Genomic DNA, 50,557 nt, shown 5'->3' on the forward strand with positions numbered 1-50,557 from the left:
TGAAGCTGTGGCTGAAGATGCTTTAGCCGCAAATGTGGGCGGTATTTTCGACTTTATCGCGACGGGTCTGCCACAACAGGGCCAAAGCTATAGCTTGGTATTGCCACAACGCTCGCCCGTTCCAGCGAATGCCGTCTACCGCAAGTTCAATGCTCAAGCGGGCTGGCGAGACTTTGTGATTGATGCAAACAACACTGTTGCCAGTACCGAGGGTGAACGTGGTTTCTGCCCGCCACCGGGGGATAGCCGTTGGACGCTGGGATTAACCGAAGGCCATTGGTGTGTACAGTTGACCATCGAAGACGGTGGTCCTAACGATGATGATGGTGTGGCTAACCGTACTATCGTCGACCCAAGTGGCGTCGCGGTGATGCTCAATGGTAACCACTTGCCTGTCGCCAATCCCGACTCGGCAGCAATTGCTTGGAACCAGAGTATTGATGTCAATGTGCTCGCCAACGATACGGATAGCGATGGCGATAGTTTGAGCGTCACGCAAGTGATTAGTGAGTTTGGCACTGTCACCGTGCTGGCCAATCAGCAGCTCAGCTACACGCCAGCGGTAGACTTTATCGGCACCGATGTGTTGGTGTATAGCATTACCGATGGTAAAGGTGGTACGGCAAGTAGTGAGCTGACGATTGAGGTGAATGGCAACACAGCCCCTGTGACTGTTGATGACAGCGCCGCCACCGATGATCGCACCAGCTTGCTTATCGACGTGCTGAGTAATGACACCGATGTGGATGGTAATACGTTGACCCTGTTAAGTGCGACAGCTCAACAAGGCAGTGTGACTATCGAGGCGAATAAACTGCGTTATATCCCTAAAACAGGGTTTGATGGTGTGGATACCGTGACCTATAGGATTAGCGATGGTCAAGGTGGTGAAGCAACGGGGCAAGTGCTTATCACTGTGAAAGCCTATCAAGAGGTCATTATCGATAATAAGTCAGGAGGAGGCAGTATGACCTTATGGGCGTTGGCATTTATCTTGGCATGCGCGATATTGCGTCGCCGAGAATTACAGCGATTGGCCTTAGGCTGCCTGTTATTGCTCAGTGTGACGCAACAGGCACAGGCAACAGACTGGTATGTTGAGGGTTTTATCGGACAAGCGCAGGCCGATAAAACACTGCCTGAGTTAAACGCCCAAGTCGGAGAGGGACAACTCCTCAGCGTCGATGACTCGGATACCGCATTTGGGGTGAGTCTAGGTTATCAATGGACACCGATTGTGGCGTTGGAACTGAGCTATGCCGATTTTGGTGAAGGAAGTGCAAGGATTAAGGGCTCGACGTTAACGCCAGCGCAATACCATGAGTTGGTGAAAACTGTCACCCCAGTGCTTGCCGATGGGGTGATGTTGGGCTTGAGATTTACCTTGCTGCAGCATCAAGGTTGGCGCTTTGAAGTACCCGTTGGCTTGTTCCATTGGCAAGCGGATATTAGTAGTACCATGGGCAATACCACGATAACGACTGATTTAGATGGCACAGATTGGTATGCGGGAGTGCGTTTTAGTTACCAATTTAGTGATGCTTGGTCTGTGGGTTTAGGTTATCAATACCTTGCTATCGAGCCGAATGACCTATTGAGCTATCAACTCAATCTGCGTTATCAGTTTTAAATGATGTCGACATCAAAAGGGGCTTAGCCCCTTTTTTGTGGGTGAATTTTCGCGATAAAAAGCGGGAAAGTTTTAGCCGCTTCTCCTTTGTTATTGCTTAGTGCGTGACTTAAATCCCATTACTTGGGTGGTGGTCTTTGGAATAGCCGCACTAAATTCAGGTTGTAGATTAAAGACAGGATAGTAAGATTGTCACTTATCCTAGTTAGTTTGTTGCTATTTTTATCCAGGGGCAGTTATGTCACAGCGGCACCACAAGCCGGAAATCTTGCATACTGAAGTTGTCGCTAAGAGCCGTTTGTTTCAAATTGAACAAGTCCATCTTAAATTCTCTAACGGTGTCGAGCGCCAGTATGAGCGGATGAAGGGCGGAAGCCGTGGCGCTGTGATGGTTGTACCCATTCATCAAGGTAACATGCTGTTAGCCCGTGAATATGCCGCTGGTACTGACAATTACGAGCTAGGTTTTCCTAAGGGATTAATAGACCCTGGTGAGCAAGCTATCGAAGCGGCCAATCGAGAATTGCAGGAAGAAATCGGTTTTGGGGCCCGTAAGCTGACCCTGTTGAAAGAACTTAGCCTTGCGCCGGGTTATTTCTCTAGCAAGATGCAAATTTTCATAGCAGAAGATTTATATGAAAGCCGCCTCGAAGGCGATGAGCCAGAACCCATAGATGTGGTGCCTTGGGCGTTGGCCGAGTGGGAAGCGTTACTCGAAAATAGCGATTTTTCAGAATCCCGTAGTGTGAGCGCATTGTTTTTAGCGCAGAAACATCTACAACTTAAATAATCTTTTTTGTTATAGCATTCAGCAATTGAGTGCTTGTGGATCATTCGCGATGTTAGCGATTGGAGTGGTTATGAAGCCAGAAGAGTTAATCGACGAGGTGATTGCGATAGCAACGGATGCGGGTCGCACTATTCGTGAGATTTACCTTAAGGGTAATTTTGAGCGAGAGACTAAGTCTGATAATACCCCTGTCACCTCGGCGGACTTAGCGGCGAATAAGCTCATCTGTGAACGCTTAGCCGCGTTGACGCCTGAGATTCCTATCTTGTCCGAAGAGGCTGCCGATATTCCCCTGAGTGAGCGTGAAGGCTGGAAACGTTATTGGTTAGTCGACCCTCTCGATGGCACGGGAGAGTTTATTGCCGGTAGTGGTGATTTTTCGGTGATCATTGCGTTGGTGGAGCACAATCGTCCAGTAATGGGTGTGGTCTATGTGCCGATGACGCAGGTGTGTTACTACGCCATCGCGGGATTAGGTGCCTATAAACGCACCGATAAGCAGGAAGTGCGCATCAGTAGTCGGCAAATTCAGCACCGTGAGCAAGTTTCCCTTAGGTTAGCGGTGAGTCGTCGTCAGGATCCTCAATCCGTGTTGACCCTCTTCAATCATCCTAAGCATTGTGAACTGGTGGTCATGGGCGGTGCGGCCTTGAAGAGTTGCCTTGTTGCCGAAGGACGCGCCGATTGTTATGTGCGAGTCGGGCCTACGGGAGAGTGGGATACCGGCGCCGCACAGATCATTATTGAGGAAGCGGGTGGTCAGCTTATGGATACCGAGCTGCAACCTTTGACTTATAACGAGCGTGAGACGCTTGAAAATCCTAACTTTATTGTTGTTGGTGCGCCCAATTTAGAGTGGGATAAAATTTTAATTGGTGAATAGGTTTACATGCAGTCGATTCGTCCAGTATTAAAGTCAGAGTTAGCCGACGTTTTTCAACTTGAACAGGCTATCTTTGGCGATCATTGTTATCCCGATTTTTTCTTTCGCCAAGGATTTGATTGTTGGCCTGAGCATTTTCTGGTTGCCATAGATGATGGCGGTAAGCTGTTAGGTTATGTGCTCTGCGCTCAAAGTGGCGATCCTACCTGTATGTGGATCCTGTCCGTGGCGGTGAGTGAGCAAGCCCGCGGGCGAGGCATTGGTAAACAATTAATCCAACAATGTTTAAGCCAAATACCACCTCTGGTTAAGCGGGTGGATTTAACTGTCGATCCTCATAATCCTGCCCATGGTTTATATCAGCGTTTAGGGTTTGTCGATACTGCCTTCGAAGCGGACTATTTTGGCGCTGGGGCCGACAGAGTCGTGATGAGTTATCACTGCCGCTAGGTAAAAGTTCAATGTCGAAACGGCGCTCTCGATTCAGGGCGTCGTTTTTTATGTGCTAAAAGTTAAATTCCCTCCAGGGTTGCCATCGAGCGATTGCCCAGAGTTAGACTTTCTTCCCTCATTTTTATGCCTTTTACTTCATGCTGTACGCAAAATAAACTTATTTTGAACGTTGTTTTTTTATTTTTCAGGCTGTTAATCTCACACCATTCAACAGGGAGTGAGACCTATGGCGAGACGCAAAGAACATAGTCATGATGAGATTCGTGCTATGGCAATAGAAGCGGCAATGGCACTGCTGCAACAGCAAGGGACACAAGAACTGAGTTTACGCAAGATTGCTAGCCAGATTGGCTATGTGCCGAGTACCTTAATCAATATCTTTGGTAGCTATAACTACCTTTTGTTAGCCGTTTCTGAGGCAACGCTGCAGGCGCTGATGCATGAGCTCTCCGAGGTAAATGCAGATAATAGTCGCAATCAAATCATCAGCATGGCGCAAAAATACGCTGAGTTTGCCCATGCACAGCGCCAATGTTTTAAGTTGGTATTTGAACTGCAGCTACTCGACTCCGAGCCTTTGCCCGAATCCCAAGGCCAACTTATCGCGGGTTTATTCAGTTTAATTGAACGTGAGTTGGCCCTGTTGTTCCCCAATAAGACTGCTGAGCAGCAACTTCAAATGAGCCGAGTGCTTTGGGGCGGCATCCACGGACTCACCGCCTTATCACTGGATAATAAATTGTTTGCCGATACGGCATCTTTACCCGCTTTGTTAGAGAGTCATGTGACAGGGTATTTACAGGGAATGGGTGATAAGAGGGAAGAGTCATGCTGCTAACAAAACGTTTTTTACCGTATTTCGCAACCCAATGTCTGGGCGCACTTAACGACAATATCTATAAAAATGTGTTGCTGTTGCTCGTCACCTTCAGCCAAGTCAATGATTTACCCATTAGCGTCGACATGTTTGTTAATTTGGCTGCAGGGGTCTTTATCCTGCCGTTTTTCCTGTTCTCTGCCCATGCAGGTGTCGTGGCCGACAATATGGATAAAGCCAAACTTATCCGTCGCTTAAAACTGCTCGAAGTCATCATTATGTTCAGCGCCGCACTCGCTATTGTGAGTGAGAATTACATGATGATGTTATTACTGCTGTTTTTAACCGGTAGCCAGTCAGCCTATTTTGGGCCGGTCAAATATTCCCTCTTGCCTCAAGCCTTAAAAGAGGATGAGTTAGTGACGGGCAATGCCTGGGTTGAGATGGGGACATTTCTGTCTATCTTGATCGGTACCTTGAGTGCCGGGATTTTAGTGTCTGAAAACAACGCCACTTTGTGGTCGGCCATCACGGTCGCAGCCCTTGCCTTGGCTGGGTATTTGTCTAGCCGTGCGATCCCTGCTTTACCGCCACAGGGCACAGTTCAGAAAATCCAATTTCGGCCATTATCTGGCACTTGGCGCACCATTAAGAAGGCACGCCAAACGCCTTCGATTTGGATGGCCATCCTCGCCATTAGCTGGTTCTGGTTTTTGGGGGCGACATATCTGACCCAATTCCCTAACTTTGCCAAGCTGCATTTGCACTCTGGTGCGACAGTGGTGTCGCTGCTACTGGGAATGTTCTCTATTGGGATTGCGGTGGGCTCCTTTGTCTGTGAGCGTTTTTCCTTTGGCCATGTGGAGTTAGGCTTGTTGCCCTTTGGGGTGCTCGGGTTAACCGTGTTTGGTGTGGACTTGCTGTGGGCGATTCCTCCTGCACCTGCGGATGCTAGTTTTGTTTATGGCTTACAAAGCTTTATTGCTGAGCAGAAGCATTATCGAGTGATGTTGGACTTCTTTATGATTGGGGTCAGCGGTGGTCTGTTTATCGTGCCTCTGTACGCCTTTATTCAAGCGCGTTCTGCGAAGGGAGAATGTGCGCAAGCGATTGCCGCGAATAACATTATGAACTCGCTCTTTATGGTGGCGTCAGCGTTGTTGTCTATGCTGTTACTCGGTGTGGCTGGCTGGAGTATTCCACAGTTGTTCTTACTGCTAGCCGTGATGAATTTCGTTGTTGCTCTCTATGTGTATTCACAAGTGCCTGAGTTTACCCAACGATTTATCAGTTACTTACTCAGCCATGTGATGTATCGAGTGACTGTGACTGGGCGGGAAAAGATCCCCAAAGAAGGCGCGGGTATCATAGTCTGTAACCATGTGAGCTATGTGGATGCGTTGATCATTATGGGCGCGTCGACCCGGCCGATTCGTTTTGTGATGGATAAATCGATCAGTGAAATTCCGGTGCTGAAATATCTGTTCCGCCATGCAGGAGTGATTCCGATTTGTTCGCCGCGCCAGAGTGAGACCACTTACAATCAAGCCTTTGAATCAATTCATGAGGCGTTAGCGAATGGCGAGTTGGTGTGTATCTTCCCTGAAGGTCGTTTAACCCCCGATGGTGAACTCGGCGAGTTTCGCCCTGGTATAGATAAAATCTTGGCCCGCGATCCCGTACCCGTAATCCCTATGGCGCTCAATGGTCTGTGGGGCTCTTACTTCAGTCATAAAGATGGCCATGCATTGACCACAATGCCGAAACGCTTCTGGTCCAAGGTATCGGTGAGCTTAACGGATGTGGTGGATGGGCAAAGTGCTGATCGGCACTCGCTAAGGGATAGTGTCTTGAATCTGCTTAATAAGTCTTAACGCGTAGATGTAAGTAAGAAAACCGTGGCGTTAGCACACGGTTCTCTTGTTTTTAACATGCTGAGCTGTACTTGTTTAGCCAAGATTATTTTGCGATAAGTTATCCAGCCACTGATGCATGTCTTGGTGATTTCCCCTAAAAAGCACTCTATGTGCTTTTTTTGCTAATTGGTATTCATACATAGGGTCGTAATACTTTTGCAGTAGCAGGCTTATCCAAGTTAAATGCTGTGAGGTTTGGTTTTGATTGAGTTGCTGCGTCAGAGCCAGTTGCATGATGTCTTGTAATTCTTGAAATTGTTTACCACCGAGACGTTTACGAATACTGGTAAGGCTCTGCAAAAGATATTGGCTAAAGGCATCAAAGCCTGCCTCAATACCTAAGCGTTCAACAAAACCGTGATGCATTTTATGAACATATTCATCGAGTAAGCGACTTAGCCTAATGTCGTCATCTTCTTCGAGTACTACAATATCGGCTGCCTGCATGGCGCTATAAAAGTTTTGCGGCAGTGCTGAGCGGCCAATCAGAAAGCTTTCATCCTCAAGTAGTAAGCAGGAATGATTACCCTGTTGGTGGCGGAGTAGTGCAATCGCGAGCTGATTTTCAAAGTTTATTTGCGTTGGTTGTGGGTCGATGTTTTTACCAAAACTCGATCCTCTATGATTGGCTATACCCTCAAGATCCACTGCCTCTTTGCGCTGTCTTAAAAAATCCGTTTTACCGCAGCCCGTCATACCACTTAGGCTTAACAAGCGTTGTTCGCTAGGGACGGCATCAATCACACCAATTAAATATTGGCGCATGCCTTTGTAGCCACCCTGTACATAAGGTACGACTACGCCCGCTTCTTTAAGCCATTGCTGAGTTAGCTGTGAGCGTAGCCCGCCGCGAAAGCAGTAAAGGTAAGCTTCGGGGTGGGCCGATAAAAAGTTTAACCAAGCATCAATTCTTTGTTGTTTTACTGCGCCATGTACGAGTGAATGGCCTAAGGTAATCGCGGCTTGCTGTCCTTGCTCTTTGTAGCAAGTGCCGACCTTTTCCCTTTCTTTATCAACCATTAACGGCAGATTTACCGAGGAAGGAAACGCGCCGCGGTCAAACTCGATTGGCGCTCTTAAGTCGATTAATGGCTGCCCAGCGACAAAGATATCGTGGTATTGCTGGGCCTGGATAATCGTTGTTGTCATTAACACAGCACCACATTGGCGGTGGAGGTGGGCGTTTCTAACGAACCAATGCATATAGGCTCAATTTGATGGGCATTAAGCAGTGCCACCAGTTCTGCTTCGGCCTCATTCGATACCGCCACTAACAAGCCGCCACTGGTTTGTGGGTCACACAAAATGGCTTTCTGATAATCGGTTAGAGTGGGTAAGTGCTCGCCATAACTGTCGTAGTTACGGTGGGTTCCGCCGGGAACACAACCTTGCGCAAGATAGTCGAGGGCGCGAGGTAAGAGCGGCACTGCATCGAGTGTTAATTTGGCGGTGAGTTTAGCGCCTTGGCACATTTCGAGCAGATGGCCTGCAAGGCCAAAGCCAGTGACATCGGTCAGGGCGTTTACGCCTTTGATCTTAGCGATCTTAGCGCCTACGCTATTGAGCTGGCACATGGCATTCACCGCAATGTGGCTATCTTCGTCTTTTAGCTTCTTCTGCTTTTGTGCCGTGGTCAGGATGCCAATGCCAATAGGTTTTGTGAGATACAAACGATCGCCAGTTTTAGCAGTGTCGTTTTGTTTTAAATCGGTTAAGGCGATTTGCCCTGTTACTGCAAGGCCAAAGATAGGTTCAGGTGCATCGATGCTATGACCGCCAGCCAGCATAATGCCTGCTTCCATACAGGCTTGACGACCACCATCAACCACTTGTTGCGCGATTTCGGCAGGCAATTTGTTGATTGGCCAGCCTAAAATAGCAATCGCCATCATGGGCGTGCCGCCCATGGCATAGATATCGCTAATGGCATTGGTGGCAGCAATGCGGCCAAAGGTAAAGGGGTCATCAACAATGGGCATAAAAAAATCAGTGGTACTGATAATGCCAATCTCATCATTGAGCTTATACACGGCCGCATCATCGCGACTCTGATTGCCGACCAGCAGATTAGGATCGGTAAATACAGGCAGCTGCGAGGCAAGAATGGTGGTCAGTACTTTAGGGGAAATTTTACAGCCGCAACCGGCACCATGACTATATTCGGTGAGTTTAATGCTATCGGTTGGAGATACTGCACAATTCGACATGAGCCTAACATCCTGTAAAAAGTGAATGAGGCATCATAATAATAGGATACGGCCACCATGCAAGGCGGCCGTATGATTTTTACCGATAATTGTGGCCTAGCTATAAGTTGCAGTCAGGCTCTTCCAGCTTTTTTGCTGATTCAGGAGTCGGGTTTTTAGCTCTTCGACTTGCTGCAATAATTGCTGATCGACCAGTTGCTTACGTTTGGCCTCTAACAGTGCCTTTTGGGCTTGATAATATTCGAGTAAGTGTTGTTTCATCAACTCATACTCTTGTTGAATTTTTTCAATAATTTCATCGGCATTTGGCAAATTGAGCACTTTGCTTTTAGCATGCAGCAGTTGCATTTGTAAGCGGGCACTCTCGATTCGCTCCTGCGGACTCGTGCGTAAGTCTTTGGCTAAACCCACCCAAGATAACGCCTTAATCAACCACTTAGTCGGATCGTAATGCCACCATTTAATCCCGTTACGATAATCGTTTTCGAAGATATGGTGGAAATTATGGTAACCCTCACCGTAGGTCAGTACAGCCAGAAAACCGTTATCGCGGGCCGTATTTTTATCGGTATAAGGTTGGCTACCCCACACGTGGGCGAGGGAGTTAATGAAGAAGGTGCAGTGATGCACGACCACTAAGCGCAGAAGTCCCGCCATCAGTAACATACCCGCGATATTGCCAGTGAACCAGCCTAATAAAGCAGGCAGACCAATATTCATAAGTAGCACAAGTGCAAGATAGTGCTTGTGTTGCCACATCACGATACGGTCGTTCTGCAAATCACGCACGTTTTGGTAGTCATGGTAGCGTTGGGCTTGGTATTCGCGCAGCATCCAACCGATATGGCTGTACCAGAAACCCATGTTGGCGGAGTAAGGATCTTTGTCATTGTCATCGACATGCTTATGGTGCACACGATGATCGGATGCCCAATGTAACGCGCTGTTTTGTAATGCTAATGCACCACCAAGTGCGTATATGAAACGTATTACAGGGTGTGCCTTGTAGGCTTTATGTGACCAGAGTCTATGGTAACCCGCAGTGATCGACAGGCCACTGGCAAAGGCTAAAACCACAAAAGCAATCCATTCGCTGGCACCGTAACCGTGGGCTAGGCCATACCAAGGAACGAGGATTACCGCACTGAGAAAGGTTAGGCTAAATAGGGTGACATTAAGCCAGATGATAGGGGGTTTATTCATTATAGTTTCCAATATCCGCATTTGAGCGTACAACTGTAAGCTAATTTAGCCCAGCAATCTTGTTTGGTCAAGGTGGATAGGGCTGTGTTTCAATCGCAAAAGCGGTATTATCGCGTCATTACATTCAGTTAGCGGATTCAAGAATGGGTATTCGTGCACAGCAAAAAGAGAAAACTCGGCGGGCTCTAGTCGATGCGGCGTTTAACCAGCTCAGTGCTGAGCGGAGCTTCTCTAGCTTAAGTTTGCGAGAAGTGGCGAGGGAAGCCAACATTGCGCCCACATCCTTTTATCGTCATTTTAAGGATATGAATGAACTCGGGTTGACTATGGTCGACGAGGGCGGGCTTACCCTAAGGCAAATGATGCGCAAGGGGCGTCAACGTGCCGAAGCGGGTGGTAGCGTGATCCGTATATCAGTGGATACCTTTATGGAAGTACTTGATTCTAATCCAAACGTTTTCAGAATTTTACTGCATGAGCGTTCAGGTACCTCGGCGGCATTCCGCGCAGCGGTGGCTCGCGAGATTGAACATTTTATTTCTGAATTGGCCCATTACACCGAAGCGACGGCGGGCCGTACACCTATGCTAGCCAGAGCGCAGGCAGAAGCGCTAGTGACCTTAGTGTTTAACGCCGGAGCGTCGGCACTGGATATGAAGCGCGCCGATCGTAAAGTGCTTGCCGATCAATTAGTAATGCAGCTGCGCATGGTCGCCAAGGGCGCTGAAGCATTACAACATAAAGTAGAACATCGTTAGTTGGGTACGGTTTGACTAAAAACAAAGGAGCCACAGGCTCCTTTGTTTTTAGGTATATAGAGTCGCCTAACGACGTTCTAACAGCACACCTGTTTCCATATGATCGGTGTAAAAGATTTCCAATCTACGTGTGTCCATGCAAGTCCATCGATGTTTCATATCAAATTGATTCTATAAGATTTTATTTTTATTGTTGTCCATGAGTATCTCTGGGGATACAATAAAAACTCACCCGTCGCCGTACCCCCAGCCGTACCCAGAATTGTTGAGGTTTACTCATGACCACAAAGCGAATTAGCAGCAATGCCACATTACAAGCATTGAGTCCGCAAGATAAAGAGTACCTAATCCCAGATAAAAAAATTGAGGGGCTCAACATCCGCGTCCGCCCAACTGGCACTATGACTTGGGTATTTCGATTTCAAGTTGGTAAGAAGCACGAAAAAATCTCAATGGGCCGATACGACAAGTTAAGACCCGAAACCGGGATGACATTAGAGCAGGCAAGAAAAGAGGCCGGGCGTTTCCGTAGTTGGCTAGAAAATAACAAAAATCCTAAGCAAGAATTGTTAAGAGAGCATCGTGAGCAAGAGGAAGCGAAAACATTTGATAATGCTTTCGCGAGTTTTGATGAGAAGCAGCTATCAAAGCAATTGCGGGGTTCTCAGGCAAGAGCCATTTATGTACGCGACATAAAGCCGCATCTTGGCAACATTAAATTAGCTGATTTGAGAATGAATGATCTCAATAAAGTGTTTGACGCTAAGGTGGATAAAAATGGTCGGAGGATGGCTGGCGCTATAGGGGTGTGTCACAAGATCATCAATCAGGTTATCAAGCATGCCTTAGCGTTGAATATGATCGATACACATCCTGCTCCGCTATTGAGGGCGAGAGATGTAGGTGGTGGGACGAAAATCACAAGGCGAAATCTGAGTTTCTCCGAGCTGAAAATATTGCTAACAAGTTTGCCTTCTTGGCGAACGGATGCTGCCAATATTCGGCTATTAAATTTCTTACTTGGGTGCGGACAAAGGATCAGTGCGGTACTTGAAATGCGCTGGAGTGAGGTTGATTTTGATGAAAAGCTCTGGTTGCTGCCTGCGAGCTCAGAAGATCGGCACACTAAGAGCCAAGAAAGTCGTAAGATGCCATTAAGTGATTACCTTATTAAACAGCTGCTAGAGCAACGTGAGAGCGTTCCTGGTCATTGGAAATTGGTATGGCCTCAGGTTGGCTTAGATAAAGTACAAGAGGCCTCTGCGATTCGCTCTCATATCAAACGTAACCTGCCGTCAAATCTTGAACATTTCTCGCCTCATGACTTACGCCGTACTTTTATCAGTCGATGCAGTGAAATGGGACTAGATATAGTGGCAATTGAAAAGACGGTTGGTCATCAGCTTCCTGGGATGCTGCGAGTCTATAATCATCATGATTACCTGAATGAGCAATTATCAGTATTACAAGCTTGGGGTGAGAAGCTCGAAACACTAATGGTTGAAAATGTGGTGCCTTTATCACCACAGAAACTTGCTTAGAATATCAACTACTAAAAAGAGGAGAGGATTTATAACCAGCATTATTATTTCGATGAGCGAAAGCTGCAACGACTAAACTATCAGAAATAATTTCCTCAATTACATCCACTTGAGCCAAACGAGCAGCTGTTAGCCTTGAACTCATGAGTTCAAGGCTAACATTTAAGCTGTATGGGTCTTAAAGCAATACTTTAGCGCCAGGAACATATCCCCCAGCCTTTGCTATATCCTGTTTTAACTCGAACAGAGAGTCACTTGGAAGGCCAAACCATTTGCGGATTTCTTCAATGCAATCATACAAGCGAAGTGAATTGATATTACAAACAATGACTCTATCGTCGGGTTCAATGAAGCCAAAATACTTGTTTTCACTAAGCGAATCATCGTCTTCATGAGCCCATTCCATGATGGGTTTATGGGATAACTGTATCAAAATGTAGTAATTCATATTCACACCTAAGTACAATTCACAACGAGCATACTCCCAATAGTCCGGCATGTATTGCTCAGGATTTAATCTTAACTCGCTATAATTGTTGAGTTTAACCCCACTTATCTTCTTACCAAATAATTCATGGAATGCAGCGTTAACGTTGGTGCTCTTTAGTGAACTACTTTTCATTACCTTTATACGCTGGCCGGTTAACACTACCGGCTCTACTGGTATTTGAGGCTGAATGTTTAATCGTTCTTTACTGCCAAACTTAAAATTTGTAATGCCTTCAAATAGCTTTGAATACAGATACAGTAATCTGAAAGTGTCAAAATCTCTGATTACAATCCCGGCGACGCTGAAAAGCTTCTGCCCTTCATCATCAAGATTCCACCATTGAAAATTCTCAATGGGACGCTCGTCATATCCAACCGTATTTCGCAGGACCTCTGAGTAATTGTTGCATTTTTCCACATATTCCTTTGATAAGAAAAGCTCATCTAACTGAGATTCGATGATCTTCTTATCAGTTTTATAATGAAGATTGGGAGCACATATCAAACTCAGCAAATGCAGATATTTCTCTTCATTTGTAGCGAGTTTAAGTAGCTTACGGTGAAAACGGTTAATCGTAACATCTTTAAATTTATCAAAAAAACTATCTATATCATCGTATAGCTCTACTTCTTCATAGCGACCAGGATTTCTTTTTGGGCTGCCACAATACTCAATGATCTTGTCCATTAAATTGGGAGAGATCGTGCCACTCCCCACCTTCATCTCACTCACTCTAGACTCTTCAAGACCTAGAATCTTTGCCATATCTTTTTGAGTTTTACCTACACTTTTGAAATACGCTATTGCATGGTTAATCCAAAGTATCGTGTCATGCTTAGTTAATGGTTCCATCTCTCACCTCTCTCGTTAGTTAGGCCATTAATCTAAAATAACACTCAAAAAATTCAATTACATTTATGATGTAATTTTACGTAATAAATTACATGATTATTTTTCTACACAAAATAGACATAAAAAAGCCTTCAAAATGAAGGCTATTATCTCTCTAAGCTGAAGCGTCTTGATTTTAAACTTGTACTTTTAACTGCAGCCAGCCTTGTGCGCTTAAGCGTTCCCATGCAGCAAGAATATGAGCCGGTTTCATTGCGGCTTTTCTCGCATTCCAGCTATGTACTCGCTGAACCAACTCTGCAGCAGACAGAGCAGCATCAGACTCTTGTGTCACAACCCAATGAACCGTTGACAGTAGTTCCATGCCGTTCTGAGACTCATACCCTTCAATTAGCTTAGCGACTTTATCCAAACGTTGCTTGTCTCTGAGTGTTGCGCTAAGAAATCTCAAGCCTCCTAGGCGGCATCATCTTTAAGATCAATAGGTGTTTCTGGTTTATTCAAACCATCGGCATAACCCGAAATAAAGCGACCTTTCATCTTGGAGACGGTGCCCCAAGACCAGCTGTGATATATGCCATTACAGTTAACAGATAAAGCCTGAGCGTTGTAGAAAAAACATCCAGAAAGTCAACATGTTGAAATCATTAGCATGAGATAAAGCAATTCATCAGAGTGGATATTCGTCGCTAAGGCGAATCGACTGTTAATGGATTAAGCCTCTTAGCAGCCTTGTATCCCAATTTGAGTGAAGCGCTTACTTTATGCCATCTATCTTCGTTATTCGCTCACAGCCCCCCGGCATCCAACAAATTTGTTGATTAACCAAACAGCTTGCCACGCTCACGCTTCGCCGAGTACCATTTTGCTGGTAAGGTATGCGCACTTACCCCATCCTCGCAAGCCGGTGCCACGATATCCTGCATCGGCCCAAGTTTTGTTAAGGGAATACGCAGTCACCATGGCAATCAAAAAAACTGAACTCTATTCATCCCTGTGGGCCAGCTGCGACGAGCTGCGTGGCGGTATGGACGCCTCTCAATACAAAGATTACGTACTGACCATGCTGTTTATGAAGTACGTGTCCGACAAAGCCAAAAATGATCCAACCGCCATGATTGACGTGCCCGTCGGGGCCGATTTCAAAGACATGGTCGCGCTCAAGGGCAAGCCCGATATCGGCGAAGGCATTAACAAAATCATTGCCAAACTGGCCGAAGAAAACGATTTAAAAAGCGTGATCGACATTGCCGACTTTAACGACGAAGACAAGCTCGGCAAAGGCAAGGAAATGGTCGATCGCTTAACCAAGCTGGTGGGCATTTTTGAAGGCTTAGATTTATCCGGCAACCGCGCCGATGGCGATGATTTATTAGGCGATGCCTACGAATACCTGATGCGCCACTTCGCGACTGAATCAGGTAAATCCAAGGGCCAGTTTTATACCCCGTCGGAAGTCTCAAAAATACTCGCCAAAGTGATAGGCATTCCAGCCGATGCCATGCCCAGCACCTCAGTGTACGACCCAACCTGTGGCTCAGGCTCTTTGCTGCTTAAAGCCAATGACGAAGCGCCGCGCGGCTTGTCGATTTTTGGTCAGGAAATGGATAACGCCACCAGCGCCTTGGCCCGTATGAACATGATTTTGCATGACAACGTCACCGCCAAAATAACCAAAGGCAACACGCTGGCTGCGCCATTCTGGAAAGATACCAACGGCGAGCTGAAAACCTTCGACTTTGCCGTGGCCAACCCGCCGTTTTCCAACAAAAACTGGACCAGCGGCATCAATGCCGAACACGACGAATTTAAACGCTTTACCTGGGGCATACCACCAGAGAAAAACGGCGACTACGCCTTTTTGCTGCACATCATCAAAAGCTTAAAAAGCACCGGCAAAGGCGCGGTCATTCTGCCGCATGGTGTGTTGTTCCGCGGCAATGCCGAAGCTCGCATCCGCGAAAACCTGCTGAAACAAGGTTATATCAAAGGCATTATTGGTCTGCCGGCCAACCTGTTTTACGGCACCGGTATTCCCGCCTGTATTATCGTCATTGATAAAGAATCGGCCGCAAGCCGGATGCTGAAAGACCCGCTCGACCTTGGCAAAACCGAAGGCGGCATTTTTATGGTCGATGCCAGCAAAGGCTTTGCCAAAGACGGCAATAAAAACCGCCTGCGCGCACAAGACATTCATAAAATCGTTGATGTCTTTACCAAACAGCTGGAACTTAAAGGCTTCAGCCGTTTAGTAGCGTTAAAAGAAATCGCCGGGAACGACTACAACCTGAATATCCCGCGTTACATCGACAGCAGCGAAGGCGAAGACTTACACGATTTATCCGCCCATTTAGCCGGTGGTATTCCAGAGCGTGACGTCGCCGCACTCGACAATTACTGGCAAGTGCTACCGAGCTTACGCGCGACTTTATTCGCCCCGCAGCGTGCAGGTTATTTAAACGCCAAAGTCGTTGCCCGCGATGTGAAATCAACCATTTTACAGCACCCTGAATTTACCGCCTTTGCCAGCATGGCGGTCGCACCATTTCAGCAATGGTTTAGCGCAAGTGCGCTCGATAGCATTGATGGGAGTGAGCTGCCTAAAGCGCTGATCCATCGTATTAGCGAAGCGCTGTTAACGGCTTACGACAATATACCGCTACTTAGCAAATACGACGTCTACCAGCTGCTGATGGATTATTGGCAAGACACCATGCAAGACGATGTCTATGTGTTGGTGCAAGATGGCTGGGACGCGGGCAAAAAGCTGCGTGAACTGATTGCCGCAAAAGGCGATGCCAAAGCTAGTAAAGAAGTACCGGATTTAGTTATCGGCAAAGCCAAATACAAAGCAGAACTACTGCCACCAGCCTTATTGGTGAAACGCTTTTTTGCAGCGGAGCAAGCCGAACTCGACCGCTTGCAAAGCGAGCTCGATAGCATCAGCCAGGAGCTGGAGAGTTATATTGAAGAGCACAGCGCTGAAGACGGCCTGCTCGCTGATGCACTGAATGACAAAGACAAAGTCACCGCTGCTTCCGTTAAGGCACGTTTAAAACTTGCATCAGACCCGGACGAGCGCAAAGCCCTGCAACAAGTGCAGCGCCTATTTGATAGCGAAGGTAGCAGCAAGAAAGCAGTGAAAGAACAGCAAGACAAACTCGACCTATTGGTATTTAAACGCTACGCCACGCTCACCACTGCAGAAGTAAAAGCTTTATTGGTACAAGATAAATGGCAAGCCACGCTGCAAACCAGTATTCAGGCCGAAATTGAACGCATGGGCCAGCAATTGGCCAGCCGTGTCAAAGATTTGGAAGAGCGCTACGCCGAGCCATTGCCGCTGATTAGTCAGTCGGTTGATGTGTTAAGTGCCAAGGTAGCTGAGCATTTAAAGGCGATGGGTTTGGAGCTCTCTTTATGATTGAACTTATGCAAACTATCAAAGTAAATAGTGTTAACCCTCACGATACAAAACATCTAGATAGCTCAAATTTTCAAAAGACCGAAATTGGTCAAATCCCAAAAGACTGGGAATTAGTTGAACTTGGTGCAGTATCAATAATCTCACGGCTAGCAGGAGCTGAATATACAAGTGTGTGGCGTGAATCTCCGAGCGGCGAGATTATTGCATTGCGGGGATTCAACATAGAAAAGAATAAAATTAATCTCAGAGATATAGTTCGGATTTCAGATAAGTTATCTCGTAAACTCAAAAGATCTAGGCTCACTAAAGGTGATGTCGTTTATCCTTGCGTGGGGACAATTGGCAATGCAGCAGTTATTTATGAAGATGATACTTACCACATTCAACAGAATATAGCGCGAATTACACCAGATGCATCTAGGGTTAAGTCTGAGTTTCTTTCACATTACTTGACTAGTTCATTTGCCGAGAAAGAGGTTGAAAAATTTAATGCGACCTCGAGTCAGCCGAATGTTTTGGTTAGCAGTCTCAGACAATATAAAGTTCCATTACCAAAAACTCTCAATGAACAAACTGCCATAGCCAATGCCTTATCGGATGTGGATGCGTTAATTCAGGAACTGGAAAAGCTGATTGCGAAAAAGCAGGCGATTAAAACGGCGACCATGCAACAACTGCTCACCGGCCGCACCCGCCTGCCACCCTTTGGTTTTGAAAAGAGTGCCCACCACCCCGACGGCCGCAAAAAAGGCTACAAACCCAGCGAACTCGGCGAAATCCCAGAGGATTGGGAAGTTGAGTCTATTGGTAATTTAGTTTCAATCACCACGGGTTGCAGAAATACTCAGGATAAGATTGAAGAGGGCTTGTATCCTTTTTTTGTACGTTCTCAAACGATTGAAAGAATCAATTCATTTTCTTTTGATGGAGAAGCTGTCTTAACCGCTGGTGATGGCGTAGGAACAGGAAAGATTTTCCATTACATAAATGGAAAATTCGATTTCCATCAACGCGTTTATTTAATGTATAACTTCGGTGAAAGGGTTGACGGATATTTCTTTTACATATTTTTCAGCAACTATTTTTATGATCGCATCATGTCGATGACAGCAAAGTCATCAGTTGATTCTGTGCGTCGAGAGATGATTGCTGACATGAGAATGCTGTTACCAGTTAAAGAAGAACAAAACGCGATCGCAACTATTCTGGGAGACATGGATAAAGAAATTCAATCTGTTGAGCAACACCTCACCAAAACCCGCCAAATCAAACAAGGCATGATGCAAGAGCTGTTGACAGGCAAGACGAGACTAATTCAAAGGAGTGAAACGATATGAGTATCCAGATAGATTTTATTCGAATATGTGGCTTTCGAGGCATATTTAATATCGAAATAACCTTACCGAGAGTTACTGTCCTTTTAGGGCAGAATAATGCTGGCAAAACATCAGTAATAAAAGCATTGCAATTAGCCATAGGTGACTATTCGCGTTACTTAACAGATGAAGATTTCCATATTGGCACAGACGGTAAACGGCAAGATTACATCATTGTCGATATCCGATTGATACCCGTAAAAGGTGAAAATAGATCTAATGAATTTTCAGAGCAATGGCAGCAGGAGTTTGGAGCTAAAATTCAGGCTGAGGCTGATGGCAAGCAGTACGTGGCAATTAGAACTACCGCAAAACCTGATCGGGTAAAGGGTGGATACATCATCGATAGATACGAGATGGAAACTTGGCCTGAACATGCGGGGTGGGAAAAGGTAATTTTCAAGAAGAAGCTTGGAAAGCGACTGGAGTCAGTACCGTTTATTCCGATTGATGCACAGCGAGATATACATACTGAATTAAAAGAAAAATCTTCTTTTGTCGGTCGTGTGCTCTCTAGCGTTGAGTACAACGACGAAGATGTTGCTGAGCTGGAACGTATGGTAGCTGCAATCAATAAAGAAGCTATCAACAAGAGCGAGCCACTCAAACGGTTAAAAACACATTTAGACAATCTCAATCAGTCATTTGAAGGTTCGGGGCAAACAGAATTAACCCCATTCCCCAAGAAAATTCGCGATCTTTCAAAGCGATTTAGTGTGAATTTTGGCGAGTCTGAGAAAAGCTCATTCTCCATGGAATATCACGGTATGGGCACGCGCAGTTGGGCATCCATGTTAACCGTTAAAGCCTTCACCGAACTCTTAACAAAAAATCACGAAGAGCAAGCTGAGCCTTTTTTTCCAATTATTGCTGCTGAGGAGCCGGAAGCTCACCTTCACCCAAATGCTCAGAGAACATTATACAGACAGCTCATTGATGTGCCTGGCCAAGTAATAATAAGTACTCATTCTCCATATATTGCTGGGTTGGCTGATCTGCATGAAATAAAATACCTAAGTAAGGCGGATAATTTAGTTCGGGTATATCAGCTTAGAGCCGAATTCGAAAATGACGACCTAAGGAAATTAAAAAGAGAGGTAGTACATTCTCGTGGTGAACTTTTGTTCTCTAAAGCTATCGTTTTATCCGAAGGAGAGACCGAAGAGCAAGCTCTGCCCGAACTGTTTGAATCTTATACTGGTACGCACCCATTTACACTAGGTATAAACTTCGTAGGAGTTAATGGGTCAGGAGCTAAATACCGCCCATTTTTTATCTTGGCAAAAGATCTAAATATCCCAGTCTTCATTTTTAGTGACGGCGAAGAACAAACTATCAAAGAACTCAAAAAGAACTATGAAAAAGTTTTTGGCCCAACAGACATCAAAAACGCTCCTAATATCACAATACTTGATGGGACTGATTTTGAGGGTTATTTGTTAGGTCAAGGCTATCAAGCTCTTATTGAAGAGACTATTCAGCAAGTTGCGGGAAATGATGCACTGGATAAATGGATTAAAAAGCGCGAAGGTACATCTCTAAAACGAGTTAAGACTGATAAACCAGACTGTTTGACTTGTAAGCAACCTATTTTTGAAGATGTAAACAGAGATTATTTCGGTGTTGATGGACGAGTTAGAGCGATCCTCGATGTTCTGGATGCAAGTAAGCCACAGTATGCAATAGCCATTTCTCAAAACCTGTCAAAGCTGCCAAAAGAGAGGCTTCCTAAAAAGGTCGTTGAATTGTTCAAAAAAATAGAGTCTGGAGTCTAAGATGAATCTATCAAATGCCCAGCGCCAGATAGTCGAAGCTCCTTTGAATGTTGCAATTCAAGTGCTTGCTTCAGCTGGATCAGGTAAGACACGTGTGTTGACAGAGCGTGTCCGATATATTTTAGGGAACACCCGCAAAGAGGGCGTTATTGCGCTTACCTTCACAAACAAAGCAGCTGATGAAATGAGCTCACGCTTAAGTGACTGTGATCTGATTGACGAAAGAGCCTGGATTTCAACGATTCATTCGGTTGCACAAAGGATATTGGAAAAATACGGGCATACTGTTGGCTTACCCTCTGAGTTACATATATATGACAGAGACAAAGACCGTATGGAAGTCTTTATGCAGTCATTGCGTGAAGATGGGATTGATATAGATGCCTATTTGAATATTTCAGATTCAAAAGAGTTAAAAAATAGGGAAAGAAATCTACAATCCTACATGGATATATTTTCGAAAATTAAACGTGAATTACTCACTGAACCTGAAGTTACTCAGTTATATCCTAACAACAATATCTGGAATATCTTTGAAGATTATCAAGCGGCATTGTTGAACAGTGGAGGGATTGATTATGACGACATCTTGGTTTACGCGCGTAAAATCCTGATAGACCATGATTGGATCGCAAAAATATACCGATCACAGTATAAACATGTCTGCGTTGACGAAGCTCAAGACCTCAACAAATCTCAATATGAGTTCATCAAGGTTCTCTGTGGTGAAGCTATAAAAAGTATTTTAATGGTTGGTGACCCAAACCAAATGATTTATGGATTTAATGGGTCATCAAAAGACTATCTTTGCTTACATTTTACCAATGATTTTACACCTCAGCATTTTGAGTTAAAGGAGAACTACCGCAGTGCTAAGGCTGTCATTCGTGCGGCAAACAAGTTGCGACCGGGATCTCAGGCAGAAATAGATTACGCCTTGGAGGGCGGCATTAAGGTTTCAGAGTTCGATTCGGAAGAAGATGAAGCAGAGGCCATTGTTGCAACCATTAGGTATCTTTTGGATTTAAAAGTACATCATGAGATTGAAGGTGAAATATCGCTTGCCAATATGGTGGTGATTGGTCGGAATAGATTCGTTTTTTCAAAACTTGAGAAGTGCCTGCGAGATAATTCAATACCTTACTCATTAAGAAAGGGTGAGAGACAGCTTGAACCATCGACTCGATTTGGTAAGGCTTTGGACTACGCCTTACGGGTTAAGTTGAACTCGAAAGACTGGGTAGATGGAAAGAAATTGTGTCAGGTGTTGGGCATTTCTGAGCCTAAACAATGGTCCGAAAATGTTTTGCAAGAATTGGCCGCGCAACTATCAACATCCGCTGACGACTATTCTGAGATATTACAAAAGTTGCTGTTAGCGATTGACAATCTAGAAGTAGATAATCCGAAGCTTCCAAAACTAGTTAAAGACTTTAATGCTCTCTTATCCGGGTTGGTTGAGAGTCAGAATCGAGCTTCGGACGACAGAGTAGAAGACGTGAAATTGAGTTTAGAAGAACTAAATGAATTCAATCGCACCTGGACCTTTTTCAAGAGAAAAGGACTGGGCGATTCCTTGGTGGCATTTCGTAATGCATTAGCCCTTGGCCAACTTTCCGATAATGTTCTTGATGATGGTTTAACCTTGAGCACAGTGCACACCATGAAAGGATTAGAAAAGGATATCGTGTTTCTAATCGGCATGTGTGAAGGTGTTTTTCCAGACTATAGAGCAAATACTGCAAAGGAGCTGGATGAAGAGAGAAATAACGCTTTCGTCGCTGTTACAAGAGCTAAGAGGTGGCTCTACGTCTCCTATCCGAAACAAAGAATGATGCCTTGGGGAGATAGAAAGTTTCAGCGAAAATCTCGCTTTGTGATGGAAATCGAGTCATGACAGACGTTGGCCAAAAAGAAAAACTCACCCAACAACGGGTCATCAAGCTTTTTAGCCAAGAACTTGGCTACCGCTATTTAGGCGATTGGAAAGACCGCGCCAATAACCGCAATATCGAAGAAAGTATTCTGAGTAAATGGCTAAGCGAGCGAGATGTCTCGGCTGCGCTGATTGCCCGCGCACTGCGTCAACTGGACAAAGCGGCAAGCTTGGGTGAAGGGAAACATCTGTATTACGCCAATAAAGATGTCTACCAACTGCTGCGCTACGGCGTGAAAGACAAAGAAAGTGCCGGTGAGCAAAACCAAACCATTTGGCTAATTGACTGGCAAAACCCAGCAGCAAACGACTTTGCCATCGCCGAAGAAGTCTCCGTTAAAGGTGAAAACAAAAAACGCCCAGATTTAGTGCTTTACGTAAACGGTATTGCGCTAGGAATTATTGAGCTTAAAAGCTCCAGAGTGTCGGTATTTGAAGGCATTGCACAAAACCTAGATAATCAGAAAAAAGACTTTATCCGCAACTTTTTCACCACGATGCAGCTGGTGATGGCCGGCAACGATACCCAGGGTCTGCGTTATGGCACCATTGAAACATCTTCCAAGCACTATCTGGAATGGAAAGAAGACTGCGTGAATCCTTATGAATACATTTTGGATTTCCACATCAGCCGCATTTGCCAAAAGAAGCGCTTTTTAGAACTTATCCACGATTTTATGGTATTTGATGCTGGCCGTAAAAAGACCTGCCGGCACAACCAGTATTTTGGTATTCAAGCCGCCAAGAAATTTATTGCAAGACGTGAAGGCGGCATTATTTGGCACACGCAAGGCTCTGGCAAAAGTTTGACCATGGTATGGCTTGCCAAGTGGATCCGCGAAAACGTGCGCGATTCGCGCGTGTTGGTGGTGACCGACCGAACTGAACTTGATGAACAAATTGAGAAGGTGTTCTCTGGCGTAGATGAGAAAATTTACCGCAGTAAAAGCGGTGCCGATTTGGTGGATAAACTCAACAAACCGAACCCGTGGTTAGTGTGTTCGCTGGTGCATAAATTTGGTCGTCACAGTGAGGATGATGACGAATCGACGGTCAATGCCGACGATTTTATCAGTGAAATGAAGAAAAGCCTGCCGACTGATTTCTCGCCTAAAGGTGACATATTTGTATTTGTCGATGAATGTCACCGCACCCAATCGGGCCTGTTACATGAAGCCATGAAGAGCATTCTGCCGAATGCGCTATTTATCGGTTTTACCGGCACACCATTGATGAAGCAGGACAAGAAAAAGTCTGTTGAAGTCTTTGGTACTTACATTCATACCTACAAGTTTGACGAAGCAGTGTCGGATGGTGTGGTTCTCGACTTGCGTTATGAGGCGCGTGATATCGACCAGCGGGTGAAGTCGCAGAAGAAGGTTGATGAATGGTTTGAAGCCAAAACCAAAGATTTATCGCGTTTGGGTAAGCTGCAAATCAAGCAAAAATGGGGCTCGATGCAAAAGCTGCTCTCCAGTCGGGCACGGCTAGAACAGATTGTCGGCGATATCTTGATGGATTTCGATACCAAGCCCCGCCTCAAAGAAGGCCGCGGTAACGCCATGCTGGTATGTGCCAGTGTGTATCAGGCCTGTAAGGTGTATGAAATGTTTGCCGACGCAGGGTTTCAGGGTAAATGCGCCATTGTCACCAGTTATCAGCCCAATGCCTCTGAAATCAAAGGTGAAGAAACTGGTGCCGGCGCGACCGAGAAGCTTAGTAAGTACAAGATTTACCGCAAAATGCTGGCCGAGTTTTTTGAGCAATCGGAAGACGAAGCCGCCAAACGGGTAGAAGAATTCGAGCTTATCGTTAAAAAACGCTTTATCGAAGAGCCAGGCCAAATGCGCCTGCTGATCGTAGTCGACAAGTTACTGACAGGCTTTGATGCGCCTTCAGCGACTTACTTGTACATCGATAAAAAGATGGCCGACCACAACCTGTTTCAGGCCATTTGTCGGGTCAACCGCTTGGATGGTGATGACAAAGACTATGGCTACATTATCGATTACAAAGACTTATTTAAATGCCTGGAAAAAACCGTTAACGACTACACCAGTGAAGCCTTTGAAGGCTATGACCAAGAAGATGTCGCGGGCCTTTTGAAAGACCGGCTGAAGATGGCCAAAGATGATTTGGACAATGCGCTTGAGGCCGTGAAAACCTTGTGCGAGCCCGTCAAAGCACCCCAGCATCAAATTGATTACCAGCATTATTTCTGCTGTCAGCCAGGGGCGCTTGAAGACGAGCTCAGTGAAAAAGAGGCGCTACGTCTAACGCTTTACCAAAGCGTGTCCAAGCTTATTCGCTGCTTTACCAATATCGCCAGTGAGATGCCGCAGGCCGGTTATAGCAAAGGCGAAGCCGATGTTATTCGCCAAGAGGTAGAACACTACAGCAAGGTGCGTGATGAAATCAAAATCGCCAGCGGTGACGTGGTGGACATGAAGCAGTTTGAGCCGGCGATGCGCCAAATGCTTGATTTGTACATTGACGCCGACCCAAGCGAAACCCTGATGGATTTTGAAGAGTTGGGCCTGATTGAGCTGATTGTGCAAAAAGGCGCCGAAGCCTTAGATGGCTTGCCAAAGGATATGAAAAAGAATCCTGAAGCCATGGCTGAAGCCATCGAAAACAACGTGCGTAAAACCATAGTCGATGAGAACCCGGTTAACCCGAAGTATTACGAGCAGATGTCGGTACTACTGGATGAACTCATCCAGCAGCGGCGTCAGCAAGCGATCTCATACCAGGAATATTTGGAAAAAGTACGAGAACTGGCGAAGAAGGTAAAATACCCTGCGAGTAACAACTCGAAAGCCTATCCTGAAGCTATGGATACCATGGCCAAACGGGCGCTGTTTGATAACTTTGGCAATGATGAAGTGCTGGTAACAAAAATCGACTCGGCCGTACGTTACACTAAAAAAGCAGATTGGTTGGGTGACCGATTCAAAGAGAAGGAAATCGCTCGGGCTGTACAACAAGAAACTGCTGAGTACAAGGTGGATGTTAAGGCAGTAATGGACTTGGTCAAAGCGCAAAAAGAGTACCATTAATGCCAGAGATAACCATTGGCAATATCACGCTAAATTTGCAGCGCAAACCGATTAAAAACCTGCATATCTCGGTGCTGCCACCGGAGGGTAAGGTGCGGGTATCGGCACCGCTACAACTCAGTGATACCGCCATTCGTATGGCAGTGGTGAAACGCCTTGCTTGGATCCGCGAGCAACAAGCCGACTTTGCCGCACAGCCTCGCCAATCCGAACGCGAAATGTGCAGTGGCGAAACTCACTATCTGTGGGGCCGCGGCTACAGACTCGATGTCAATGTGTCATCCAGCCCAAGTGTTAAACTCAAAGGCGGTCGCATTGCTATTACCAGTAAAACCGAGATTACGACCGAGAAACGTCAGCTTATTTTGCAGGACTGGTATCGACAGATATTACGCAAACGCCTAGAGCCATTGATGCGGCAATGGCAAGAACGAATTGGGGTAACACCATCGTTTGTCGGCATTAAACGGATGAAGACTAAGTGGGGTAGCTGTAATCCAAGCACAGGCAGGATTTGGCTTAATCTCGAACTCGTGAAAAAGCCTCCAGAATGCCTTGAGTTCATCATTGTGCATGAACTCATTCACTTACTTGAACGCCACCATAACGAACGCTTCAAAGCTCTGATGCAGCAACACTTGCCCAAATGGCCCGAGTATCGCCGAACACTTAACCGCACGCCCTTAGCATTTGATAAGTGGGGGTATTAGCTCGCAATATGTCCACTCACAATATTTTCATTGCCTTATGAGAAGCCCCTCTGAAGGTAAAGTTGTGTTTGGTATAAACTAAATATTCCGGTGGCGGACGGAAATCGATCTTTGTACCCTAGCAGTAATGATTTTGGACGTGTTTTGCCGCCAAGCCGAAAGCACTGCCTCATTTTTCTCATGACGGAACTCCCAGACCTCGACCTCCTTGCCGTCGGCAGTTTTCAGTCGTTCGCCGGTGTCGACGAGCCATTTAGTGTGTTCCGAAGTCCAAGGCATTCGTGAATCATCTCGCTTCGAAATTTCCGCTGATGCTGCGCCAGATAGCGACTTGACAAAATCCGTTGAAAATATAAACGGCCCAGGTCAGTTCTGCCCATACTCCATATTCAACAACTGTGTTAGCGAGTAGTTTCGCCAATCTACTGAAATTCCTTTCCGTTTGAGGCGATTCGCCGCACCGATCCTAGATTCCGCGTCAAGCATATCCGTTAAAGAGCTTGTTCTCCAATCCACCTTATAGCCGAGCCGGGCAAGGCGGTTCGCCGTGCCGATCCTGGATTCTGCGTCAAGCATGTCCGTCAGAGAGCTTGTTCGCCAATCCACCTTATAACCGAGCCGGGCGAGGCGGTTCGCCGTACCGATCCTAGATTCTGCATCGAGCATGTCCGTTAAAGAGTTGGTTCGCCAATCCACATCATAACCAAGCCTGCGAAGACGCTGTGAAGCATCGTACTTAGACTGTTCCTCGTAGGAGAGGTTTTTTGGTTTAGCTGTAGCAGTAGCCGGAGGGGTGCTGGAACGCGGCTGCAAACTTGTCTGGCTCTGCGGCTCAGACTGATAGGCTGGCTGTTTATAAGCGGCCTTTGCTCTCCGTAGTGTGCTCAGCAAATCTTCATCAATCCAACCATCCTGGGTGATACCTGCATCACGCTGAAAGGCCTTTACCGCGTCGGCTGTCCGGCGGCCATAGTCACCATCCACTGGACCGGGGGCATAGCCGAGATCGGTCAGAAGCTGTTGTGCCTCTCTGGTGTATTGGGCATTGGGCTTCTTGGGAGCGGTGCTGCTCGATACGCCTGGCGAAACCGATGGATAGGAGGGTTGATAGGAACGTCCCAGCTGTTTGGCCTCGCGAATGGCTTCCGAGACAATCTGGGTTCTGTAGGCTTCCACATCACGTTCAGCTCGAGACTGGGAACCCTCGCGATAACGGTAGCTCCCGCAGCGACTGTTGTAATCATTGACGATTTGGTTGAACTCATCGATGCCCGTATTGTTATCAATGATGTCGCGCATCGCTTCAATACGAATGCCTTCGCGGATACACCAGCGAATTTCCGGTACGGACAATACGTTATTGGAGCCGACCGAAGGCTTTGTATATTGCAGCCCGGCACTTTGGGTGTTGCTTTGCGTTTGAGTAACCGGAGCCGGTGTGCTCTTCGAGGAACCGTAGCTCTGTGACGACGATGGCTGAGTATATGAAGGCTTTTTGTTGCTCTGCTCTACATTATTAATCAGCCAGATCACAAAGATGACACTGATAATGCCAAGAATCCATTTGCCGCCAGAGCCGCCCTCGTTATTGCCAGTGTTTACTTTTTCGACAGGCGGAGGAGAGCTTGTAGATTTTTGCTCGGGTTCGGAAGTCGAAGTGTCACGCTGGGGCTGGGGTGATTGCTTAGGCGTTGATGGCTTAGCCTCCGTTTTTGGCTCCGGCTTTATGGGCTCATTGATGTCACTGACCTCGGACGCCAAGTCAGAGAGCCCTGAAAAGCCTTTTTTGTTCTTGTCGTTATAACCAGCCATGGACACCGACCCCTTCCGTTTCGCACATAAATCTCATGCCGAGCTCCCTCATATGAACGTCAGCCCCCAAGCGCCCAGACCGCCAATACCAATGCACAAGAGAATCACCGGGGCGCATCCGGAGTTTTTCTTTTTGGCGGGCAGTCCCGTTTCCGGATGCCCATGCGCCTGCGCCAGGTCGCCTATCATCTTTGGCTGGCCGCTTACTCCCAACTGCCGACCCAGGATTTCGAAAAACCTCCGCTTGACCGACTGTGGGCTTGTGTCGCCTTCATAATCACCAAGGTTCAATCGTGTCTCGCCGGTAAAGAGACCAATCATCAGCGGTCCCATTTTGCTGCCACCCTCTGCTTGAAGGAGCTCGCCAGCTTCGCAGCCGAGAATTTTGGCCAGTATTCCCATATCGGCTTGCTCGAGGGCAACAGTCATAATCGGTCGGTGCGATGGTCCATGAGGATTTCTGTCGATACGGTAAAAAAACTGACATGGCGTAGTGATAGATCATCCCTCGGTACTCGGCCTTCTTCCCCTGCATTTCCATGGCGAGGTCAAGAACGGTCTTCGGCTTCTTCTGAAAAGTCAGGAAGACATCCCCCCAGACCGAGGTCTCGCCAGAATCTATGCTCGACCATGGAGCCGGAAGAGTCGGCCATTTGGTCAGCTCCAGCAAGGCGAACACCGGCATTTGTGGTGCTGATGGCAGTGGACTGGTTTGACGAGGCTGAGACTGTGGGAGAGTCCCGGTATCCGATGTCAGATCACTGAGACCTGAGAATCCGCGTTTGTTGTCTTTATCCATACTGTTGCTCTCGTTCATTGCATGCTAATAAACATCCAGGCAATCAGGCCCAGAGATATTGCAATGTGCCACTTATCAAATGTCCGTAGCGGAGCCTTTCCGAGAAAACGGTATCCGTTACCAGTTGGTATTACCCGATATCTGCTTATCGGAAAAATGGGTATTGCAAAAAATACGAAATAATGGGTAGAAAGGTACGTTCCTGATGCAGGGTCATGGTCAGTTGAACCATACATCGTTGTGCCAATCCCGTTTATTGTATGGAGACTCGGAGCTGATGTGATGGGTATGAGGTCCCCATAAAGCCTATCGTTATCTCTAACAGTGCTGAGGTTCTTCTGGATTATTGATTTTACCTCTTGGCTACTGGCGTACTTGAATGCCTCTTCAAGGAATGCAATGCACGGCTTCCACTTTTCCGTTTTGTTGCCGTAAACAACTGCGCAATGCATCAGGGTCAGTGCAATCTCATCTTTGCCTTGCGAGAGAATTTCGGCACCGGGTTTTGATGCTGACAACTTCGCTATAAGCTGGGGCACAGTATTCATAACTTTCTGCGCCTCCCTATCAGCAGAGGTTGGTTGCTTTTCAGAGCTCTCCAGCGCTGCTTTACAAAGATCAGAAATCGGGTCGAGTAACCGGCTTAGCTTTCTTTGCTCCGCTATCTCGCCAAGTGCATCTGCGTCCTCAGCGGTGCGTTCGGCAACCTCACCAACCTCCGCGAATACTTCCTGCAGCATGTTCGTGAGTTGCTGCGAGAAATCGAGCTTGCCGTGCTCGTTGAACATATGGATCGCCAGGCCACGAACCAGACCGGCAACGCGGTGACTGGCATCGTGATCGAGCCCTCGACTTTTTGTGCTGACCTGTATCGGCTGAGCAACTGTGTCCCAGTTTTTAACAACTTGGATTAGCTGATTCACCATGGGGGCCAATGTGGAATCGGGCCGTTCTGCATCGACGGCTGCCCACAGTTTCTCGACAAGAGCTCTTATGTTCCCTTCTTCCTTGTCAAGAAATCCCTGTGCCTCCACCTCATACGAATCAATGAGATCGGCTATCAGAATGGGGCCGTGCACCTCCCCATCGTCAGTCGCGGATTCAACGGCAATTGTAACTGCTTTTACGAGCTCTTTTGGAGAAAGATTGTCGAGGGCAGACTTGATGATCTGGCGATAATGTCTCCTCCGTTCCTGAATTTCAGATTCAACGGCTGAAAGGTCCACAACTTCAGGGAAACCAGAGACTACCCGCTCCTCGTTGATTATTACGCTTAGCTCATCGGGGCCTAAATCTTCAAACGCCCAAGCGATATCTAGAATCCACTCTGCAACGTCATCAGCGTTGTTCTCAGGCAAACGAGAGAGTCCTGATGCAAGCAGGTTCGCCCGCGCAATTGAAGACAGATTATCGACGCCTAGTAGATCTGTTGGCGAAGACTCGATAAGTGACAAGAGCTCTCCTGCACGTTTAGGTCCAATACCCGGTAGCCAAGCAATTTCAGCCGATAGCCTTTTTCGAGGATTAGTTAAATCCGAACGAGCCTCCATACATTGATTTGAATCTAGCAATAAACTACGTTCGTCTGCCAATTCCATGATTCGTCGACGATTGTCTCGAGGACTGGCATTTAAAATATGAAAAGGGTTTTGTAAAAGGTCCATGCTCCCCTCCAGTTATTTGTCATCCCAGACGAACCCAATTCGCCTGCTACTTTTTTCTTGATTTTTAGGTAAGCTATTCAGTGCAGTTAAGATGCTCTCTTGATCTAGTTCTGATTTTCCAGTCTTGGCAGCAATCCTAGCTGCCTCACGTATGACAAAGGCGGAATCTGAAAGCGCTTTACCCGTGAGCTCATCAAGGATCTCGTCCACTTTAAGATCAGCGGCTTTCGGCAGTTTGCTCAAGAGCGAATCTATTAACGACGCAACTTCTTCTCTCGACGGCATACCCACTTCGATGATGTGGTCAAATCGTCCCCGACGGAGAATAGCTGGATCGATCATCTCGATCAGGTTTGTCATTGCTATGATCAGAACATTTTTTTTAATAGCCTCAGGAATTCTCCGAAGAAATTCAGCTACCTCTTCAACGTGATGCAATCCAGATGAGCTTCCTGATCGCCTATCCGACAGAAATGACTCCATTTCGTCGATTACTATAATGGACGGTGCAGCATCAATTGCTTTATCAAATACTTCGGAAATCTTCTTGCTGGTTTCATGAATGTAAGGACTGCCAACACTGTTAGAGTCAATTGAGTAACTAGGCCAATCTATAAATTCAACGAGTCGTTCTACAGCAAATGTCTTTCCACAGCCGGGTGGCCCATGCAGAATAACGGCGGATGGAAAATCGATACCCAATTGTCTGTATTTTTCAGCATTAAAAATAATATCGATGATATGTTCGTTGAAGAACTCCTCAAGCTGTGGTCGCCCTGGAAGTTTGAAAACTTTGGCCTCTGCCGGTACCTCGGGCGCTTTCGGCTGTTCAGATTCGACTGCCTCCTTGGCAAAAGCGAGCTTCGCGTCGCTCTTGGTTTGAGAGGCGGGCTTGCGCTTGGCCAGTAAGCCCGCATCCGCTGGTACGCTAAATCCTGCCGCCTTTACAATCTCCGCCAGATCACCAGCGGGCATCCAGCCGGTCAGGTTGGTCAAGCGCCGGAAGGATTCTGTGGCGATGACGACCCCACCGGTGATCCAGGTTCCCAAGACAACTTCATCATCGACGTGAGGTGTCAGCGTCCAGGCCGGGAGCAGTTTGGAGTACTGTTCCACATAAACGGCATTATGGAAGGAGGCATCATCCGACAATTTCCGAGACTCTTTAAGGGCGAAGGCAAAGGCCAGTGCATCGACCTTGCTTTCTGGGGATTTCCCATTTTCGACCGCCGCCAGAGTGTATTTTTTATGGCTGCTCAGGCTCCGGAATGATTCATTCCCTAACGCGACTTCCCCGAACAGGGATCTGTCGAGAAAACCGAACTCATCCCACTTCCGTGCCAGTTCCGGACGTGTGAGCAGGATATTGTTCGAGCCGTTGGTATCGAAAATCTGCCACTCGTCTCCTGCATAGAGGAGCGACCGGATTTTCGAACCGTCCGATAACTCAAACCCTTTAGGCAACCATAAATCCTTCGCCATAAATCATCCCCTGATAATGTTGGCCACATCGAACATCTCATTGTCAGTGCTTCCACCTATCTGGATCATCGAAAGTTCGGCTACAACGGAGCGGAGTTTTTCAATGTCATCGGATCGCATAAGCAGCATTCCTTGCTGGGTAAGGTCATCGAAACGATGCTTGTCTGCAAATAAATGTGGGGAGCTAACCAAATGTTTGAAACGCTCAACCACGAACCAATCCTGTCGCCAAAGGATTTCGAAATTTTTATTTCTAAGTTCATCAAGGTGGTGTTCAAAATCGTTGTCGTTTCGATCGATTGAGCGCTGAGCAGTTTTCACTAAGTTATCGAAAGCCGAAGTTTCGGATGGTCGAGCATGTTCACGGATTAATTGATCGAAAAAAGACACCACTGAGTTGAGGTCTATTTGTCGAATTTCTTTAAGGTGCTCTTTTCTTACTTGGGCTAGCAGTTTTCGTGCTTCGAACACTTTCTCCATGGCCTCCTGAGACTTTTCACTTTCTGCTTCTTCTGGATCGAGTTCTGTTGCAGATTCAAGCTTCTGTCTTGCTTGTTCAAGTTTGGAGTTATCCACTACCTTATTGATTTCATCAATACGATTTAGTGTTCTTTCCCCTTCTTCAACAACCATGACGGCAGCAGCTGTGTAGTCAATCTGTCCTTCCTGTCGAGAATAGAAGTTTCTGCCGGAATGAAAAGTACCGCCTATGCAGGGCACTGAAACTTCAATAACTATGTTTCCAGAGTCCAAAATCTCAAATTCACATTCAAGATCGGCTCCGGCGGGGATTACTCCATCATCAAAATCAGAGCCTGAAATTTTTAACACACCGATAGGGCGGTTGTCGGTGATGGGATCTTCAATCTCACCTTCCCAAAGTTTCAGGTTAAGTGATCCAGATGCACCTGACTTTAAAGATTCAGCTGCTTTGAATATCTTTTTCCCCTTCCTAGGGAGTGAATCACCAGAACGAACCAGATAGTCGAGCACAGGGCGACCACCGAGTTTCTCCAAGACTTCAATACCAACAGAATGAGAGGCAGGAATTGCATCCACGGTTGCTGCAGTTCTGGTAATGACAATTTTGTCCTGTTCCAATGTAAGTGGGCCACCAACAGCATCAAATACAAATACCTTGAAGGTATTTTCGCCGGACTTTGACAGAGTCACGTCAAGAGTAGTTCCATGCTTAAGTGGCATACGACCCGATGTCCAACCAGTATCTTCACTATCAATTTGAAATTCTGAACCTGAGGCTGCTTGCCCGGCAAGCAGCACTGCTATCTTCGCTTTAACATCCGGAGTACGAGCAATGTAATTGAAAGATAGATCAATTCCTCCACCGGAGGAGATTTGACCTCGGGTGTTTTTGCGTGATCGGTTCTGGGAACCCCAGTCTATAGATTCAGCGAAGAGACTTGCTCCCTCAGCCACAGCTGTCATCGGATTCACATCAGTGTTTCCCGGTATTCCAAGCTCATAAGAAACCTTATCTCTCAAAGGTTTATAATTGGTTGGACCACCCACGAAAACAATTCTCTCAAGGTCATGAGGAGATAGTCCAGCTTTATTTAAGGCCTCGCGAGCTGAGCTAATCGATTCGGCTACACGCTCTGCAATCAAATTATCGTAAGTTTCACGTTTCAGTTGGATGTCGAGATAGATTTCATCTCCGTTAAGATCTCTAACTCGTGTTTCAGTTTCTGAAAGACTAATAACAACTTCCTCGCGTGCTGAAAGTTCAATTTTTGCTCGCTCGGTAGCCCAGGTAGCCAGTCTGATGAGTGATTTAAAGCTTGGGTTTACAGAAAAGTCATCTGGGAGATCAAACTTTTCAAGTAACCAAGGACGAACCACATTATCGACTAATACTCTATCGAAGTCCCGACCACCGCACATGGCTATACCACCATGGGCAAGAAGATTTACCCTTCCACCAATACTTTCTGCAATAGCAATATCGAGCGTGCCGCCACCCAAATCATAAATTAGAAACATACCATCTGTATTGCGGGCACGCATGACGCTCATAACTGCAGCGACTGGCTCCTGCATAAGTGCAACATTACCAAGGCCGGCCATACTAGCAGCCTGCATTGTTGCGTCTTTCTGCATCTGGTTAAATGCTGCTGGAACAGTTATTACAGTCCCCGTATCCGGGTCATTTCTAATTTCTTCTGGCAAGTACCCGAACAACACTTTTAGTACTTCAGCGGAGCATTCCTCTGGCGTCTTGGTTAGATTTACTGCCGATAGCTGAATTGGTGTACTTGTACCCATTACACGCTTGAATAACATCGCCGAGTTGTCTGGACTATGCGGCGCAGAGTCGTAAGCTCGCTTTCCAACATATTTATTGCCACGACGGTCAATATAAATAGCAGATGGTGTCACATCATTTTGTTCAGGACTTTTCCAAATGCGAGTTTCGGAGCCGTCATAGGAACAAATTGCGCTGTTAGTTGTCCCCAAATCAATGCCAACATAATTTTTCATAGATCCATCTTCCTCAAAGTGACTGTTCCTGTCTTAACCAAACCCTCTTTACCCATAATGATTGGTTCAAGCATCAGATCAACCATCAAGGTATCCTTCGAATCAAATTCTTCGATATTCAGTGGGGTCGCTGCCATACCAGGATCGAAAGGGTGACCCTCTACATTGACTATTCTCAATTCCGCCAACTCCAAAGCTTCATCAACTTTTTTAATGAACCACCGAAACTGGCTTTTGTATCGGTTTTGTTCACCTGCATCGATTTTCAATAACATGCGCTCAAATACTCTGGCAAAGCGCCAAGATTCTAAAGCCATGGTGATCACAGCCTCTCGCATTGCCTCAGGTGGTATTGCGTTTTGCTCAGAGTTAGCCATTTTATTCTCCTAATTTGTTCATATTAACTTCCATTTTCTAGGCATAATGCTCAGGAGCTGTTGAAATATTCTTCAGCAGTACATAAGTATCATCATGCTGGCGCTGTGAAATTACTGATTTCCCGCCTTTTATAGCGATGTTGGTAACTACTAATCATATAGATTTAAGCCGCCTTGTGTACGATCCCAGCATCGATCTTCAAAGGGCATTGCTACAATCCAAAATTACCGCAGTTGCCTCAGCAAATGAATCGCAGGCAAACTTATGGGCATTAATATCCCCAACAAGGTTATTCAATCATACTGCGTATGCGATTTTGATGAGTAAAAAGTAACATATATGGTTAAGCTGACGATGAGCTTAACCAATGGTTCTTGGCGTTCACCTCGCTTGTCACAGCCTTCAACTAGGTTTTCATTGAGTAGATATATCATTAAAAAACACGGTGTTCTATAAAGTTATACCTACATGTGAACCAACTCAAAATGATAAGACGGGTATACTACAATGCTACGTTTGAACGCTAGATTGCCAAGCCACCTCAAACGGGTCGCACGTATTTGACTTGCAATGGCATAGTCGATTATTTTATTAGTCAACTGTTCAAAGTATGTTTGCACTGATCATCTTTAATGCCGTATCCAGAGCACCCCCAAAATTTACCAAAACGGCCTTCACGTTGCTTCATCGGACGCCCACACTGCTCACAAATTCTAAAACTGTTCAGACAAGCAGTATTATTGCACACACTTGCGCTACGACCATCAACGGAGGGGGCGCCACACTTTATGCAAACCCTTGCTTTACCTACCTTACAGCCTAATCCGGTACTGCAGCCATAGAAGTCACTATATTGCCCCTTTAATAAACGTAGGTAACCATCTACACAGTTGGGACATTTGAAGATCTTGCGGTATTGCTCCTGAAACGCTTTGGAGAAAATATTGATGTCATATTTTGGGGCCAGCAGTTCTGTGATAAATTCTGAAGGCGCTGTCGGATCGGCAATTATGTAGGATTTCTTCTTTGCCCGTGTTATGCCTACGTAAAATAGGCGGCGTTCTTCTGAATGTTTAAACGAATCCAACATGGGGAGAAGCGCCTCGACAATCGCTTCATCTCGGTTTTCATTCGGAAAGCCACTTCTCCCCTGAAAAAAACCAATCAAAATGCAATAGTCCGCCTCTAACCCTTTTGATTTGTGAAAACTCCAAAAGTGAACCCCATCCAGCAATTTGCTGGCTTTAAGTACGGCTCTTGCATCATTGAGCAAATAGTTATAGCGCGCAATAACCGCAATACTACCTACTGAGTCGTTTTCGCGGATCTTCAGTACAACCTCTTCAACACGCTCATAAACACCGTCTTTCTTACCCACTTTATCATCCAGCAAATACACCTGCGAACTATCGACTTGAGTATGTGTTTCGATATATTTTTTGTACTGCTCAGGATTTTCCATGATGAATTGACCTGCTGTATTCGCAATACTGTTGTTATAGCGAAATGTTTTCTGGAGCTTGGTTTCGGTATAGCTACCGACTTTCTTACCAAATCGTGTTGTCAGTTCTAGTTTGCCACCAGAGAAGCGATATATAGACTGCCAGTCATCACCCACTACTGTTAAGGTCGGGCAAGGCCCCTTATCAATGAGCGCCTCAATGAACTCCATACGAGCGGCTGAAATATCCTGAAACTCATCTACAAGGATGTAGGTCCACTCTGGAGTGTATTTTGCTTCGTTCACCACGTCGGTGGCTCGGATAATCATGTCATCAAAATCAATCGCATTTTGGCTCTTAAGTTCTTCGGTATATCCCCGATGAAGAGATCCCAGAATATCGGCAATTTTTTTTGGTTGAGCGATACCTGATTGCTTTAAACGATCGTGAATCGCCTCATCAGAGAGACGTTCAACCCGGATAGCTTGCAATGCCTTTACTAACAGATCACTCCAAGTTGCGACCAGCCCTTCATCTTCCAGTTTCTTGAAGATCTCTTTGAGGTCTATCGGTGTTAGTGTAATACCTTCATCCGCAAGTTTTCGCCCCAAGCCGGACTCTAGGGTTCCTTCTAACCATTCATAGTGGAAGGTCTCAATTAGACGGGTCTCACATTCAGCATGGAGGAGCCGCTTCTTTTTCATGGACTCGTTGTAAGCAAGGTAGTCTATGTCAGGTCGGGTTTTACCTTCCCGGTCTATGCCAAAGTGTTCAATGTATACATGGGTATCGCAAACATGAAAGTCAGGTCGATAGTCGAACCCTATTTCAATCCGCCGCTTACTCACATATGGTGGTTCATACCGATAGTTGATGCCGTTCATCACCAAAAAGTTGGCGATCTGTAGTTCTTGGTAACCTTTAACCTTCTCTCCATTAAGGGTGCGGAATTCATTGTCCCGAACATAACGCTCATAATTATCGTTAGATTTGAAATCAAAGGGATTTACAGGTTCTGGGAACAAGCTGATAAAACTCAGCATACGAGTGTTGTCAGACAACAAATACCGTGTCAGCCAATCAGTCACCCACTGTTTTAACTTGATATTATCTTCGGTGAACACACTCATGTAGGTAGGGACGCCACATTCACGAAGCAATTTACGACCGAGAGCGTGAAAGGTTGAAATATGCGGCGAGGACTGCAGTTCAATACCGCCCTTTTTTGCTTTTTCTTCGAGCCGTTGTTTAAGCTCCTCGGCAGCGGTTTTGTTATACGCTAGAACTAAGATTTCAGACGGCTTAGCTAACCCACGATCGATAAGGTCGAGTGCCTTGGCAACCATTACCGAGGTTTTTCCTGTACCCGCAGCTGCCAGCACCATGTTTTTATCATTGGAACGCAACACGCCAAGGCGTTGCTCATGAGTCAAAGGATTGGATTCAACACGGTCAAAAAAGCTGCTTCGCTTCTTGAGTTGATGAGATTCATGGTATTCGCGAATAGCCTCTGGCTGAACAGGATGAAAACGTACGATCTCTTTCACCTGCGTAATGAAATCTGGCGCCAAATGAGCATCCCAAAGTGCCTGCTGTTGACTATAGTTTCCCGCCAGTTGAGCACATAATGCTGTTATTTGGTCAAGCCAAGAATCACGCGGATAACGATTAACAACAAAAGAGTTAAAATCTTGGAAAACTTGAGAAAGATAGCCACAGATAAAGTCAGCAATCTTCCCATTGAGTAACGCTACAAAAACTTCTGCGTGATGCTTAGAAAGAAAGCGATATTGTTCAATCTTAGAGCCGACGGAAATCGTTAACACGCCACCAAGTAGCCCTGGCACGTAGACTGCGAACTGTTTGCAATCTTTAAACGAGCATGAAGACACTTGTTCGTTCTGAGCAATAATAACTAGGGAATCATCGATTAAAGCAAGGGCTTTACGGCGCAAAAAATATTTTCCAATCAGGTTAAATTGCAGGCAGTTATTTGCGCTAGACATGAGTACGAACTCTTGAAAGAGCGATCAGAAAAAACATATTGGTAGAATTACTTTGTGTGTTAGTAACTACAAACTGTATAAACTTTTTAAGTAAAGTGCACTTTAATCTATATTAACATGCAGAAATTGCGTGCTTACGCTCATATTTGAGCTGTTTTCGAAGCACAACCAGCGAGATAGTGTCGATAGGATCGTCTATTTTAGGATTTATTAAAGGCATTTCTGTCACCGCATAATTCCACTACGCTATCCTTTCCAGTATTCACTCTTACACTTTACTTTCTACCCATGCAGCAGCTTGACTATCAAGTGCCTTGGATGGAGAAGTTGCATTGTGCATATGCTGTCACGCAGTTGGTTGGTGGTATCCCTTGGGGTATCTTCAAAGCCTTTGCAGGTTTTCTTGGCAGGTGATTTGGTCATGTAAATATGTTCTCTTCGTCTTTTGAAACATAACTTGAGTTAAACGCTTTGAGGACGAAGGACTAAGGGGTGGATGTCTCAGTCCTTTGTGTTGATCATCAGGGCGACAAGACAGGCGCATGCCGGTGAGGGCGATGCGCTTGCCTATATGTCAAGTTATTGCCCTGCTTGAATAGTCTAGTCATTCAAGTACTTAATGCATCGTGACAGAAAGTGTCGTAACTAAGTAAGCTCTGAATTTTGTCCTTACCCTAGCTTGTTTTCGGTGGTCCCTTGGTTTAGTGAGGTTGTTTGTAGTTATTGCTCATAGGCTTACTTAAAGAGGGATTCAGCCAAGAAAAAGCATTTCAATCTAGTCATGGAGGACACTCTTAGCCTTTGAAGGCAGGAGATTGTAAAGGATATTCTGAAGTTTATTAATGTGCAGTAAAACGGGTGTTGGTATGAGCTTAAGCGGTTGCACTTTGGGCATCACGCTCCTCTATTCTTGTTAAAATCCATTCTTGCACTTCACTTTCTACCCATGCAGCAGCTCGGCTACCAAGTGACACTGGTTTGGGAAATGTTCCTTCTGCGATGTACTTGTAGATAGTGGAGCGCGCTAGGCCGGTATAATCCATAACTTTAGTAAGGCGAATTAGTTTCATGATGAGTTTCTCGGTTATTGTCTCATTACATATGTCCTTCGAGTAATTTTTAACTTTTTCCTTATTTCCAAATCTTTTCAGATATATATCACTCCTGTGCATAAGCCCATTAACGCTTTCAAGGAGCCTGATATGTCAACAAAAGCGATGTCCTCCCAATCCGTAAAGCCCCCATTGCTAAACCAACCGATCAACGATTGGCCGCAAACTGCCGATGAAGTTCTTGCCTCTGCCGCCAATATCATTGCCGAACGCTATGTAAAGAAAGACGCCTATACCAATCCACAGGCCACTAAGGATTTTTTAACTTACAAACTGGGCGGTTATGAGCGGGAAGTATTTGCGGTGATGCTGCTCGATAATCAACATCAATTACTGGAGTTTAAAGAGTTGTTCTTTGGCACTTTAGATGCTGCCAGTGTTTATCCACGGGAAGTGGTTAAGGCGGTGTTAGCCGTCAATGCCGCGGCGGTGATTTTTGCCCATAACCATCCCTCCGGTGAGTCAGAACCTTCAATGGCAGATAAGCACATAACCAAACGGTTAACCGATGCGCTGGCGCTTATCGATGTGCGCGTGCTTGACCATATCGTGGTTGGCCGCACGCCAGTGTCCTTTGCTGAGCGCGGCTTACTCTAGTCAGCGTTAATGCCAACCATTTTTCAAGGAGTCCATCATGATTGAATTTACTGATAGCTTTTCACAGGCCTGTGTTGCTGAGGCATGCGCCGCGTTTCCGGAACTGCGTAACCGCTTAGCAGTTGAGCTAATTTTGCCGATGTTTGTACGGCCACTTAATGCCATGGGCCAAGTGATTGGCAAGCCGATTGTGGCACCTAATCCACTGCTACATAAAACCGTATTGAGTGTGTTTCACCGAGATGTGGTTGAGCACTTGCCCAAGGAGATTGCATTCTGCCGCTATGTTTGTCCCTGTGACAGTTATGGTGTGCCAACAGGTGAATGGCAGCGGGTGATCAATGGCGTGTACTTTAACCATGGCAGCAATGAACAGCCTAATTGGAGTGTGCATACTTAAAGACCTTTACCTGCTGGATATACAGCGGTATTCACCACTTGTACTCGCCTAGGTATTTATCACCGCTCTAGCTAGTCCGCTAATAAGCAACCAATTCCCTAAAGTTCTATTCAACCATTGAGGTCACTATGACAACCCTAAAACTTTTCGATATTGAGCACGCCTGGGGCTTGCCCCGTAAAGTGACTCCTCGCTTTGGTGCGAGGCTGATTTTACGCGGCCTGCATTTGGATTATCTCCATGACCGTTCAAGCTTTGTTGGTGAATTTCCACCAGCCATTAAACAACAATTTGTCGAGGCCTTTCCCGCCATGGTTAAACAGCTTGAGCGGCTGGTGGCCAGCGGCGAGATTGATGCCACAGAGCAGCACTGCGTGAGCATTGAACACGCAGGCTTTACCTGTGAGGCTGATACCTTAGGTAGCCACGGCTATTTGTATATTGCGATTTATCAAACCGAAGCTAAACCAAAGCTAAGCCACTAACCACCAGCACCCTAGCCCTCACTCGATAATCTATTCGAGTTCGTAAACCTGTCCCCCCTAACTGTAAACACCATTTCCTAAACCCTAGCTTTAGAGCTCTATCAAGCAGCCCTTAGCGACTCACCTTAAACCGCTCGACCAAGAACTGTTTTATTAACCCAACCGCATAGACAACAAGAGCCAAGGCGTTACTGCGCCTTGGCTCTTTCGTATGCATGTAAATCAAACAAGGAATATCCCATGACATTAACCATCAAGCGTAACCAACTGCCAGCGATGCCCGATCGTTTTTACCAAGTGATTGAAAAGGAACTAGCAAACGTCACACCAAAAGATGCCAACGCCATCACCCTTAATTTTCGCGACCCTGATTACAGCGCCGAAGCGGGTGGCTTTCATCCCGTCAAAGTCCGGCTTGAGAAACAGCAAGATCACTGGCGTTTAGTTTACGTCACCGACTTTGCATTTCGCGGTCATCCCTTCCCTGAACTGGTTAAAGACATCGATATCTGCTTTAACAGCAAGCAGGTCTATAGCCTGTTTAGCGGTTGGATTGGGGAGCGGGAATCACAGGGGCTGATTAAGTTGTTCAGCGATAACTTTGTCAGTTACTACCAGATGGAAGCCTATCAAGTGCAGGTGAGCTTGGATTAACCCGCATCGTTACTTCAATGTTGTTGAACGCCCGCAAGTTCCCGTAACCATAAAACGGGAACACTCAAACCCTTGCCCCATGCGGCTCTCAACAACGCAAGTGCCCAAAAACACGCTATAGCAAAAAAGAGGAACATGACCATGCCTGAGGTTCACGCGGTTAAAGATCAAGACACCGTTAAGCTTATTAGCTATCTGCTCGAAAGACAGTTTAGCCAGCAACTGGCCGATGTGTGGAATATAGGCCTTAATCTCGCCCTTAGGATCTCCGACTTACTCTCGATTAAGTTCAGTGATATCCACGGCGATAGACTCATCATTAAGGAGTCCAAAACCGGCAAAATCGCCAATATCAAGCTCAACTCAAAAACGCTGGAACGGATACAGCGTATTGCGCACGAGCATCCTAACCATATCTATCTGTTTCAGTCCTACCGTAATCAACGAGCGAAAAACATCAAACCCGCGCCTTTGTCACGCCGCTATATCTGCCGAGCACTGGCGATGATTGGTGAAGAACTCAAAATCGCCTTAGGCACCCACTCGATGCGCAAAACCCGTGGCTATCTGCTGTATCAACAAACCAAAGACATTGGCCGAGTAATGAAGATGCTCAGGCATAGCGCCGAAGAAACCACCCTGCGGTATATCGGTATTGAGCAAGACGATATCGATAAGGACTTTGTCGAGCTAGAAATCTAACCCGCGCTTACACCTTACAAAATAGCGCCTCCTCTTAAATCCTCACACAGCCAACTGAGTATCAATGCGAACACCTGCAACTAACCTCAGTCTGCATGCCGAAATAGCGCGTCGCAATGATAGAACCTTGGCTAAGGAAAATATTCATGCAAGTACTACAACCTGGTGATCACCTCGTCACCAATATCGATCCTCTTGGCTTAACCGAACACCATGGCCTCTATGTGGGCAATGGAAATGTTATTCACTTATCTAAACAGGGCATGATTGAAGAAATCGACCTGCAGCGATTTGCTGGTGGCCATAAGATCAGAGTGAAAAAGTCCACGCTGTTTCCTCATCAAGCCATTGAGCTTGCACGCAATCAGCTGGGTCACAGTCCATACGGCGTAGCTACCAATAATTGCGAGCACTTCGTCAATGAATGCTTAGCGGGGACTAGCACTTCTAATCAAGTGAGTAATCTTTCCCACATTGCGCTGCAAAGCTCAGCCAGAGCAGGCTTACTGGGAAGTACTGCTTCAAAGCTGGCCACGGGGACTGTCGCAAACGTCGTATTAGCCTCTACCGCCGCTAAGATGACCGGCGAATACCTAGGGCTACCCGATAACGTCAACACACTACTAGGGACACCTGGAGATCTTGTCGCTAAACCAGCAGAATGCCTACTAAAAGGCACCACACAAACTCTAGGTGAAAGTTATGCTTGCTTAAGCCAAGGAGAGATAGCCGATGCTGGGATCAAGCTCATCACCGGCAGTGTAGAAACCGGCTTAAACACCGTGCTAACGACAGCAGAAGTGGGCATCAATGGCGTAAAAGCCGGTGCGGGGCTGATAGCCGATGCATGGCATTGGTTAAGGTCATGATGATTCTGCGACGGTATTGAGTGCTAAGTCACTCATTAGCCAAACCTATAAACGAAGCGGCACCGCTCGCCGCTATCGTTTCACCCCTCTTGCTTTTATGCTAAAGATTGGCGCGATACCAGCACAAAATTTATGCCCAGTTCAGTGATACAAACTATCCTGCTAACGTCATTGATCTCATGGCGTTGCTCGAGCAGACGAGTAAACCGTGTAATCATTATTTTTTTGTACCACGTTATGCTAAGGTATTACCTAGTAGTACTAAGCATTACCTATGGAGTAACAGATGAGCACAATCAAACCCGTGTCGGTTAAATTAGATGCCGATATTAAAGCCAGAGTCGAGCATTTAGCCGAAACGCGTAAACGTTCATCACACTGGATGATGCGTGAAGCGATCCGTGAATACGTTGAGAGAGAAGAGAAACGCGAGGCGTTGCAGCAAGAAGCGTTACGCGCATGGGAAGAACACCAGACATCTGGCTTGCACGTTACCGGTGACGAAGTGGTGAGTTGGCTGGAGTCCTGGGGAAGTGAAAATGAAAAGGCAGCCCCTACATGCCACAAATAATCTTCACTGCCACTGCATTACGTGATTTAGAACGCTTACGTGAGTTTCTTCGCAGTAAAAATCCCCCTGCCGCACAACGGGCTGCCAGCGCCATAATCAATACCATTAGAAAACTGGAAAGCTATCCGGACATTGGTCGGCCTATCGATGACAATGACTTTAGCTTTAGGGAACTGCTGATTGACTTTGGTGACACGGGTTATTTGGCAATGTACCAGTATAATGGCGGCGAGCGATTGACAGTGTTGTGTATCCGCCACCAAAAAGAAGCCGGTTACTGATATGGCTGAATCAGCGACGGATTGCCCCAATGGACTATGTCATCAAGTCTGCATTGTGAATATCGCTACTGTTCTACTATGAGCGCAAAAGCAAGGGACCTTAATCCCTTGCCCTTTACTCCCTTTTTTAACTCACCCCACTAGCAACCGCACTTAGCGCTAAGTAAGCTAATCACTCTCTCACCTAAATACGGCTACAACCGAATGAACGTGTTCTATCGCCATAATGCTTAGTCTCTAGCTTGGCTAGATAGCTCAAGCGAAAGAAAGCACCCGCAAAGGTTTGAGGATAATTCGGTGCATTACGATTGAGATAGTAAACTGGCGTATCCTCAGGGAAATGCACTAAATGCCGAGTACTGTAATCATCTAATCCCAAGGCACTGGCCCAAGCTTCAACAATCTTAGTACTCAGGTTTTGTCCGCTTCGATTGTAATTACCGAGATGGCTATAGGCATCGTTATTGAGGAAGATAGCGATATGGTAATGGTCTGTATCGGCATCAGCTCGCTCTCTTGCCCAAATATAACGCAGAGTACAAGGATGAACCCGTTTACCCTCACAGCCCTTGATAAGCCTATCATGCTGGATTTTGGCATCCAGAGATTTAAAGAATTTGCTGATCACCGTTGAATCATAAACTATAGGTGAGTCGCGAAAATTGAGCTGTGGTAGATGTAAATCAAACCGCACCATAAAGGTACGAGGGTGCTCAGTCAGAGCCGCTTGTAAGGTCTGTAGAATAGCGCTTAAGTATTCAGCGCTGAGTGGCCTAGGATAAACATTGAGACCTTGGTATTGACCATTGCTGATGACGGTAAGGTTGGTATTGAGTGGATGACGTTTTGACATGTTGAGTTCCCATATTGGTTAAGTTACATAACGTATATGGTCTGTGTAATTTATAACTCAAAAGCCAAAAAGTGCTTGATATCAGTTGCAAAAGTTAGCTCGCCTATGATGGCAGCTAACGCTGTATGTTCATGGGTAGATAGTGTTAGAGATACTGGCTGAAGGAATACTATTGAGTAGTAGGTGTGGCTACAGGGTTGTAGTATTAACAAACAGACAATCGCAATAACTGAAATCCCCGTCAATCATTGAGCGGTAGATCGGGCGAGCAAGGGCGAAGGGATATCACATCACTAGATAATTAAATCATTGGCTTTGTGCAGTTTTTAGTCTATTCCCACGTTGATTTCAATCGGATGAACTTCACCATCTACAATGTAAACCCGCTTTTCATAGGGACCATTCGAGATAGGATATAAGTAATAAATGTCAAGTGGGCGCTTAATCTCAATAACGTCTTCTGATTTTTCATCCAATAAAAAAGCAAATTTAAATGGCGCTTTGAAATGCTTCTTAAGGATAGCTGTCTTGTATTTCAGCGTTTCAACCGCTGGGAATATGACACATCTCACTAAGACCTCAGCAAATACACTCAAATCTGTGGTATCAAACAGGTCTACCTCATCGCCTGATTCACGTTCAATCACATGACTTTTTTTGCTATTTTTATCAATATCTTCAGCATAATCTTTCCCAATCAACACTTTTCCCTGTTTTAAAAATACTGGCTGTAGCTCCTGACAGAAACTGACACTCAATTGTGTTAGCCACTCTTGGTTTAGTTTTCTCCTAGAAATGGCTGATTGAGCCACTGTCAGCAATATTTTTTCGAATAAAAATTTTTTCAATGCAGGCATACGAGCTAATTCGAAAAAAAATATCCAACTAGATTCAGCACCTTCAATACCGATTGCCATCGCGAATCGCTTTCTACACTGAGCATATGCATTCGTGCTAATGGTCTTGCTATCATCGTCGTCCTTCTGTTGTAAATGACTGAAAGAAACTAAGCCATTGTTCGATATAGAAATCAATTTCTTAAGGATATGCTGATACTCTTCAGTAGAAATTGCTTGCTCACAAGTAACGGAGCGGAATATTGCACTAGAAAACCGCTCATTTGTAATATCTAGCAGATAAATTGAAGGCCTGGATCCAAAAATCACCTTTGAAGTGACCCCAGAACTCAACTTCCTGAGATATCTAAGCCTAGAAAGCTTATCTAGCTGTGAATTGAATTGGTCATTACTCATTCCAGTCATCTGAGCAATGACTGAGAATCCCAAGTTTTCCACCAAACCGTACTCATTTGCGTGAAGCAAGAAGACACAAAGCAGTAAACGATTGCTCAACGTCAAATGTTGGTGATTGTTGAAATGTAATTCTTCGATCAGACCAGCGTGAAATCTTGTATGTTCATCATCACATAAAATAGCAAGCAGTTTATTGGTAGCAAAATACAGTGATGTGGGTCTGCCAGCCTTAACTCCTAGATGAATGTGACTCCTTTCAAAAAAACCTTCAGTAGTCATGTAGGCAAGAGACGACATTACAACATTCTTAGAAACGCCTAGCTTTTTTGCTATATCTGCTACGGGTAATGGGACCCCTGCTTCAGGTGCAAAAAATCTAAACCATAGGGAAATAAAAAATCTGGATTCTGGTTTGGCACCTTTGAGCGAACTAAGTAAGCGCTTCATTTGAATTTCAATGATAGAAAACTATTAATAAATACTTCCATAACCAGTAGGTAATTGCAATTTAAAATTACTAGTAAATTGCTAGTAATTTTAAACAAAAAAATGTTAGACTTACAGTAAATAAAGTTTTAAAAAGTATTTACTTCATCAACACTAAGTGATAATGAGTTCTTGCATGATGGACATTAAACGCCAGGCCGAATTTGAAGCAAAGTTTGACTTCTTTTACCGAAACAAAACGCACAAATTGCTACTGGCTTGGGTGACTAAATACCTTTACAAAAAAGGGATTTTTTTTAGCCAGAATCCAACAATATTTGAAGTTCAATCGACGCTTTTCAATTGGTTTAAAGACAGTAATGAAAGAGCCACTTTCGAATTTTATCGAAAAATGGAAAAAGCATGGGAAGCACACAATAGGAGGCTTGCATGCAAAGCCAAGATGCTCAACATCAGTGTTTCAATCGAGCATAAGAACAAATTCAAGGAGATGGCAGAAGAGGCAAAAATCACGAATATTCAACTCTTTAAGTCTATCATCGATGATAACTATAAGCTTCTCATCGGTTTAAAGGAGCAAGAACTCAAAGCTAAAAATACAGAAAAAGCGAAAAAAGCAGAAATAAAGTTCAACCAGTCGTTTACAGATAAGAAGCTTAGTGGTGAACTTCATCTACAGAAAAACTATAATAACCGTTTAAAAAAACAGGTGACTGCGCTAAAGAGTGAACTTCAAGCCGTAAAAGACAATTCATCAATTCTATTTGCTATCATTGAAAAAGCTGTAAAAAACCGCTCAAAGCTCACTGCTGACCATCTGATGCAAGCAACTAGAGCCCATACTTTAATCGACATTGTGGAACTTCCCTTAGAGGAGCCCATAGAGGCTACAGAATCGGAAGAAAGCACTGAGCAAAACCAGACTTCAGATCCCCGCCCTAGAAAACGAGCAAGATCAGCTAATACGACTAGCAAATAGTCAAACAAAGAATCATCTCGCTAAGGCATTAGCGTATGGTGGGTATATCGGTGGGTATCAATGCGAATTACTACAAATAAGCACATACTAGCTATTGTTAAATAAAGGTTTTATTCTAAATTAAAATATTCAGATCCAAAACTACTATCAGTTGCTAGCTTAACTGGACACAAGCCCTATAGATTTTGAATATTTTAGAGACTAATGGTCTGTCTTCGCTTGCCCAAACTATGCATTAGTAAGATTTCGCCACCAGCATTGCTGGTGGACTTTTGGGTAGTAAAGGCTATCGGAAATTGGGCGTTTTAAAGGTTCCCGTACCCAGCGCCGTACCCAGATAGATTTTCTGATGGTTTAAACTGTAAGAAAGCCTTATTTAATGCGCTCTAGCAGTACACCCGTTTCCATGTGGTCGGTGTAAGGGAACTGATCGAATAGCGCAAAACGTGTCACCTTGTGAGTCTGATTTAATTGCTGCAAATTGTCTTTTAAGGTGTCGGGATTGCACGAGATATACAAAATCCGCTCATAACCTTGCACTAAGTCCAACGTAGCTGGGTCAATACCTGCTCGTGGTGGGTCGACAAAAATGGTGTTGCACACATAGCTATCCAGATCGATGTCTTCTAAGCGTCTAAAGCTGCGCTTTTTCGCCATCGCATCGCTAAATTCTTCCGCCGACATACGAATAATCTGCAGATTATCGATATTGTTGACTTCGATATTGAACTGGGCTGCATCCACCGAAGGTTTAGCTAACTCGGTCGCGAGCACGCGATTAAAGTTTTGTGCCAGCGCGATAGAGAAGTTGCCATTACCACAGTAAAGCTCCAGCAAATCGCCTTGGCTGTGTTGAGTTACGTCGATAGCCCATTCCAGCATCTTGATTGCCACCTTGGCATTTGGCTGGGTAAAACTGTTTTCGATTTGTTTGTAATGAAGAACTCTGTCATTCACTTGCAGTGACTCAACCACAAAGTCTTTATCTAAATCGATTTTCTGTTTGCGCGCACGGCCAATGATATTGACCTTAAATTGGCTGCTCAATCTGGCTTTGAGCGCGGTGGCTTCGCTGCGCCATTGGTCATCAAGCTGTCTGTGATACAGCAGTGATACTAGAATCTCACCACTGAGCGTTGATAAAAAATCAACCTGGAAGAGTTTGTGGCGTAGGCTGTGGTTAGGTTTTAACTCGGCGATCAGTGCCGCCATCATTTGATTGATTAACGCACTCGCAGGTAAGTATTGATCACAACGTACTTTGTCGTTCAATACTTTATCAAACATGTAATAGTATAAATCGTCGCCCTCGTGCCATACGCGAAACTCGGCGCGCATACGGTAGTTGGCAGGCTCAGAGGCAAACACTTCAACACTCGGCGTCTCAAATTGGGCAAAGGCCTGCTCTAGCTTGATACGCTTTGCAGTCAGTTGCGCATCATAGGTCGTGGGATCCATTGCTGTTAAATTCATTGTTGATTCACCGTGGCTGTAAATTGGGGCGCAAATTTTATACTAGGTGACACGAATGTCCAGCATCTTGGTTTTGCGGTTTGAGCAAAGCTGTGGGAAAATCCGCCCGCGCATGGGGCGAAGAATTAACTGGAGATGGGCTTGTCGCAACCAATATTAGTATTCGATTCTGGCATCGGCGGTCTATCCGTATTAGCTGAAATTCGCAAACTGCTCCCACATCACGATTACTGCTATTTATTCGATAATGCCAGATTGCCCTATGGCGAGTTGGAAGAGCAGGAACTTGTCTCGGGTTGTGTCGCGCTAATCGACCAAGTCGTAGAGCGTACCCATGCAGCAATTGTTGTCGTTGCCTGCAATACCGCGAGTACGGTTGTGCTGCCCGCGCTGCGTGCAACTTTATCTATTCCTGTGGTGGGAGTTGTCCCCGCCATTAAACCCGCGGCGCAGTTATCTAAAAGTAAGCGTATTGGTTTGCTTGCCACCCCAGGTACGGTAAAGCGCCACTATACTCACGAACTCATTAGCCAATTTGCCGATGACTGCCATGTCGAGCTGTTCGGATGTTCGGAATTAGTGCTGATGGCCGAGCAGAAGATTGCCACTGGTCAGCTGGATATGGTGCGATTAACGCAGATATTGTCGCCGATTGTCGAGGCGGAGTTAGATGTATTGGTACTTGGATGTACTCATTTCCCCATGATGCGTGATGAATTGCAGCAGGTATTGGGTCAAGGTGTGACTCTGCTTGATTCAGGTGAGGCAATAGCTAAACGAGTCAAAACACTGTTAGCTACTAAGAGCGAACAGCAAGGTCTAAAAGACGCGCACCAAGATTCGGTTATGCAGGCGTTTTATACTAAAGCGGAAATCAGTGAGGGATTGATGACTATGTTAGTCGATTGTGGCTTTTCTGCCCTAGAGCGAATCACCACAATCAACCAGAACGGATAAACTAACGCAGATTATTCATCAGTACCTGTACGATCAGCGGCTTCCGAATCTTGAGTCTTAGCTTCTCTAACCTTTAAGGTTCTTTCTTGGAAGTTAAAGTCATTTAGCTTAACCATTGCTTTTTGAGCACCTGCTTCGGACATTTCAACAAAACCGAAGCCTTTACGGCGACCTGTTTTACGATCTCGAACTAAACGGACTGAATTGACTGGGCCGAATTCACCAAACAAGACTTTCACTTCTCCCTCATGCACACGATAAGGCAAGTTGCCTACATAGAGTGTCATTGTCGGGCCGACATATTGTTCATCAGCAGCTTGAGTGGTACCTAAATCAGGGACAAATTTAAAGATAAGCGTGGTAATAATCACGCCAGCAACAAAGGCGATGTAAGCGGGTAATGTTGTTGCAAATTGAGATAGCGCAATTGCGCCAAGAATGGCAATAACCAAAACAATAAGAAATGACTTTTGCATATAAATGCTCTCTGAATGAAATAGAAAATGATAAATAACTGTTAACAGCAAGTCATATGGTAATGAATTATTTACTTTTACACTAGACTGCTGCCGAAAAATTGAGCGCGAATTATCATTTATCAGATAAAAACTTACATCAAAATTGAATAACCAAGCCAAAATAGATAAAAAATAAACATAATGCTTAAAATGTCGGCGTACAGTCTTTAGGGGCTAAAAAAGCGCTTGCACAAAAAGTTCCGCTGCCTATAATGCGCATCCACTGACACGGCAGACAGCGATACGCAGTTTCAAGTGCCAGTTCATCAAGTGATTCAGTCCTTGATGAGCGAAAAGAAAGTTTAAAAAACTACTTGACGCAAAAACGGGAATGCGTAAAATACGCAGCCCTGACCCGCTGAAATCACTTGTGATAATGCGATGGTCAACGCTCTTTAACAATTTATCAAGCAAATCTGTGTGGACACTCACAGGTGTTGAGTTAATCGAAATTACTCTGCCGTTTGGCGAGTAATCAAAGAATTAAATCAATGAATGAGT

The 50,557-nt window shown here is 45.6% G+C and carries 43 protein-coding genes; 25 read left to right on the forward strand and 18 right to left on the reverse strand.

The features are described from left to right. The 6 genes from M0413_RS18415 to M0413_RS18440 form a co-directional block, all read left to right on the forward strand. A partial coding sequence (locus tag M0413_RS18415) for an Ig-like domain-containing protein (protein ID WP_249555188.1) occupies positions 1-1,630 on the forward strand: 1,630 nt, incomplete at its 5' end. Between the two features lie 238 nt (positions 1,631-1,868). Continuing rightward, positions 1,869-2,420 (forward strand): ADP compounds hydrolase NudE, encoded by a 552-nt coding sequence (gene nudE, locus M0413_RS18420; protein ID WP_037430523.1) that lies wholly within the window; start codon positions 1,869-1,871, stop codon positions 2,418-2,420. Positions 2,421-2,490: 70 nt separating this feature from the next. Beyond that, positions 2,491-3,303: a 3'(2'),5'-bisphosphate nucleotidase CysQ gene (gene cysQ, locus M0413_RS18425; protein WP_055647611.1), complete on the forward strand. Its 813-nt coding sequence runs from the start codon at positions 2,491-2,493 to the stop codon at positions 3,301-3,303. A gap of 6 nt (positions 3,304-3,309) precedes the next feature. Beyond that, on the forward strand, positions 3,310-3,753 hold the full coding sequence (locus M0413_RS18430; RefSeq protein WP_055647579.1) for a GNAT family N-acetyltransferase: 444 nt from the start codon (positions 3,310-3,312) through the stop codon (positions 3,751-3,753). Positions 3,754-3,982: 229 nt separating this feature from the next. Further along, on the forward strand, positions 3,983-4,594 hold the full coding sequence (locus tag M0413_RS18435) for a TetR/AcrR family transcriptional regulator (protein WP_249555190.1): 612 nt from the start codon (positions 3,983-3,985) through the stop codon (positions 4,592-4,594). Further along, positions 4,585-6,447 carry an MFS transporter gene (locus M0413_RS18440; protein ID WP_240292813.1) on the forward strand — a complete coding sequence of 621 codons (1,863 nt, stop codon included), beginning with the start codon at positions 4,585-4,587 and terminating at the stop codon, positions 6,445-6,447. Before M0413_RS18435 ends, M0413_RS18440 begins: the two co-directional genes overlap by 10 nt. A 75-nt stretch (positions 6,448-6,522) precedes the next feature. Here M0413_RS18440 and mnmH read toward each other — a convergent pair whose 3' ends face one another. The 3 genes from mnmH to M0413_RS18455 all read right to left on the reverse strand — a co-directional run bounded on the left by mnmH (position 6,523) and on the right by M0413_RS18455 (position 9,899). After that, positions 6,523-7,638: a tRNA 2-selenouridine(34) synthase MnmH gene (gene mnmH, locus M0413_RS18445; RefSeq protein WP_249555192.1), complete on the reverse strand. Its 1,116-nt coding sequence runs from the start codon at positions 7,636-7,638 to the stop codon at positions 6,523-6,525. Continuing rightward, positions 7,638-8,696 (reverse strand): selenide, water dikinase SelD, encoded by a 1,059-nt coding sequence (gene selD / locus M0413_RS18450; protein WP_037416476.1) that lies wholly within the window; start codon positions 8,694-8,696, stop codon positions 7,638-7,640. Before selD ends, mnmH begins: the two co-directional genes overlap by 1 nt. Before the next feature lie 96 nt (positions 8,697-8,792). Continuing rightward, positions 8,793-9,899 carry an acyl-CoA desaturase gene (locus M0413_RS18455; protein WP_037416479.1) on the reverse strand — a complete coding sequence of 369 codons (1,107 nt, stop codon included), beginning with the start codon at positions 9,897-9,899 and terminating at the stop codon, positions 8,793-8,795. A 143-nt stretch (positions 9,900-10,042) separates the two neighbouring features. Between M0413_RS18455 and fabR the strand changes: the two genes are divergently transcribed. Both fabR and M0413_RS18465 read left to right on the forward strand, forming a co-directional pair. Then, positions 10,043-10,657, forward strand: coding sequence for an HTH-type transcriptional repressor FabR (gene fabR, locus M0413_RS18460; RefSeq protein ID WP_011070594.1), 615 nt, complete (start codon positions 10,043-10,045; stop codon positions 10,655-10,657). A gap of 278 nt (positions 10,658-10,935) precedes the next feature. Beyond that, positions 10,936-12,198, forward strand: coding sequence for a tyrosine-type recombinase/integrase (locus tag M0413_RS18465; protein ID WP_349628481.1), 1,263 nt, complete (start codon positions 10,936-10,938; stop codon positions 12,196-12,198). 178 nt (positions 12,199-12,376) lie between these two features. Here M0413_RS18465 and M0413_RS18470 read toward each other — a convergent pair whose 3' ends face one another. Continuing rightward, positions 12,377-13,540: a hypothetical protein gene (locus M0413_RS18470; RefSeq protein ID WP_249555196.1), complete on the reverse strand. Its 1,164-nt coding sequence runs from the start codon at positions 13,538-13,540 to the stop codon at positions 12,377-12,379. A gap of 175 nt (positions 13,541-13,715) precedes the next feature. Beyond that, a complete protein-coding gene (locus tag M0413_RS18475; RefSeq protein ID WP_249555198.1) occupies positions 13,716-13,991 on the reverse strand; it encodes a hypothetical protein in 276 nt (91 codons plus the stop codon). 510 nt (positions 13,992-14,501) lie between these two features. On the opposite strand from M0413_RS18475, the gene M0413_RS18480 reads away from it, so the two are divergent. The 6 genes from M0413_RS18480 to M0413_RS18505 are packed head-to-tail and all read left to right on the forward strand — an operon-like array spanning position 14,502 to position 25,823. Further along, positions 14,502-16,964, forward strand: coding sequence for an N-6 DNA methylase (locus tag M0413_RS18480; RefSeq protein ID WP_249555200.1), 2,463 nt, complete (start codon positions 14,502-14,504; stop codon positions 16,962-16,964). Continuing rightward, the gene (locus M0413_RS18485) at positions 16,961-18,304 is read left to right on the forward strand and encodes a restriction endonuclease subunit S (RefSeq protein WP_249555202.1); all 1,344 of its coding nucleotides are present in this window, start codon (positions 16,961-16,963) and stop codon (positions 18,302-18,304) included. Before M0413_RS18480 ends, M0413_RS18485 begins: the two co-directional genes overlap by 4 nt. Continuing rightward, the gene (locus M0413_RS18490) at positions 18,301-20,118 is read left to right on the forward strand and encodes an ATP-dependent nuclease (protein WP_249555204.1); all 1,818 of its coding nucleotides are present in this window, start codon (positions 18,301-18,303) and stop codon (positions 20,116-20,118) included. Before M0413_RS18485 ends, M0413_RS18490 begins: the two co-directional genes overlap by 4 nt. A 1-nt stretch (position 20,119) precedes the next feature. After that, entirely contained in the window at positions 20,120-22,015 is a 1,896-nt protein-coding gene (locus tag M0413_RS18495; protein ID WP_249555205.1) for an ATP-dependent helicase, read from the forward strand. Further along, complete coding sequence (locus M0413_RS18500; RefSeq protein WP_249555206.1) at positions 22,012-25,113, forward strand: type I restriction endonuclease subunit R; 3,102 nt, start codon at positions 22,012-22,014, stop codon at positions 25,111-25,113. The genes M0413_RS18495 and M0413_RS18500 overlap by 4 nt, the downstream gene beginning before the upstream one ends. Beyond that, positions 25,113-25,823 (forward strand): M48 family metallopeptidase, encoded by a 711-nt coding sequence (locus M0413_RS18505; RefSeq protein ID WP_249555207.1) that lies wholly within the window; start codon positions 25,113-25,115, stop codon positions 25,821-25,823. Before M0413_RS18500 ends, M0413_RS18505 begins: the two co-directional genes overlap by 1 nt. Before the next feature lie 366 nt (positions 25,824-26,189). Here the strand turns inward: M0413_RS18505 and M0413_RS18510 are convergent, their stop codons facing one another. Both M0413_RS18510 and M0413_RS18515 read right to left on the reverse strand, forming a co-directional pair. Further along, positions 26,190-27,635 carry a peptidoglycan-binding domain-containing protein gene (locus M0413_RS18510; RefSeq protein WP_249555208.1) on the reverse strand — a complete coding sequence of 482 codons (1,446 nt, stop codon included), beginning with the start codon at positions 27,633-27,635 and terminating at the stop codon, positions 26,190-26,192. Positions 27,636-27,683: 48 nt separating this feature from the next. After that, the gene (locus M0413_RS18515; protein ID WP_249555209.1) at positions 27,684-28,064 is read right to left on the reverse strand and encodes a hypothetical protein; all 381 of its coding nucleotides are present in this window, start codon (positions 28,062-28,064) and stop codon (positions 27,684-27,686) included. 21 nt (positions 28,065-28,085) lie between these two features. On the opposite strand from M0413_RS18515, the gene M0413_RS18520 reads away from it, so the two are divergent. Then, a complete protein-coding gene (locus M0413_RS18520) occupies positions 28,086-28,400 on the forward strand; it encodes a hypothetical protein (RefSeq protein WP_249555211.1) in 315 nt (104 codons plus the stop codon). A 48-nt stretch (positions 28,401-28,448) separates the two neighbouring features. Here M0413_RS18520 and M0413_RS18525 read toward each other — a convergent pair whose 3' ends face one another. The 7 genes from M0413_RS18525 to M0413_RS18555 form a co-directional block, all read right to left on the reverse strand. Further along, entirely contained in the window at positions 28,449-30,098 is a 1,650-nt protein-coding gene (locus tag M0413_RS18525; protein WP_249555213.1) for a hypothetical protein, read from the reverse strand. Between the two features lie 12 nt (positions 30,099-30,110). After that, entirely contained in the window at positions 30,111-31,580 is a 1,470-nt protein-coding gene (locus M0413_RS18530) for an ATP-binding protein (RefSeq protein WP_249555215.1), read from the reverse strand. 3 nt (positions 31,581-31,583) lie between these two features. Then, positions 31,584-34,079, reverse strand: coding sequence for an Hsp70 family protein (locus tag M0413_RS18535; protein WP_249555217.1), 2,496 nt, complete (start codon positions 34,077-34,079; stop codon positions 31,584-31,586). After that, positions 34,076-34,456 (reverse strand): hypothetical protein, encoded by a 381-nt coding sequence (locus M0413_RS18540; RefSeq protein ID WP_249555219.1) that lies wholly within the window; start codon positions 34,454-34,456, stop codon positions 34,076-34,078. Before M0413_RS18540 ends, M0413_RS18535 begins: the two co-directional genes overlap by 4 nt. 596 nt (positions 34,457-35,052) lie before the next feature. After that, positions 35,053-37,905, reverse strand: coding sequence for a UvrD-helicase domain-containing protein (locus M0413_RS18545; protein WP_249555221.1), 2,853 nt, complete (start codon positions 37,903-37,905; stop codon positions 35,053-35,055). 282 nt (positions 37,906-38,187) lie between these two features. After that, positions 38,188-38,328 carry a hypothetical protein gene (locus M0413_RS18550; protein WP_249555222.1) on the reverse strand — a complete coding sequence of 47 codons (141 nt, stop codon included), beginning with the start codon at positions 38,326-38,328 and terminating at the stop codon, positions 38,188-38,190. 449 nt (positions 38,329-38,777) lie between these two features. Then, on the reverse strand, positions 38,778-38,975 hold the full coding sequence (locus M0413_RS18555; RefSeq protein WP_099458512.1) for a helix-turn-helix transcriptional regulator: 198 nt from the start codon (positions 38,973-38,975) through the stop codon (positions 38,778-38,780). 132 nt (positions 38,976-39,107) lie between these two features. On the opposite strand from M0413_RS18555, the gene radC reads away from it, so the two are divergent. The 8 genes from radC (at position 39,108) to M0413_RS18595 (ending at position 43,576) form a co-directional block, all read left to right on the forward strand. Then, positions 39,108-39,614 carry a RadC family protein gene (radC, locus tag M0413_RS18560; protein WP_249555224.1) on the forward strand — a complete coding sequence of 169 codons (507 nt, stop codon included), beginning with the start codon at positions 39,108-39,110 and terminating at the stop codon, positions 39,612-39,614. A gap of 37 nt (positions 39,615-39,651) precedes the next feature. Further along, positions 39,652-40,014: a hypothetical protein gene (locus M0413_RS18565; protein ID WP_011071648.1), complete on the forward strand. Its 363-nt coding sequence runs from the start codon at positions 39,652-39,654 to the stop codon at positions 40,012-40,014. 128 nt (positions 40,015-40,142) lie between these two features. Next, positions 40,143-40,499: a type IV toxin-antitoxin system YeeU family antitoxin gene (locus M0413_RS18570; protein ID WP_249555226.1), complete on the forward strand. Its 357-nt coding sequence runs from the start codon at positions 40,143-40,145 to the stop codon at positions 40,497-40,499. A gap of 240 nt (positions 40,500-40,739) precedes the next feature. Beyond that, positions 40,740-41,153: a DUF2787 domain-containing protein gene (locus M0413_RS18575; RefSeq protein WP_249555228.1), complete on the forward strand. Its 414-nt coding sequence runs from the start codon at positions 40,740-40,742 to the stop codon at positions 41,151-41,153. A 141-nt stretch (positions 41,154-41,294) separates the two neighbouring features. Continuing rightward, the gene (locus M0413_RS18580) at positions 41,295-41,855 is read left to right on the forward strand and encodes a tyrosine-type recombinase/integrase (protein ID WP_249555230.1); all 561 of its coding nucleotides are present in this window, start codon (positions 41,295-41,297) and stop codon (positions 41,853-41,855) included. Positions 41,856-42,001: 146 nt separating this feature from the next. Beyond that, positions 42,002-42,724: a lecithin retinol acyltransferase family protein gene (locus M0413_RS18585; protein ID WP_249555233.1), complete on the forward strand. Its 723-nt coding sequence runs from the start codon at positions 42,002-42,004 to the stop codon at positions 42,722-42,724. Positions 42,725-43,010: 286 nt separating this feature from the next. After that, the gene (locus M0413_RS18590; RefSeq protein WP_011920070.1) at positions 43,011-43,295 is read left to right on the forward strand and encodes a CopG family ribbon-helix-helix protein; all 285 of its coding nucleotides are present in this window, start codon (positions 43,011-43,013) and stop codon (positions 43,293-43,295) included. Further along, positions 43,283-43,576 carry a type II toxin-antitoxin system RelE/ParE family toxin gene (locus M0413_RS18595; protein ID WP_249555234.1) on the forward strand — a complete coding sequence of 98 codons (294 nt, stop codon included), beginning with the start codon at positions 43,283-43,285 and terminating at the stop codon, positions 43,574-43,576. The genes M0413_RS18590 and M0413_RS18595 overlap by 13 nt, the downstream gene beginning before the upstream one ends. A gap of 184 nt (positions 43,577-43,760) precedes the next feature. Here M0413_RS18595 and M0413_RS18600 read toward each other — a convergent pair whose 3' ends face one another. Further along, positions 43,761-44,429, reverse strand: a complete 669-nt coding sequence (locus M0413_RS18600) for an inovirus Gp2 family protein (protein WP_249555235.1) — start codon at positions 44,427-44,429, stop codon at positions 43,761-43,763. Between the two features lie 326 nt (positions 44,430-44,755). Next, positions 44,756-46,129 carry a helix-turn-helix domain-containing protein gene (locus M0413_RS18605; RefSeq protein ID WP_249555236.1) on the reverse strand — a complete coding sequence of 458 codons (1,374 nt, stop codon included), beginning with the start codon at positions 46,127-46,129 and terminating at the stop codon, positions 44,756-44,758. A gap of 175 nt (positions 46,130-46,304) precedes the next feature. Between M0413_RS18605 and M0413_RS18610 the strand changes: the two genes are divergently transcribed. After that, positions 46,305-47,108 (forward strand): hypothetical protein, encoded by an 804-nt coding sequence (locus M0413_RS18610; protein ID WP_249555237.1) that lies wholly within the window; start codon positions 46,305-46,307, stop codon positions 47,106-47,108. A gap of 372 nt (positions 47,109-47,480) precedes the next feature. Here the strand turns inward: M0413_RS18610 and trmA are convergent, their stop codons facing one another. Beyond that, positions 47,481-48,581, reverse strand: coding sequence for a tRNA (uridine(54)-C5)-methyltransferase TrmA (gene trmA / locus M0413_RS18615; RefSeq protein WP_249555238.1), 1,101 nt, complete (start codon positions 48,579-48,581; stop codon positions 47,481-47,483). Positions 48,582-48,722: 141 nt separating this feature from the next. Between trmA and murI the strand changes: the two genes are divergently transcribed. Beyond that, complete coding sequence (gene murI, locus M0413_RS18620; protein ID WP_241406620.1) at positions 48,723-49,538, forward strand: glutamate racemase; 816 nt, start codon at positions 48,723-48,725, stop codon at positions 49,536-49,538. Between the two features lie 11 nt (positions 49,539-49,549). Here the strand turns inward: murI and M0413_RS18625 are convergent, their stop codons facing one another. Next, positions 49,550-50,014: an RNA recognition motif domain-containing protein gene (locus tag M0413_RS18625; RefSeq protein ID WP_037430549.1), complete on the reverse strand. Its 465-nt coding sequence runs from the start codon at positions 50,012-50,014 to the stop codon at positions 49,550-49,552. Positions 50,015-50,557 lie beyond the last annotated feature (543 nt).

It is taken from the genome of Shewanella sp. 8A, assembly GCF_023475945.1.
In the GTDB taxonomy this organism is placed as follows: domain Bacteria; phylum Pseudomonadota; class Gammaproteobacteria; order Enterobacterales; family Shewanellaceae; genus Shewanella; species Shewanella xiamenensis.

Coding starts and splice junctions, on each gene's coding strand:
- nudE (WP_037430523.1), top strand. CDS start 1,869: ATGTCACAGCGGCACCACAAGCCGGAAATCTTGCATACTGAAGTTGTC.
- cysQ (WP_055647611.1), top strand. CDS start 2,491: ATGAAGCCAGAAGAGTTAATCGACGAGGTGATTGCGATAGCAACGGAT.
- M0413_RS18430 (WP_055647579.1), top strand. CDS start 3,310: ATGCAGTCGATTCGTCCAGTATTAAAGTCAGAGTTAGCCGACGTTTTT.
- M0413_RS18435 (WP_249555190.1), top strand. CDS start 3,983: ATGGCGAGACGCAAAGAACATAGTCATGATGAGATTCGTGCTATGGCA.
- M0413_RS18440 (WP_240292813.1), top strand. CDS start 4,585: ATGCTGCTAACAAAACGTTTTTTACCGTATTTCGCAACCCAATGTCTG.
- mnmH (WP_249555192.1), bottom strand. CDS start 7,638: ATGACAACAACGATTATCCAGGCCCAGCAATACCACGATATCTTTGTC.
- selD (WP_037416476.1), bottom strand. CDS start 8,696: ATGTCGAATTGTGCAGTATCTCCAACCGATAGCATTAAACTCACCGAA.
- M0413_RS18455 (WP_037416479.1), bottom strand. CDS start 9,899: ATGAATAAACCCCCTATCATCTGGCTTAATGTCACCCTATTTAGCCTA.
- fabR (WP_011070594.1), top strand. CDS start 10,043: ATGGGTATTCGTGCACAGCAAAAAGAGAAAACTCGGCGGGCTCTAGTC.
- M0413_RS18465 (WP_349628481.1), top strand. CDS start 10,936: ATGACCACAAAGCGAATTAGCAGCAATGCCACATTACAAGCATTGAGT.
- M0413_RS18470 (WP_249555196.1), bottom strand. CDS start 13,540: ATGGAACCATTAACTAAGCATGACACGATACTTTGGATTAACCATGCA.
- M0413_RS18480 (WP_249555200.1), top strand. CDS start 14,502: ATGGCAATCAAAAAAACTGAACTCTATTCATCCCTGTGGGCCAGCTGC.
- M0413_RS18485 (WP_249555202.1), top strand. CDS start 16,961: ATGATTGAACTTATGCAAACTATCAAAGTAAATAGTGTTAACCCTCAC.
- M0413_RS18490 (WP_249555204.1), top strand. CDS start 18,301: ATGAGTATCCAGATAGATTTTATTCGAATATGTGGCTTTCGAGGCATA.
- M0413_RS18495 (WP_249555205.1), top strand. CDS start 20,120: ATGAATCTATCAAATGCCCAGCGCCAGATAGTCGAAGCTCCTTTGAAT.
- M0413_RS18500 (WP_249555206.1), top strand. CDS start 22,012: ATGACAGACGTTGGCCAAAAAGAAAAACTCACCCAACAACGGGTCATC.
- M0413_RS18505 (WP_249555207.1), top strand. CDS start 25,113: ATGCCAGAGATAACCATTGGCAATATCACGCTAAATTTGCAGCGCAAA.
- M0413_RS18510 (WP_249555208.1), bottom strand. CDS start 27,635: ATGGCTGGTTATAACGACAAGAACAAAAAAGGCTTTTCAGGGCTCTCT.
- M0413_RS18515 (WP_249555209.1), bottom strand. CDS start 28,064: ATGACTGTTGCCCTCGAGCAAGCCGATATGGGAATACTGGCCAAAATT.
- M0413_RS18520 (WP_249555211.1), top strand. CDS start 28,086: ATGAGGATTTCTGTCGATACGGTAAAAAAACTGACATGGCGTAGTGAT.
- M0413_RS18525 (WP_249555213.1), bottom strand. CDS start 30,098: ATGGACCTTTTACAAAACCCTTTTCATATTTTAAATGCCAGTCCTCGA.
- M0413_RS18530 (WP_249555215.1), bottom strand. CDS start 31,580: ATGGCGAAGGATTTATGGTTGCCTAAAGGGTTTGAGTTATCGGACGGT.
- M0413_RS18535 (WP_249555217.1), bottom strand. CDS start 34,079: ATGAAAAATTATGTTGGCATTGATTTGGGGACAACTAACAGCGCAATT.
- M0413_RS18540 (WP_249555219.1), bottom strand. CDS start 34,456: ATGGCTAACTCTGAGCAAAACGCAATACCACCTGAGGCAATGCGAGAG.
- M0413_RS18545 (WP_249555221.1), bottom strand. CDS start 37,905: ATGTCTAGCGCAAATAACTGCCTGCAATTTAACCTGATTGGAAAATAT.
- M0413_RS18550 (WP_249555222.1), bottom strand. CDS start 38,328: ATGACCAAATCACCTGCCAAGAAAACCTGCAAAGGCTTTGAAGATACC.
- M0413_RS18555 (WP_099458512.1), bottom strand. CDS start 38,975: ATGAAACTAATTCGCCTTACTAAAGTTATGGATTATACCGGCCTAGCG.
- radC (WP_249555224.1), top strand. CDS start 39,108: ATGTCAACAAAAGCGATGTCCTCCCAATCCGTAAAGCCCCCATTGCTA.
- M0413_RS18565 (WP_011071648.1), top strand. CDS start 39,652: ATGATTGAATTTACTGATAGCTTTTCACAGGCCTGTGTTGCTGAGGCA.
- M0413_RS18570 (WP_249555226.1), top strand. CDS start 40,143: ATGACAACCCTAAAACTTTTCGATATTGAGCACGCCTGGGGCTTGCCC.
- M0413_RS18575 (WP_249555228.1), top strand. CDS start 40,740: ATGACATTAACCATCAAGCGTAACCAACTGCCAGCGATGCCCGATCGT.
- M0413_RS18580 (WP_249555230.1), top strand. CDS start 41,295: ATGCCTGAGGTTCACGCGGTTAAAGATCAAGACACCGTTAAGCTTATT.
- M0413_RS18585 (WP_249555233.1), top strand. CDS start 42,002: ATGCAAGTACTACAACCTGGTGATCACCTCGTCACCAATATCGATCCT.
- M0413_RS18590 (WP_011920070.1), top strand. CDS start 43,011: ATGAGCACAATCAAACCCGTGTCGGTTAAATTAGATGCCGATATTAAA.
- M0413_RS18595 (WP_249555234.1), top strand. CDS start 43,283: ATGCCACAAATAATCTTCACTGCCACTGCATTACGTGATTTAGAACGC.
- M0413_RS18600 (WP_249555235.1), bottom strand. CDS start 44,429: ATGTCAAAACGTCATCCACTCAATACCAACCTTACCGTCATCAGCAAT.
- M0413_RS18605 (WP_249555236.1), bottom strand. CDS start 46,129: ATGAAGCGCTTACTTAGTTCGCTCAAAGGTGCCAAACCAGAATCCAGA.
- M0413_RS18610 (WP_249555237.1), top strand. CDS start 46,305: ATGATGGACATTAAACGCCAGGCCGAATTTGAAGCAAAGTTTGACTTC.
- trmA (WP_249555238.1), bottom strand. CDS start 48,581: ATGAATTTAACAGCAATGGATCCCACGACCTATGATGCGCAACTGACT.
- M0413_RS18625 (WP_037430549.1), bottom strand. CDS start 50,014: ATGCAAAAGTCATTTCTTATTGTTTTGGTTATTGCCATTCTTGGCGCA.